We start from the raw sequence: 54,467 nt of genomic DNA, 5'->3' as shown, positions 1-54,467 counted from the left end.
GCGTCATAGCGCCGGATCGCACTGCAACTTGGCACGGCACGGGAATTGCTTGCCGTCAATCGCTGGCCGGCGCCAGGAGTAACATCGGGACAAGCCAACGACGCGCTCGAAGGGGATGGAATGATGAACGTTGCTGCGGCCACAAGGCCGCAAAGGGCCGAGGGGCGCGGACATCTGGCTGCGAAGACGCTCGACGGGCGGACCCGCCTGCAAGAGTTGTATCAGGAGGGAGCGGCCAAAATCCGCCTTCCCAATACGTTCGATTCCTCGATGGAAGCCGTCATCATCAATACCGCGGGCGGCCTGACCGGTGGCGACCGGATGAATTGGAGCGTCGCGGCTGGCCCCGGCACCCGCATCGATGTCACCACACAGGCCTGCGAGAAGATCTACAAGGCGTCAGCGGGAACGGCTGAGGTCAACACTAGTATTGCCGTCGGCGCAAACGCCAGGGTGGATTGGCTGCCGCAGGAAACCATTCTTTTTGACCGCTCATCACTGTTTCGAAGACTCGACGTCGATCTTGATGACGATTCCGAATTCCTGGCCGTCGAGGCCATCCTGCTTGGCCGCAAGGCGATGGGGGAGGTTGTCGAGACGGGGCTCTTCCGGGATCGCTGGCGTATTCGCAAAGCAGGTCGGCTCTGCCACGCCGAGGACCTGGCGCTGCAGGGAAATGTTGCAATGTTTGCCGGTGCCGATGCCGTGCTGTCAGGCAAGGTCGCGTTTGCAACGGTGCTGTATGTCGGGCCGCGGGCCGAAGCCTACCTTGGCGCAGTCCGGCCGTTGCTCGAAGGCCATATGGGCGGTGCCAGCAGCTGGGCCGGCAAGCTCGTCGTGCGCCTTTCGGCGCCCGATGGCTTCGCCCTGAGAAAAATCCTGATCCCGATCATTTCGACCTTGCGCAACGGAGCGCCGGTACCGAAAGTCTGGAATCTCTAGTTCAAGCAGATGGATGCACGATGAACCTCACACCGAGAGAAAAAGACAAGCTGTTGATTTCCATGGCGGCGATGGTAGCGCGGCGGCGGCTGGAGCGGGGCGTCAAGCTTAACCATCCCGAAGCGATCGCGCTGATTACCGATTTCGTGGTCGAGGGCGCGCGTGACGGTCGTCCGGTCGCCGAACTGATGGAAGCCGGCGCCCATGTCATCGGCCGTCACCAGGTCATGGAAGGTATCGCGGAGATGATCCATGACGTCCAGGTCGAGGCGACCTTTCCCGACGGCACCAAGCTTGTGACCGTCCACGAACCGATCCGCTGAGGTCATGATGCTGGAGCTGCGCCCCAATTGTGAATGCTGCGACAAGGACCTGCCGCCTGACAGTTCCGAGGCGATGATCTGCACATTCGAGTGCACATTCTGCGCCGATTGTGTCGCGGACGTCCTCGGCGGAGTCTGCCCGAATTGCGGCGGCGAACTCGTACGCCGCCCGGTGCGTCCGGCTGCCAAGCTTGCCAAATACCCCGCGTCGACAAAGCGCGTTCTGAAGGCCGAGGGCTGCGCGCCCATCAAGGCCGTGTGAGGAGAAGATCATGATTCCAGGAGAGATCATCGCCGCAAGCGGCGATATCGAGCTTAACGTCGGCGCGCCGACGGTAACGCTCGATGTCTCGAACACCGGCGATCGGCCGGTGCAGGTCGGCAGCCACTATCATTTCGCGGAAACGAATGCTGGCCTCTCCTTCGATCGGGAGACGGCGCGGGGTATGCGGCTCGATATCCCTGCCGGGACGGCCGTCCGTTTCGAGCCCGGCCAGACGCGTTCGGTAACGCTCATCCCACTTTCCGGTAAACGCGAAGTCTACGGCTTCCGCCAACTCGTCATGGGCAAGCTCTAAATGACCAGGGAGGAAACGATGCGGGTGAGCTTGCATCTTCTGGCGGCCGGCGTCGCGATGTTCATCGCCTTCGGCGCCAACGCCGAAGATCTGGATTGCAAAAATCCAGTTACACAGGCCGACATGACGGCTTGTGAACAGGCGCGTCAGGAAACTGCCGACAAGGCGCTGAATGCACAATACAAGATCACCCGCGTCGCCCTCGCGGCACTCGACAAGGATCTTGATGCCGATATGCGCGGCGCCGAAAAGGCGTTGGTGAAGGCGCAGCGCGCATGGGTGGATTTCCGCGATGCGGAGTGTGAGGCGGCTGGCTTCCAGGCCCGCGGCGGCACGATGGAACCAATGCTCGTCGCAGGCTGCATTGCCGAGTTGACCAAGCAGCTCAAAGAACTCGCAGAGACGATGGGCAACTGACATGGTTGGCAGGATCATGGTCGTCGGCAACGGAGAGATCGGAGCGCAGGCCGCCGCTGCGGTAGCAGATGCCGCATTCGTAATCCGATTCAACGAATGCCGCTCCTACGAAGCGAGCCCGGGGCGAACCGACGTCGTCGCCGTCTGCAATACCGGGCGGCCCGGTAAGGCTATGCTTGCCTCCGAGGCGTGGCGGCAGCATCCCGCTTTGCGGGAAGCTGCGGCGATCTGGAGCGTGCGCGATCCGCGGAAGTTTGCGGAAATGCGGGCGCCGCTGGCAGTGACGCACCCCGAGCTAGATGACTTCTGTGACGACTATACGAGTCAATTCAACGCGTTCTGCGCGGACGTTGGCAAAGAGCATGTGGTCGTTGACAAAATGATTCATGAAGCCGTCGACACGGCGCTCGCGGCCCTTCACCCAGCGCCCTACATCGTGCCGAGCAGTGGCATGATCGTGATCGCCGAGGTGATGAGCAGGTTTCCCGAGGCGGCCATCGATCTCACGGGCTTCGGCCACGTGGGTTGGGAATGGCATCCCTTCGCTGCCGAGCGGCAGCTTGTTGATAGTTATGTCGCCGCTGGCCGCGTAACGCGGCTGCCGGCGAGCGCAGCCATTTCTTCCTCCCAAGGAGCCTGACATATGCCCTACAAGATTTCCCGCGCTGCCTATGCCGGCATGTTCGGCCCGACCACCGGCGACAAGGTGCGCTTGGCCGACACGGAGCTCTTCATCGAGATCGAGAAGGACTTCACCACCTATGGCGAAGAGGTGAAGTTCGGCGGCGGCAAGGTGATCCGCGACGGCATGGGCCAAAGCCAGGCGACGCGGGCTCAGGGTGCCGTCGACACCGTCATCACCAATGTCGTGATCATCGACCACACGGGTATCGTTAAAGCCGATATCGGGCTCAAGAACGGCCGCATCGCGGCGATTGGCAAGGCTGGCAATCCTGATACTCAGCCGGGAGTCAACATCATCGTCGGCCCATCAACCGAGGCGATTGCGGGCGAGGGCAAAATCATCACTGCCGGCGGCATGGATGCGCATATCCACTACATCTGCCCGCAGCAGATCGAGGAAGCGCTGATGTCCGGCGTCACCTGCATGCTGGGCGGAGGCACGGGTCCGGCCCATGGCACGCTCGCCACCACCTGCACCGGCGCCTGGCATATCGAGCGGATGATCGAAAGCTTTGACGGCTTTCCGATGAACCTTGCACTTGCCGGCAAGGGCAATGCCTCGCTACCGGCGGCTCTCGAGGAAATGGTATTGGCCGGCGCGTCGTCGCTGAAGCTGCACGAGGATTGGGGCACGACACCGGCGGCGATCGACTGCTGCCTTTCTGTCGCCGATGAATATGACATCCAGGTGATGATCCACACCGACACGCTGAACGAGAGCGGCTTCGTCGAGGACACGATCGGCGCCCTCAAGGGCCGCACGATCCACGCTTTCCACACGGAGGGCGCCGGCGGCGGACATGCGCCTGACATCATCAAGATCTGCGGCCAGTCGAACGTCATTCCTTCGTCGACCAACCCGACGCGGCCCTATACCGTCAACACTGTCGCCGAGCATCTCGACATGCTGATGGTTTGCCATCACTTGTCGCCTTCAATCCCCGAAGATATCGCGTTTGCCGAAAGCCGCATCCGCAAGGAGACGATTGCGGCAGAAGATATCCTCCACGATATCGGCGCCTTCTCGATCATCTCATCCGACAGCCAGGCGATGGGTCGCGTCGGCGAGGTCGCGATCCGCACCTGGCAGACGGCCGACAAGATGAAGCGTCAGCGCGGTCGCCTCAAAGAGGAGACCGGCGAGAACGACAATTTCCGCGTCCGCCGCTACATCGCGAAATACACGATCAACCCGGCGATCGCCCAGGGTCTCAGCCACGAGATCGGTTCGGTCGAAGTGGGCAAGCGCGCCGATCTGGTTCTGTGGAATCCGGCCTTCTTCGGTGTCAAGCCGGAGATGGTATTGCTCGGCGGTTCGATTGCGGCGGCTCCGATGGGCGATCCGAACGCTTCGATCCCGACACCGCAGCCGATGCACTATCGGCCGATGTTTGCCGCCCACGGCAAGTTGCGGACGAATTCGTCCGTTACTTTCGTTTCGCAAGCGTCGCTCGAGGCCGGTCTGAAGAGCCGTCTGGGTGTCGCTAAAAATCTCGTTGCGGTAAAGAACACTCGCGGGGGCATCTCCAAGGCATCGATGATCCATAACAGCCTGACGCCGCACATTGAGGTCGACCCGGAGACCTACGAGGTGCGCGCTGACGGCGAATTGCTGACCTGCGAGCCAGCGACAGTGTTGCCGATGGCGCAGCGTTATTTCCTGTTCTAGTCGATCATGTGCAGCCGGTACGTCTGCCGGCTGCTGTCAAAGCCATGCGTTAAGGTTGAATCTCCCAAAAGTTGTTTTCTACTTTTGTATGTTCCACCTTGAGGCGGTCTGTCCGTATTAGGGCATTGTTGTTTGTCTTCTCTGGAAAATATCAGAAAAACAACGGCTTGGCCGCTTGGGCTGTTGGGCTGATTCACCTCTGAAGACGTCTCGTTTTCGGGCGACTTTCAAGCGGTGATCAATTCACCAAATTCGCTCAAATCTTAACGATTCACTTAAGAACTCGGCAGCAGTTCGCCTCTAAGCAATGTGCCTGGCGGTGGGCAAGAAGGTCGATTCGCATGAGAATTTCACTCCAGGCGGAGCTTGGCGATTTTCGGGATCGCCACACAATTTACGTGTTCGCTCTCAAGATGAGCTTCCTCGCAGTGACCCTGTCGTCGGTGGTGATTGTGCTGATATTGCCGCCGCTCGACTGGATGGGAATGTTGCCCGTCCCATTCGCTCATGGCGTTGTCTATGGCGTCCTGCTGTCTTGGCTCATCGGCGGTGCCGTGTCGAGCGTGCTGTCGCTGGTGGCGGGTCACGCGATGCATCAACTCAGCGTCTCTCGAGCGGAGTTCGAGCAACTGAGCCGCACGGACGTGTTGTCAGGGCTTCTCAACCGGCGTGCCTTTACCGAGGCACTGGAGCAGGTTGATGGAAATGCTTGCCTCGCAATCTTCGACGTGGACCGGTTCAAGGCCATCAATGATCGCTTTGGCCACGCTTGTGGCGACGCCGTGATCGTCGCTGTATCCGCCATTCTCGCCACTGCCTTCGACGGACACTCCGCCGTGGCAAGGTTGGGTGGGGAGGAGTTTGGCGCGATCGTTGTCGGGGGCTCTGAGGAGCAGCGGATCGAGCGCGTGCGATCCGTCTGCGCAAGCCTGGCGGCGTGCCCTGTTGCGGCCGACGATTGCGTGGTTGCGCTAACGGTGTCGGCCGGCATTGCGGAGCTCAAGCCAGAGCGAAGCAAGGAAGGAGCCTATTCGGCGGCAGACAAAGCACTCTACCTGGCAAAGGCGCTCGGTCGAAATCGTGTCGTTCATGAGAACGAGGGCTTGTATCCGGGTTGGGGTAGGTGTCTTCCAGGCGAAACTGTGGGTGCGCGCATGAGCAACGTGGATTGTGATGAGGCGCGGCTAGCCTGAAGAGATTTGGGCGGCGTTTCCGTGGAAGCTCATTCCTTCTTGCATCGCACAAGGCAATTTTGCATGCTCGCAATCTCAAGTGAATTGGACATGTCATGCAACGCGTTACTTCCTACTTGCCAGCCGGCACGCCTTCTTCCAGCCCAATCGGAAAAGTGGTTTTGCCGCACGACTTGAGGCATTTGCGGCGGAAGCTGCTCCATCTCGAAAACGGCGAGATGGTCATGCTCGACCTCAAGGAACCGGTGCTTTTTGCCAGCGGCGATATGCTGGTTCTCGAGGACGGCGAGCTCATCGAGATCGTAGCCGCTGACGAGAAGCTTTTCGAGGTGAAGGGCAAGGATCGCCTGCACTTGATCGAGCTTGCGTGGCACCTCGGCAATCGCCATCTCGGCGCGCAGATCGAGGAGGACCGCATCCTCATCCTGCGGGACCATGTGATCCGCTCCATGCTCGAAGGGCTGGGAGCGATGGTGCGGGAAGTGAGCGAGCCGTTCCAGCCCGCCCGCGGCGCCTACCATTCGCATGGGCATGATCATGCCCATCACCATCACTCGCACGACTGAGTAGGACATGACGGATGATGCCGATCTGCAGGCTCTGCTGCGGCTCATGGCCTGGCTTTCGCCAGCTTTCCCTGTCGGATCCTTCGCGTATTCGGCTGGCTTGGAGCGCGCTGTCCATGATGGGTTGGTCACCGATGCCCATTCGCTTGCAGCATGGGCGTCGAACCTGATCGAACGCGGGCCTGTCTGGAACGACGCCGTTCTCGTCGCGGAGAGCCACCGTTGTCACGGGCAACCTGAAAGACTTGGCGAACTGGCGGAACTCGCCGAAGCGCTCGCCGGCTCGCGTGAGCGCCATCAGGAGACGATGCTACTCGGCGATGCGTTCTTGTCCGCCGCCAGCGCGTGGCCGGACGAGGTCTTCGATCGACTGCCGCGACACGTGGCGTACCCGGTTGCGATCGGCGCCGTGGCGGGTGCCCATGGAGTGGCGTTGGAGAAGGCGATTGCGGCCTTTCTCCACGCCTATCTCTCGCAGGCAGTTTCTTCAGGCATCCGCCTCGGAGTGGCTGGGCAACGGGATGGCGTTGCCATTCTGTCGCGGTTGGAAGGCGACATAGCCTCAATCGCGAAGCGGGCAGCCGCTTCAACGCTCAGCGATCTCGGATCGGCCACCATCCAGGCGGACATCATGTCGCTTCGCCATGAAACGCAGTCGACGCGTCTCTTTCGATCGTGACTTATCAGGGCCACCAGCCGCTGCGACCTCAGTCATTTGCCGGTGGTCGCCTTTCGAGCGGCACGCTATCATCGGTCGTTATTGGAGTTTTCAAAGCATGAAATCAGGAAACGGACCCCTTCGTGTGGGGATCGGTGGCCCGGTCGGCTCCGGCAAGACGGCGCTCACCGAAAAGCTGTGCAAAGCTATGCGCGACCAATACTCGGTCGCTGTCGTCACGAACGACATTTACACCACCGAGGATGCCGAGGCGCTCATGCGCATGCAGGCCTTGCCATCAGATCGGATCGTTGGCGTGGAGACCGGCGGCTGCCCGCATACGGCAATCCGTGAGGACGCGACGATCAATCTGCAGGCGATCGCCGGCCTCAACGAGCGGATTCCCGATCTCGATGTCGTGTTCATCGAGTCGGGTGGTGACAATCTGGCCGCCACCTTCTCTCCCGATCTGGCGGATATCACCATCTACGTCATCTCGGTTTGCCAGGGCGAGGAAATCCCTCGCAAGGGTGGCCCCGGCATCACCAAGTCCGACCTTCTTGTCATCAACAAGAAGGATCTGGCTCCCTACGTCGGGGCTGACCTTGCGGTCATGGACCGCGACGCGACACGGATGCGCCAGGCACGGCCTTTTGTTTTCTCCGACATGAAGCATGGTGACGGCGTCAGTTCCATCGTCAGCTTCCTGAAGGAACATGGCGGTCTGTAGCGATCAGACCTGCCGGAGCGCGCTGACATCCTCGATTGCGATGGCACGGCCGCTGACGGTCACGCCCGATGTCCGCAAGGCGGAGAACGCACGTGACAGCGCCTCCGGCGCCAGACCAAGTTTTCGTGCCAGCAGGCTTTTCTGGAACGGCAGCCGCAACGACGCCCGCGCACCTTCGTTGGTGCAGTGGGTGAGGAGATAATGCGCAACACGTTGTTGACTGGTCTGCATGCGATCTCGCGCCAAGCAGTCCATGGTTGACAACAAATGCTGCGACAGGGAGCGCGCGATTGCTCTCCCCACCCGAGGCTGTTCATCGAGCAGCCTTCTGACCTGGACAAGATCGAAGCGGGCGAGGATCGCGTGTTCCATTGCCTGGGCGCTATAATTGTACCGGTCGCCGACGAGCACCAGGCATTCTCCGAAGCTGTCGCCCGGCTCGCAGATCCTGATATCCGCTTCGCGGTCTTCTGAACCCCGATAGAGGCGAACATAGCCACTCAGCACGCAGTAGAAGTAGCGCGCGTTCCCGCCTTCCCGGAAAAGAACATCCTGAGGCTCGTAGCGTACCGCCACCGCGCAGGACAGCAGAGCGTCCCGCTCTTGCCGGTCAAGGCTGGACGCGATTAACGCATCACCAAGCATCGCCTGTTGCGCGTTGCTCAGTTTCAAAGCTCTGGTCATCTGTTTCTCCCTGTGGCGCGGCGGGTGCCGCCCCTACCTGATATTGGTAAGGGTAACCGGGAGACGCGGTTCAGAACTTGATCCTGATCAAATGCGAATCAATAAAAAAGCCGGGGTGTTGCCCCGGCTCTTGGGTTCAGTGTCTATTCGGCCGCGAAAGGCGGCAGGCGAACAACATTGCCTGATTTGGCGCGCTTTCCTTCGGGCTTCTCGATTGCCGATACTCGGCCTTCCAGAGCGCTCACAGCCTGCGTGAGTTCCTCGCGGGACAACGCCAAATCTTCCTTATCCTTCCTGCCGACCAGGCGGCCGAATACCCAGCCGAGCAGGCGGGAGAGATCGTCCATGATGAGGAAGAAGGAAGGCACGACGACCAGCGAAAGGACGGTCGACACGATAATGCCGCCGATCACCGCGATTGCCATCGGTGCGCGGAACGAACCGCCTTCGCCGACGCCGAGTGCCGAGGGGAGCATGCCAGCCGACATCGCGATGGAGGTCATGATGATCGGGCGGGCGCGCTTGCGTCCTGCCTCGACCATGGCTTCCACGCGCTCCATGCCGCGATGACGCATCTCGATGGCGAAGTCGACGAGCAGGATCGCATTCTTCGTGACGATGCCCATAAGCATCAGAATGCCGATCATAACCGGCATCGAGAGCGGGTTCTGGGTAACCAGCAGGCCGACCGCCACACCGCCGATCGCAAGCGGCAGCGAGAACAGGATGGTGAAAGGCTGGATCACGTCCTTGAAAAGGAGGATCAGCACTGTCAGCACCAGCATTAGGCCCATCAACATGGCGTTGACGAAGCTTTGCTGCATTTCGGTCTGCACCTTGGTGTCACCACTTTCGGCCAGCTGGACCGTCGGAGGCATCTTGGCTTCATTGACGATCTGCCGGAACCGCGCCGATGCAGTATCGAGAGCCACGCCCTGCGGCAGGTCGGAGCCGATCGACACGACACGGTAGCGGTTGTTGCGCTTGATCGAGCTGACACCTTCCGAATAGTCGATATCGGCGACGGTCGAGAGCGGCACGGTCCCGCCGCTTGCCGTCTGTATCTTCATGGCCCGGAGGGCCGCGAGATCGCGACGCATGTCGAGCGACGCCTGTACGCGGATTGGGATCTGCCGGTCGTCCAGGTTGATCTTGGCGAGGGCCGCATCGATATCACCAATGGTGGCGACACGGATCGTCTCGGAGATCTGCTGCGGCGTGATGCCGAGGCGAGCCGCCTGATCCTTGCGTGGGCGAACCTGCAACTCCGGACGGGGCAGGGCGCCTTCGGCACTGACGTTGGCCAGCAGCGGATCGGCGCGCAGCTTCGCTTCCAGAACGCCGACGGTGTCGTTGAGATCCTTCTCGTTCTTGGAGAGGAAGTTGAACGAAAGGTCACGCTCGCCGCGATCGTTGAGCTTCAGGATCCGCACGTCAGGCAGATGGTGGAGCTTGGCGAAAACTTCCTTTTCAATATCCCACTGCGGACGAACTCGTCCCTTCGGTTCCACCTTGGGCAGATAGGATCCTATGACTGGGATTTTAACGACCAAGTCATCAAGCTTCTTCAAGAGCCTCTGATCAAGCTTGTGAAGCGTGAGTGTTACCGTGGCACGGCGTAATTCGAGGTCGCCCTTCGGCGACGCGCCGCCGAGCACGAAGACGCTTTCGACGCCATCGATATCCTTCACGTCCTTGTAGATCGCGTTGGTCGTCGCTTCCGTGTCATCGAGCGTTGCGTTCGGCGGCAGCTCTACGGACAGCACGATGCGCGATGCATCTTCCGGCGGCAGGAAACTGCCGGGCACCTGGGCAAGCAGCATGACGGAGCCGATCAGGAAGGCGATCGCCGCAATCAGTGTCAAATAGCGGGTCCACCAGCGGCGGGTCGTGGCGCGCACCAGGCGCGTGTAGCCGCGGAAGAACGCACCGTCATTGTCGTGATGGTCTTCCATCCCGTCCTCTGCCCGCATCAGATACGCGGCCATCATCGGGGTTATGAGACGCGCCACCATCAGCGAGAAGAAGACGGAGAAGGCAACCGTCAGGCCGAACTGGATGAAGTACTGGCCAGGGATGCCGGGCATGAACGACACCGGCACGAAAACGGCAATGATCGTGAAGGTCGTCGCGATGACGGCGAGGCCGATTTCGTCCGCCGCTTCGATTGCCGCGCGGTAGGGCGTCTTACCCATCTTGATGTGACGGGCAATGTTTTCGATCTCGACGATCGCGTCATCGACGAGAATACCAGTCGCGAGCGTCAGGGCCAGGAAGCTGACGAGATTCAGCGAAAAGCCCATCAGGTCCATGATCCAGAACGTCGGGATCGCCGACAGTGGCAGCGCGATGGCCGAAATGAGCGTCGCGCGCCAGTTCCGAAGGAAGAGGAACACCACGATGATCGCGAGCAGCGCGCCTTCGATCAGGGTGTCGATCGCGGCTTCGTAGTTGCCGTAGGTGAAGTAGACGGAGTCGCTGATCAGTTCGATGCCGACGTTCGGATTTTCCGCACGCACCTTCTCGAGGCTCTTGGCCACGGTTTCGGCAACGCTGACTTCGCTGGCGCCCTTCGAGCGGAACACGCCAAAGGTCACGACCGGCGTATCATCGAACCGCGAGAAGGATTTCGGCTCCTGGTAGGTATCCTTGATGACGCCGAGATCGGAAACCTTGACGAAGCGACCGTTCGGCAGCGCAATCGTGGTGTTGGCAAGTTCGGCGACATTGCGGGCGTCGCCGAGCACGCGGATTGCCTGTTCGCTGCCTGCCACCTGGCCGCGGCCAGAGCCGAGGTCGACGTTGGTGCCGCGCAGCTGCTGGTTCACGCTGGCCGCGGTAATGCCGTGGGCGTTCAGCTTGTCGGGGTTGAGCTCGACGCGTACTTCCCTGTCCGCACCGCCGTAGCGGTCGACACGGCCGATGCCGGCCTGCCCCTGCAGGGCACGCTTGACCGTGTCATCAACGAACCACGAGAGCTCCTCGAGCGTCATGTCGGGCGAGGAGACTGCAAACGTCTGGATCGCCTGACCTTCAACATCGATCTTCGAGACGATCGGTTCTTCGACATTTGCCGGAAGGTCGCTGCGGATGCGGTCGATGGCGTCCTTTGTGTCCTGAACTGCCTGCTCGGTCGGGATTTCCATGCGGAACATAACGACCGTCTGCGATTGGCCGTCGGTCACCGTCGACTGGATTTCGTCGATGCCTGTTATGCTGGCAACGGCGTCTTCGATCTCCTTCGTCACCTGCATTTCGAGCTCGGCGGGGGAAGCGCCGCTCTGTGTCACGACGATGGAAACGAGTGGGACGTCGATATTCGGGAAACGCGTGATCGGCAGCTTGTTGAAAGATTGGATGCCGACGAAAAGCAAAAGTGCAAACGCCAGAAGCGAGGCAACTGGATTTCGGATAGACCAGGCTGAAAAGTTCATCGGCCGTCTCTCAGTTTGAAACCGGTGGCTGTTCACGAACCGGCGTGATGCGGTCGCCGTCACGGACATAGGCGCCCGCCTTGGCCACGACCTCGTCGCCGGCTTTCAATCCCTTGACGATCTCGACATAGGCACCGTCCTGGATGCCGGTCTCGACCTTGGCAAACTTGACGACACTGTCCTCGACCCTGCGGGCCGACGATCCCTCACTGCCCGACAACACCGCGGAGACTGGCAGCGCCACGTTTTCCGTGGTTCGCACAACGATGTCGGCGCTGCCGTACATGCCCGAACGCGCCTTGCTGGAGTCATCGATCAAAATGTGGACCAAACCGAGGCGCGTCAGCGGATCAACCGTCGGCGACACCAGGCGTACGGAGCCAGCAACCTTGTCACGACTACCGGAGAGCAAAATGGTGGCCTTCTGGCCGGGTTCGACCTTGACGATCTCGCTCTCGCCCACTTCTGCCACCAGCTCGATCTCGTCATCGCGGATGACCGTGAAGAGCGGATCGCCCGTAGCGAGCGCAATCGCACCGATCCTGGCGTTCTTCGCCGCCACAGTACCGGAAACCGGCGTCTTGACGTCGGTGCGGGCAAGCTTCAGATCGGCATCAGCGATTTGGCTTTCAGTGACCTTGATCTCCGCAACGGCTACCTGGATCGCCTGCTTGGCCGAATCAACGCGGGCATTGGCCGAAGCGGCAGCGGCATCCGCCTGTTCGACGGTCGCCGTAGAAACGGTGCCCTTCTTACCCATTTCCTGAGCGCGCGCCTGCTGCTGTCGCGCCTGCTCTGCATTGGCCTCTGCTTCAATCAGCTGTGCGCGAAGCTGCGCGAGGCTCGCTTCGTTCTTGGCCTTGGTGGCCTGCATTTGGCTCTTCTGCAGAATGATTGCGTCGTCGTTCAGCGTCGCCAGCGTGCTATCCGCCTGGACCCTGTCGCCGACATCCGCATTCAGAGCGCGGATTGACAATCCTTCGACCTGCGGCTGGATGTAGACTTCCTCGACCGGCTTCACCGTCCCGGTCGCCACGACGCGGTCGACCAGCGTGCGGGTGGTGGCTTTCGTCACCACGATCGCCGGCAGGTTCTGCTGCGGCTTTGCGACCGGCTGTTCCTGGGCAAAAGTCGTTGAAGCTACAACCGCCGCGATCAGCAGGGTGGAGGCGCGAAGTATCTTAACAGGCGTACGTGCCATGCGTCGTCATCCAGTCTAGTCGGCAGACTCGCGCAAAATCATCAGTTCGCGAACGGCCGGTTCCCGTTTTGGTGTTCTCAGAAGTATTTCCGCATCATTTGCCGACTTGTGCTTAAGTCCCTCATCCGGCAAATCCCGCATCTAAGTGGTAGCGATTTGCCCATTGCGCAAGTCTGGCGGAAAATAATTCCTCATTCGAACACAATAATTACTGAAGTGATGCAGATCAATCACCCGCCGGTTATGCAAGCATTCCGATAGTTGATCGTGCTCCACTTTGCTATGACGTTAGAGTCTCGCGCGATGCGACATCGGACGCAAATATTTTCATTAAAATGAAAAACGCGCGGGGGTCCCCGCGCGTTTCCCGGTCTGTCAGACGCGTTTACTTGGAAGCCGCGTCCGTGATGTCGTGTGTCCAGGCGCCTGAAGGCTCCTTGTTGATGATCTTCTGGTCGAGGAGAGCCTTTGCCGTGCGATCATAGAGCGTCGTGTCGAGCTTGCCGGTGCCGTCGCCGATCAGCTTGGCCACTTCGCCCATCATGACCTTCTGGTGGTTTTCGTCCTGGCCGCCGGCGTCTACGACGATTCCGGCAGCCTCGTCGGGGTTCTCGACGGCGTATTTCCAGCCTTTCATCGAAGCCTTGACGAACTTGACCATCTTTTCCTTGAAGGCTGGGTCCTTCAGCTTGTCTTCCATGGCATAAAGGCCGTCTTCCAGAAGGTCGTTGCCCATAGCTGTATAGTTGAAGACGAGCAGTTCTTCCGGCTTGAAGCCTGCATCGATCGCCTGCCAGTATTCGTTATAGGTCATGACGGAGATGCAGTCGGCCTGCTTCTGCAGCAGCGGCTGCACGTCGAAGCTCTGCTTCAGCACGGTAACGCCATCGGCGCCGCCATCTGTCTTGAGGCCGAGCTTGTTCATCCACGCGAAGAACGGGTACTCGTTGCCGAAGAACCAGACGCCGAGCGTATGCCCCTTGAAATCGGCTTCGGTCTTGATCGGGCCGTCCTTGCGGCAGATCATTTCCATGCCGGACTTCTGGTAAGGCTGGGCGATGTTGACGAGCGGAACGCCTTTTTCGCGGGCAACCAGCGCGCCGCCCATCCAGTCGACAATGACGTCAGCGCCACCGCCGGCGATTACCTGTTCCGGCGCGATGTCAGGGCCACCCGGCTTGATGGTGACGTCGAGACCTGCCTCGTCGTAGTAGCCCTTTTCCTTGGCGACGTAGTAGCCGGCGAACTGCGACTGCGTCACCCACTTGAGCTGCAGCGTCACCTTGTCGGCAGCCATTGCATGGGCTGCCGCGAGCGACATCGCGCTCGCCATCATCGCAACAATCAGTTTTTTCATTTTCTTGTTCCCTCTGAAGTTATGCCCCAATCCCATTCGCGGGAATAAAGCGACGCCTAGCCACCACGGATAGACGGATGCCAGAAAGTCACCGCCCGTTCTGCCAGGGCGACGACGCCGTAGAAGATCGAACCAACAAGCGCCGCAACGGCGATTTCGGCCCAGACCATGTCGACATTCATGCGCCCGATCTCCGTGGAGATGCGGAAGCCCATGCCGACGATCGGCGTACCAAAGAACTCCGCGACGATGGCACCGATCAGCGCCAGCGTCGAGTTGATCTTCAATGCATTGAAAATGAAGGGCATCGCCGCCGGAAGCCGGAGCTTCAGCAGCGTCTGCCAATAGTTGGAAGCGTAGGTCTGCATCAGGTCGCGCTCCATCGGGCCGGATGCGGAGAGGCCGGCGACAGTATTCACCAGCATCGGGAAGAAAGTCATGATGGTAACGACCGCCGCCTTCGACTGCCAGTCGAAGCCGAACCACATCACCATGATCGGCGCAACACCGATGATCGGCAGCGCCGACACCATGTTGCCGATCGGCAGCAATCCGCGACGCAGGAAGGCGACACGATCGGCAAGGATGGCGACGGCAAAGCCTGCACCGCAGCCGATGATGTAACCAGCGAATACTGCCTTGAAGATCGTCTGGCGTACGTCGTCTGCCAGGATTGGCAGTGAGCCGGCGATCCTGACGCCGATGGCGCTCGGCGGCGGCAGCAGAACGAAGGGAATGCCGGCGCCGCGCGTCAGCGCTTCCCAGATGATCAGGATCCAGGCGCCGAAGATCGCCGGAATCAGCAGCCGCAGGAACGACCGGCCGAAACTGGAACCTGGCGTCATTGCCGAAAGCTCGGTGACGCAGCGCCATGCAAGCAGCCAGCAGGCTGCTATCAGCAGGAAGAAGGATCTGGTGGCCAGACCTTCATTTCCGGTCACATCCGCGAGCAGCACCCATGCCGCCCAATGTGCTCCGACCAGCAAGACGGCGGCAATGTATGGCTTTGGCAACGATGCGAAGGAAATAAAGGCAAGGGCCACGATCAGGGTGATCGTCAGACCGACAGTCAGCGGTGACACAGGGTCCGGCGCGCCTTCGGCCATGAGCGGCAAGGTGATGATTGCGATCGCGGTCAGCACCAGGGCAAGAACGCCCTGCCAGGAGAAGGACATCTTCTTCATGCCGGTCTCCCGCCCATCGAGCGATCGACGATCTTTGCAATAAGACCAACGATCGCGACAAGGCTTGCGGCCAGCACCGAGCCTGCGACCAGTGCCGCCCATATGTCGATCGTCTGGCTATAATAGGAGCCGGCGAGCAGCTTCGAGCCTATGCCGGCGACGGCGCCGGTCGGGAGCTCGCCGACGATGGCGCCGACAAGGCTTGCTGCTATCGCAACCTTCATCGAGGTGAAAAGGAACGGCACGGAGGCCGGAACCCGCAGCTTCCAGAAGGTCTGCGCGGGTGTCGCGTTATAGGTTCGCATCAGGTCGAGGAACATCACCTCGGGCGAACGCAGCCCCTTCACCATGCCGACCGTCACCGGGAAGAAGGAGAGGTAGGTGGAGATCAGCGCCTTCGGGATCAGGCCGGTGATGTTGATGGCGCCGAGGACGACGATCACCATCGGCGCGATCGCCAGGATCGGTATCGTCTGCGAGGCGATCACCCAAGGCATGAGGCTGCGGTCGAGCGCCTTGATATGAACGATACCGACGGCGATCACGATGCCGAGCAATGTGCCGAAGCCGAAACCGAGCAGCGTCGACGAGAGCGTGACCCAGCTGTTGTAGACGAGGCTGCGATTGCTCGAAAGCTTCCGCAGGAATGTGTTCTCGACGACGTTCTGCACTACCTGATGCGGCGCAGGTAGCAATGGCTTCGGCTGCGAGAGCGTCTTTTCGATGAATTCCATCGTACCGGGCGTCTGGTTTGCCCGCTGATCCATATCGCGCTGGAAGGAGGCGTTCATCAGGACTGCCGCGACGTACCAGACTGCGACCAAGACCACGAGGATTGTCAGGACGGGAACGATCCTGTCTTTCAGAGAGTCCGCCTTCATGAGCACCCCCGCGCACCGGTCCTGGTGTTCAGCACCTCAATGCTCATAACTGTGCCCCGCTCTCAGACCATCGCGCACGCGATGGGCGATTTCGAGGAACTCGGGCGTCTCGCGAATATCGAGCGGACGTTCGCGTGGCAGCGTTGAATCGATGATATCGGTCACGCGGCCGGGGCGGGGGGACATGACCACGATCTTCGTGGAAAGGTAGACCGCCTCGGGGATCGAGTGGGTGACGAAGCAGATCGTCTTGTTGGTGCGCGCCCAGAGCTTCAGGAGTTCTTCGTTCAGATGGTCGCGGACGATTTCGTCTAACGCGCCGAAGGGTTCATCCATCAGCAGCAGATCAGCATCGAAGGCCAACGCACGTGCGATCGAGGCGCGCTGCTGCATGCCGCCGGACAGCTGCCAGGGGAATTTCTTTTCGAAGCCGGAGAGGTTCACAAGATCGAGCGCGCCGGCGATGCGTTTCTTCTGGTCGGCCGAAGCGTAGCCCATGATCTCGAGCGGCAGGGCGATGTTCTTCTCGATCGTGCGCCATGGGTAGAGTGCCGGCGCCTGGAAGACGTACCCGTAGGCGCGGGCCTTGCGGGCTTCCTCCGGCGTCATGCCGTTGACGGTGATCTCACCCGATGTTTTCCTTTCGAGATCTGCAATCACGCGCAGGAAGGTCGTCTTCCCGCAACCGGATGGCCCGATGAAGGAGACGAAGTCACCCTTGCGAACGTCGAGATTGACGTTTGTCAGCGCGTGCACGGGAGCATCGCTGGCATCATAGGTCAGACAGAGGTCCTTTGCGGATACGACGGAGGCAGCTTGCGTCAATGCTTGTGTATCCTGTTTTCCCCGCGCTTCTGCGCTTTGCATGATAGTATGAGTAGCTGTTTTCATTGTTCCGGCAAGGTCCATGGAGGATGACGATGGACGCGACATCAAAGCCCACCTGTCACATTGTGCGTCCCAGTCATGCCTACGACGGCAAACAGGGGCTGAGTTACTTCGAAGGCATCGCGGCCGAGACGGTCGGCGCCAAGGGCATCTGCATGCATTTGCTGACGATTCCGCCCGGCGTTCGCGCCAAGGCGCATCTGCACGAGTCGCACGAAACGGCGATCTACATGCTCTCCGGCGAGGCGCACACCTGGTATGGCGACGAGCTGGAGCATCATGTCATCGTGCACGCCGGCGAGCTGTTCTACATCCCTGCCGGTGTGCCGCATCTGCCTGCCAATCTCAGCAGTACCCCTTGCACCGCGATCATCGCCCGCACCGATCCGAACGAGCAGGAAAGCGTCGTCTTGCTTCCGGAGCTTGAACGGCTGGTGCAGGAATGATGACAAGGATCAGACCCCCGTCGCTGGGATGCCTGACCGTTCGACCTTGCGCGGCGCCACGAGCTCCTTCCAGGTCGACAGCGCCTTGTTGACCGCTTGGAAAGGCTCCCGCTTGACGAACTGGCCGTGCCCTTCCTTCGTCTTGACGGTGCTCTCTTCGATCGCGACTTCGCCGCGCGTCAGCGTGAAGCGCGGCAGGCCGGTGACCTGCTTGCCTTCGAAGACGTTGTAATCGATCGACGATTGCTGCGTCTTGGCCGAGATCGTCTTCGAGCGCTTCGGATCCCACACGACGATATCGGCATCGGCGCCGACGAGAATGGCGCCCTTCTTCGGATAGACGTTGAGGATCTTGGCGATGTTGGTCGAGGTAACCGCGACAAACTCGTTCATGGTCAGGCGTCCGGTGTTGACGCCGCGAGACCACAACATCGGCAGTCGATCTTCGAGGCCGCCGGTGCCGTTGGGGATCTTGGAGAAGTCACCGACGCCGAAGCGCTTCTGGTCGGTGGTGAAGGCGCAATGGTCCGTCGCCACGACCGAGAGCGAGCCGGATTGCAGGCCTGCCCAGAGGCTGTCCTGGTGCTGCTTGTTGCGGAAGGGCGGCGACATGACACGGCGGGCGGCATGGTCCCAGTCCTTGTCGAAATACTCGCTTTCATCCAGCGTCAAATGCTGGATCAGCGGCTCGCCATAGACGCGCATACCTTTCTGGCGGGCGCGGCGGATCGCTTCATGCGCCTGTTCGCAGGAGGTGTGCACGACATAGAGCGGCACGCCGGCCATGTCGGCGAGCATGATGGCGCGGTTGGTTGCCTCACCTTCGACCTCGGGCGGGCGGGAATAGGCGTGGGCCTCGGGGCCGTTGTTGCCTTCGGCTAGAAGCTTCGCCGTCATCGACGCGACGACGTCGCCGTTTTCGGCATGGACCAGCGGCAACGCGCCGAGTTCCGCACAGCGCTGGAAGGAGGCGAACATCTCGTCGTCGTTCACCATCAGCGCGCCTTTGTAGGCCATGAAGTGCTTGAAGGTGTTGATGCCCCGGTCCTTGACCACCGTCTCCATCTCGTTGAAGACGCGCTCGTTCCAGCCGGTGATCGCCATGTGGAACGAGTAGTCGGCGTTGGCGCGGCTCGTCTTGTTGTCCCACATCTGCAGTGCTTCGAGCAGCGACTGCTCCGGTCCCGGCAGGCAGAAATCGACGACCATGGTCGTGCCGCCCGCAAGGCCTGCACGCGTGCCGCTTTCGAAGTCGTCCGAGGAATAGGTGCCCATGAACGGCATTTCGAGGTGAACGTGCGGGTCGATGCCGCCGGGCATAACGTAGCAGCCGGTCGCATCGAGCGTCTCCGTGCCGGAGAGGTTCGGGCCGATCTCGACGATCTGGCCGCCCTCGATCTTCACGTCCGCCTTGTAGGTCAGGTCCGCGGTGACGATGGTGCCGCCCTTGATGACTTTGCTCATGATCAGTTCCCTTGCATTGATTGCTCGCGGCTCTTCGTCCGCTGGTAGAAGAAAAGGCGGGAATGACCCCGCCCTTGATTATGCAACGATTTCAGCGGTCTCGACGACGGCGTGGAAGAGGACGTCAGCGCCAGCCGTTGCCCATTCCTTGGAGATATCCTCCGCCTCGTTGTGCGAGAGACCCCCGACGCAGGGGCACATGACCATCGTCGTGGGTGCGACCTTTGCCGCCCAGCAGGCGTCGTGGCCGGCGCCCGAGATCAGGTTCATGTGGCTGTAGCCGAGCCGCTCGGCAGCGCTGCGCACGCGGGACACAAGCGTGGGGTCGAAGGTAACGGGCGCGAAGTGGCCGATCGCCTCGACCGCGCAGCCGACGCCGAGCGCTTCGCAGATGGCAGGTGCTTCCGCCTCGATCCTGGCGCGCATGCCGTCGAGCTTCGCCTGATCCGGCGAGCGGATGTCGACGGTGAAGACGACCTTGCCAGGCAGCACGTTGCGGGAGTTCGGCGTGAAGAAGACCTGGCCGACACCGCCGACGGCGCCCGGCTGGTTCTCCATCGCCACAGTCTGCACCATCTCGATGATGCGCGACATTGCGAGCCCGGCGTTGACGCGCATGTTCATCGGCGTCGAACCGGTGTGCGCCTCCCTGCCGGTCAGCGTAAATTCGAGCCACCAGAGACCCTGACAGTGCGTGACCACGCCGATCTGCTTGTTCTCGACCTCGAGGATCGGACCTTGCTCGATATGATATTCGAAATAGGCGTGCATCTTGCGGGCGCCGACCTCTTCATCGCCAACCCAGCCGATACGCTTCAGTTCGTCGCCGAAGGTCTTGCCCTCGGGATCCTTGCGGTCATAGGCATATTCAAGCGTATGGACGCCGGCGAAGACGCCGGAGGCGAGCATGGCGGGCGCAAAGCGGGCGCCTTCCTCGTTGGTCCAGTTGGTGACGACAACAGGGTGCTTGGTCTTGATGCCGAGGTCGTTCATGGTGCGGACGACCTCGAGCGCGCCAAGCACACCGAGCACGCCGTCATACTTGCCGCCGGTTGGCTGCGTGTCGAGGTGCGAGCCGACATAGACCGGCAGGGCGTCTGGATCGGTGCCGGGACGCGTCGCGAACATCGTGCCCATCTTGTCGACGCCGAGTGTCATGCCTGCGTTTTCGCACCATGTCCTGAAGAGGCTGCGCCCTTCGGCATCCGAATCCGTCAACGTCTGGCGGTTGTTGCCGCCAGCGATGCCCGGGCCGATCTTTGCCATGTCCATGAGGCTGTCCCAAAGACGGTCCCCGTTGACGCGCATGTTCTCGCCTGGTGCTGCCACCATGTCTAAAGTCCTCGCCTGTTTTTGCGGCCATGCAATTCACATGTCCGCCTGTTCCCGTGGTCAGTATCCGAGCGCTCTTGTTTGTTTTGTTAGCGCCGGAAAATCGCCAGTTGCCTTTGTTTAGCATCTGATCGATAATTTGACCGATTGGTAAACATTACAACTTCCGGCGCTGGGCTCAAGACGAAAATCAGGAAAAATACAGACAAAATTGCCGGCATCTGCTCATTTTTGCGGCAAGCTGTCGCGCCGGCCCAATCTTGAGTGAAACGGTTGAATTTGAAGGGGAAAACAAGGTCGACATGACAATCCCGAGAGCAGCCAAGACCCAGCGGCGCACGCGCATTCAGGAAGAGAAGGAAGAGCAGATTCTTGAAGCCGCGCTCGATGTGTTTTCGGTCAGCGGTTTTCGAGGTTCCACGATCGATCAGATCGCCGAAGTTGCCGGCATGTCGAAGCCGAACCTGCTCTATTATTTCCGCACAAAGGAAGCGATGCATCGGGCGTTGATCGACCGCGTCCTATTTACCTGGCTGGAGCCGCTGAGAGCCTTCGATGCGGACGGCAACCCCGAGAGCGAGATCCGCAGCTATATCAGGCGCAAGCTTGAAATGGCCCGCGATTTCCCGCGCGAAAGCCGACTTTTCGCCAACGAGATGCTGCAGGGTGCGCCGCATGTCGAGGATGAACTGAAGGGACCGCTGAAGCAGCTCGTCGACGAGAAGGCCGAGGTGATCCGCAGTTGGACGAAGGCCGGCAAGATCGCCAAGTGCGATCCCTATCACCTGATTTTCTCGATCTGGTCGACAACGCAGCATTATGCCGACTTCGACGTCCAGGTAAGGGCGGTGCTCGGGCAGGAACATGCCGGCGCCGGTCGCTTCGAGGATGCGGCGCGCTTCCTCGAGCAGCTGTTCATCGACGGGCTGAAGGTCAAGCCGGTGCCGAGCGCCTCGTGATCTGGTCGCGTCACGCCTCGTCGAAATCGAAGACCGCGGTGACGGCGGCACGCGCCTTGGCGTGGCGGGCTTTGTAAGATTGGCGGATCTCCTTCCGTCTTGCTGCCAGCGCAGGGTCCGGCGACATTGCCGATAACCAGGCCAATGCGGTCGGTATAAAGTCGCCGTCCGAGGGGATCAGAAGGTCGCTTTCGTCGAGTTGTTTTCTGATGCAGCCTCGGTTGCACGAGATGACGGCGTTTCCTGCCGCCTTCGCCTCGAAAATCACCAAGGGCTGCGCCTCATTGGTATAGGTGGTCGGGAAAACGAACACGTCGATCTCGCGATAGAAAGCTGTCTTCGCGTCATCGTACAACGGGCCGCGATACTCCAAAACACTGCTCAGTTCTGCGATAGATGCGTCGATGCGGGCGCGCTCACCGGCGCCGGCCGGACCGGCAAGGACGGCCTTGATCGGCAGGTTCTCCTTCCGTGCCTGCCCTGCGAGATCGAGGAAAGTGTCGAGGCCCTTCTCAGCGGTGAGATTGCTGAGCATCCCGATTACGAGGTGGGTGCTGTCGGTCGCTTCATCGCTCTCCTCCCGCGGGGCCACGTAGGCAGCGTTGGAGATCAGGTGGCAGCGCGTACGACCGCCATAGGTGTCAGCGAAGCGATCTCGCATCATGTCGCACAGGAAGATGTGTCGCAGATTGCGACCGCCGAGCGTGAGGATGCATCGCATGAGCAGGCTGGGCTTCTCGACGTAACTGAAACTGTGATGGTGCAGATAGGTGGGATAGCCGAGGGTCCTCGCGACCAGCACAATTAGAAGCGTGTAGATCAAGCCGAGGCCGCCTTCGCAGCCGAGATAGCAAACCCGGTTGATGCGCTTGCGATCGCGGAACAACTGGAGACAAGCACCGAGGACACGGGCGAATCTCACCGGATGCTTCAGCAACGAGAGCTTGCCGAAAGGCGGGGCGATATTGGCGACTGTGATGCTGTTTGCTTCCGAAAGAAGCGCAATCATGCTCCTGGTCGCAAACGAGAAGCCGTTGAGCGGCGGAGGCAACTGACCGATCGCGACTATGTGGCGTGTCATGCGGGGGGCTACCTCTTTGCGCCTCCCGACTATCGCACCGGCTAACGAAAATGCAATCTCCTTGCGCCGTCAGTAGAGAGCGGCGGCCGCAGACGTTCGTGTCCATAACGCGGTCGCACTGAGCTTCCTCGGTTGCTGCCGGTGGCGTGAAAAAGCTGCGCCCGCATTCACGAGGCCGAACGTCTTCGGAACCTCGCTCGGCATCGGTTGTAAACCATCAGGAAAGCACAGAAGGCTATTATGCTCGGCTGTTTCCCGTGCTCGCTTGAGCGTGGTTTGGTCAGGGCCGGTGATGACAGCTCGGACGCCGCTAGTTGCCAGACCGATGCCTGAGGTTCCGCCCGCGAAGAGGGTTCGTAGCCTTATGGCGGGGGGACTCAACTGAGTTGAAGAGAGACCGCGAGGCTCGCTACCGAAAGCGCCACAGATATGACTGGTGTCGGGGCGCGCATCGTCGCGCCAAGGAGGACACCAACCAAGAGGACAAGGATAGCAAGCCCCGGATCGTTGCCGGCAAAAGCCAAGCCGATCGCGGAAAGGTTGATCGCGGTCGCAATTGTTGTGAGAGGCGCTGCCGTCACCTCCGCCTTGGTGTCCGGTGAGAATATGCTGGCGAAACGCGGCCAGCTCAAGGCAATGGCAAGAACGAGGAAGACGGGGGCGATCGCGTGGAACGGCATCAGCGCGCTCCCAAGGCCATGCGGCGATCGCTGCCAAAATCGTCGGTGTCGTGAGCGACGATCTGGCGTGCTGCAAGCGTGCTGCCGATGGCGATCAGCACAGGGTTGTCGTAGCCGATCTGCGCGATCCCATCAGAGATGGTTGCAAGCGTGCCGTTCCAAGCCCGCTCGGTCGTCCGGCTGACGTCGCTGATAATGATAACAGGCGTTTCCGACGAGAGGCCTTCATCGATCAAGCGATCGGCGATGAGCGGCGCTGTTCTGCCGCCCATGTAGAAAACGGTTGTCGTGTGGGAATCGGCAACGGTCCTCCAGTTGACATCGGTAGGCAAGCCTCCATGTCGGGAATGGCCGGTGATGAAGCGGACGGACTGAGCATGGTCGCGATGCGTCAGCGAGATCCCGAGACGCGAGGCCATGGCGCTTGCGGTGGTGATGCCGGGGATGACATCGACCGGAATGTTCTCGCGATCGAGATGGGCAATCTCTTCGCCGGCGCGGCCGAAGATCATCGGATCGCCCGACTTCAGCCGCACGACCCGTTTGCCCGCCTTGGCAAGCTTTACCATCATGTCGTTGATATCTTCCTGGCGGCAGCTCGTGCGGCCGCCGCGCTTGCCGACAAGCATGCGCTTGGCCTCGCGCCGGGCGAGTTCCAGCACCTCTGACGAAACGAGATCATCGAAGAGGATAACGTCCGCTGCCTGCAGGGCGCGGACGGCCTTCAACGTCAGAAGCTCGGCATCACCGGGGCCGGCGCCGACCAGCGTCACGCGACCGCGCGAGGAGAGGGCGGGCGCTTCCCGAAGCCTGTCGGCCTCCTTGAGAAGCAGCCCGCCGACGCCCTCCTCCGGCGTATCCGAACTTGAAAAGGCGCGATCGACAAACCGCTCCCAAAAGGCGCGACGGAGCGGGCCAGGCGTCAGTCGTTCATTGACCCGGTCGCGCAAGGTCTGAGCCAGCTCAGCCCAGCCCTTCAGTGCACGTGGTAGCAATGTCTCGATCCGACGCCGGATTGCCTGGGCGAGGATCGGGGCTGCGCCATCCGTCGAGATCGAGACGACGACGGGGGAGCGGTTGACGATCGAGCCGAACTGAAACTGGCAGAAAGCAGGCTTGTCTATGACGTTGACTGGCACGCCGGCAACACGGGCGGCGTCGAAGAAGGCCTTCGCCTCGTCGTCTTCCTCACAGTCGGCGATGGCGATGGTCGCGCCGGCGAAGATGGTTTCATTCCAACCTTGGCAGTGATGGACGAAACCGCCCTGAGGGTGCTCGGCGCCGCGCAGGATGAGCTTCTCGAAGGTATCGGAAAGCGCGTCAGCATAGACATGCACCTGCGCGCCGCAGGCACCGAGAAGCTCGGCCTTCCAGGCGGCGGCGTCGGAGCCGCCAGCGACGACCACGCGCTTGCCTTCGAGCGCCCAGAACACCGGCAGCTTGGCAAGCGGTTCCATGCGGGCGGGTGCTTCATTCCGCGGCTGCTGCAAGACATCCATCGATGATCCCCCTGATCTCGGCGCGGCAGGAGCCGCAGTTGGTTCCGGCATTGAGTTCCTTGCCGACGGCTTCGACGCTGTGGCAGCCGCCGCGAACGGCAGCGACGATCTGGTTGACGCCGACGCCGAAGCAGGAGCAGACGGTGGCGCCCGGATCGGGCTTGTCTGCGCCGGGGCGGCCGGCGACTAAGGCGAAACGCTTGCGCAGATTGGTGTGCTCGGCGGTGAGCTGGGAGATCGCCCAGTTGCGGGCAACCGCCACGGGTTCGCGGGCCAGGAACAGCGCCGCGAGCAGTCGCTTGCCATCGAAAAAGGCGAGCCTCAGATCGCCGGACTGCTGGTCAGCGTAGCCGAGCGGTTCGACATTTTCGGGAATAGCGAAGGTGCTGCGGCACCACGTGCACCAGTCCTCGACCGGCTGGTCGAAAGCGAGTTCCACCCGCCAGCCGCCTTCGGCCTTTGCCAGCGCCCAATAGGCGGCTTCGAGGTGATCAGGCTTGGCGGCGGAAACGGCAAAGCCGTAACGCGCCGCCTTGAAGCGTCGCGCGGCGACGGCGACATTCTTCGAGGCCGGCTGGCCGGAGATTGCGTCTGTCAACGGCGCCACGACAGCGTCGATGCGGGCCTTGGCGGCAAACTGATCGTTCCAGTGCATCGGCACGAAAATGCTGCCGCGGGCCTGACGCTCGGTGATCAGGGCGCGCACCACGGCCTTGCCGTGCGGGCTTTCGATTTCGACGAGGCCGGCATTGCCGACGCCGATCTCGATCGCGTCGCGAGGGTGAAGTTCCGCGAAGGGTTCGGCGATATGGGACGAGAGCCGCGCGCTTTTGCCCGTGCGCGTCATCGTGTGCCATTGGTCGCGGATGCGGCCGGTGTTCAGGGTGAAGGGATAGTCGGCGCAGGTGCGATCCGCGGCGACCGGCTCGACGGCGATGAAACGTGCCTTGCCGTCGGCGTGGTAGAAGCCGCCCTTGGCGAAGAAGCGGGTCACATCAATCTCACGGCCCGCAGGCTGCGGCCATTGGAACGGCGAGAGTTCGTCATAGGCCTGATGGTTCATGCCGACATACGCGCCGATGTCGAAGTCGCGATTGCCGCTGTTCTCGAAAGCTGAGAGGGCGGCGTGTTCGTCAAAGATCTCGGCATTGGCGGCGAAGTTGAAGGCCTGCGTAAAGCCCATCCGTTGCGCCACTTCCGCAAGCTGCCACCAGTCGGCGCGGGCCTCTCCCGGTGCATCAAGGAAGGAGCGCTGGCGGGAGATGCGGCGCTCGGAGTTGGTGACAGTGCCGCTCTTTTCGCCCCAGCCGAGCGAGGGCAGAAGGACATGGGCGTGACGCGCGGTGTCGGTACTTTTCAGGACGTCGGAGACGACGACGAACGGACAGGCCTTGATCGCGGCCTCGACGGCGTCGGCGTCAGGCATGGAAACGACCGGGTTGGTCGCCATGATCCACAGCGCCTTGATACGGCCATCAGCAACAGCCCTGAACATGTCGACCGCCTTCAGGCCCGGCTTTTCCGCAATGGTGGGCGCATGCCAGAAGCGCTGGACACGGTCGCGATCCTCGGCGCTTTCGATCGCCATGTGGGCGGCAAGCATGTTGGCAAGTCCGCCGACTTCACGCCCGCCCATCGCATTCGGCTGCCCGGTGAGCGAGAAGGGCCCCATACCCGGCCCGCCGATGCGGCCGGTGGCGAGGTGACAGTTGATGATGGCGTTGACCTTGTCGGTACCAGACGAGGATTGATTAACGCCCTGGCTGTAGCAGGTGACGACCTTCTCGGTCGTGGCGAAGAGGCGATAGAATTCGCGAAGCTGCATGGCCGGAAGGCCGGTCATATCAAGCACCTCGTTGAAGGAGACGCCCGTCGCAGCCGTAAAGGCCTCTGCAAAGCCGCTGGTATGTTCGGCGATGTAATTCTGATCGATGGCGTTGCTTGCGATCAGATGTTCGAAAAGGCCGACGAAAAGCGCGACGTCGCTGTCCGGCCGGATGGCGAGATGCAGGTCGGCGATATCTGATGTCATCGTCCGGCGCGGGTCGATGACGACGACCTTCATGCCGGGGCGCGCCGCCTTGGCGGTCGCCAGCCGCTGATAGATGACCGGGTGGCACCAGGCGAGGTTCGAGCCGGTGAGGATCACAAGATCGGCAAGCTCGATATCCTCATAGGTACCCGGCACGGTGTCCGAACCGAAGGCGCGGCGGTGACCGGCGACGGAGGACGACATGCACAGCCGCGAATTGGTGTCGATGTTGGCCGAGCCGATGAAGCCCTTCATCAGCTTGTTGGCGATATAATAGTCTTCGGTCAGCAGCTGGCCGGAGACATAGAAGGCAACGGAATCGGGGCCGTGCTCATTGATGGCGTCCGAAAATTGTTGTGCGACGAGGTCAAGCGCCTGTTCCCACTCCACCCGCTCCCCGGAAACTTCCGGGTAGAGGAGGCGCCCATCGAGATCGACGGTTTCGCCGAGCGCCGAGCCCTTCGAGCACAGCCGCCCAAAGTTCGAGGGATGGTCCGGGTCTCCCTTGACGGACACCTTGCCGTCTTCGGCGACCTTGGCGATGACGCCGCAGCCGACACCGCAATAGGGACAGGTTGTCTTGACCTCTTTCTCCATCATTTGGCCGCCATCATCAGGCTTTCGAGCGCGATGTAGAGGGCGCCATCCTCGTTGCGGACGGGAATGGTTCGGACCTCGCCCTCATCGGCGCCGAGCGCCTTGCCGGTTTCGAGCGAGATCACCCAGTTGTGCAGCGGGCAGGTGACGGCCTTGGCATGGACGATCCCCTGGGAGAGCGGCCCCCCCTTGTGCGGGCAGTGGTCCTCGATGGCGAAGACCTCGTTCTCTGCGGTGCGGAAGACGGCGATCTTGCCCTGGGGTGTCTTCACGCAACGGGCGCCGCGGAGCGGAATGTCGGAGATGTCGCCGATTGAAATCCAGTTCATATCCATCTCCTTACTCGGCCGCCTGCGGGTAACCGACGGTCGCCATCGGCTTGAACTCATGCTTGTCCTTGCCGGAGACGCGCTCCGACCAGGGATCGACCTGGGCGAATTTCTGGGAGAAGACGAAGCGGTCGTAGTAAGCCTTGCGCTTGTCGGCGTCTTCCATGATCTGGCGGCGGATTTCCTCCAGGCCGACGCGCTTCGCCCACTTGTAGATGCGCTCGAGATAGCGGGCCTGCTCGCGGTACATCTGCGTCAGTGCCACGATATGCTCCAGCGCATCGTCCTCGGTCTTCACGAGGCCGAGAACCTCCGTGCCCTTGATGTCGAGGCCGGCAGCACCGGCGAAGTGGATCTCGAAACCCGAGTCGACACAGATGACGCCGATGTCCTTGCAGGTCGCTTCGGCGCAATTGCGCGGGCAGCCGGAGACCGCCATCTTCAGTTTTGCCGGTGTCCAGGAGCCCCACATGAACTTCTCGATGCGAATGCCAAGGCCGGTGGAATCCTGCGTGCCGAAGCGGCACCAGTCGGAGCCGACGCAGGTCTTCACCGTGCGCAACCCCTTGGCATAAGCCTGTCCGGAAACGAAGCCCGCCTTGCCGAGATCGGCCCAGACTGCCGGGAGGTCTTCCTTCTCGATGCCGAGCAGGTCGATGCGCTGGCCGCCCGTCACCTTCACCATCGGGATTTCGAACTTGTCGACGACATCAGCGATGGCGCGCAGTTCGTTGGAGTTCGTCACGCCGCCCCACATGCGCGGAACGACGGAATAGGTGCCGTCCTTCTGGATGTTGGCGTGAACGCGTTCGTTGATGAAGCGCGACTGGTAATCGTCCGCATATTCATTCGGCCAGTCGCAGACGAGATAGTAGTTGAGAGCCGGGCGACACTTGGCGCAACCGCACGACGTCTTCCATTCGAGTTCCTGCATGACGGCAGGGATGCTCTTCAGGCCCTTGGCCTTGATCAGGCGCCTGAGGTCGTCGTGGCCGAGTTCGGTGCAGGTGCACATCGGCGTGACGGCGGCCGGATTGTAGCTGTCGCCAAGCGTTAGTGTCATCAGCTTTTCTACGAGGCCGGTGCAGGAACCGCAGGAGGCGGACGCCTTGGTATGGGCGCGCACGTCGTCCAGCGACGTCAGGCCCTTGCTTGTGATCGTCGAGGTGATCTTGCTCTTGCAGACGCCGTTGCAGCCACAGATCTCCGCGTCATCCGGCAAGGCTGCAACGGCCGCCATAGGGTCCAGCGGCGACCCTCCCTGATAGGCCTGACCGAAGATCAGCGTTTCGCGCATCTCCTTGATATCGGTCTGTTTCTTTTTCAGATCGTTGAACCAGGCACCATCGGCGGTTTCGCCGTAGAGCACGGTACCGATGATCTTGTTGTCCTTCAGCACAAGGCGCTTGTAGACGCCGGCTGAGGCGTCGCGCAGCACGATTTCTTCGCGGTCGTCGCCATCGGCGAAGTCACCGAGCGAGAAGAGCTCGATGCCTGTCACTTTGAGCTTGGTCGGCGTGTCGGAATGCACGAAGGCAGCGGAACGGTCGCCCGACAAGTGCGAGGCGGCGACGCGGGCCATCTCGTAAAGCGGAGCGACAAGGCCGTAGACCATACCGCCGACTTCGGCGCACTCGCCGAGCGCCATGATGCTGCCGTCCGAGGTCAGCATGCCGTCATCGACGACGATGCCGCGGTTGATGGCGATGCCTGCGTCCTTGGCGAGCCCGACGCTCGGGCGGATGCCGACCGCCATGACGACGAGGGTTGCCGGAATGATGCGGCCGTCGTCGAGCTCGATGCCTTCGACCTTGCCGTTACCCACGATGGCCTTGGTGTTGGCCTTGGTGATAACCTTGATGCCGCGTTCTTCCACGGCCTTTTGAAGCAGGTAGCCGGCAGCCGGATCGAGCTGGCGCTCCATCAGTGTCGGCATCACATGAAGGACGGTAACGTCCATACCGCGCGAGGCAAGGCCAGCCGCCGCTTCGAGGCCGAGCAGGCCGCCGCCGATGACGATCGCTTTCTCGCGAGACTGGGCGGCAAGCAGCATCGCCTGCACGTCGTCGAGGTCGCGATAGGTGATGACGCCGGGCAGATCCTTGCCGGGCACGGGAATGATGAAGGGCACGGAGCCGGTGGCGATCACCAACTTGTCGTAGCTTTCGGTGACGCCGTGATCCGACGTGACCGTCTTGGCCGCACGGTCGATCTTGATGATCTTGTGGCCCTTGTAGAGGGTAATGCCGTGCTTGATGTACCATCCATCGCCGTGGATGATGATTTCTTCGTATTCCTTCTCGCCGGAGAGAACCGGCGAGAGCATGATGCGGTCGTAGTTGACGCGCGGCTCGGCGTTGAAGATCGTGACCTGATATTGGTCCGGCGCCTTTTCGAACAGGTGCTCGAGCATGCGCCCGGGCGCCATGCCGTTGCCGATGATAACAAGCTTCTCAGTCATGGTTTTCAAATCCTCAGATCAGGTGGCAGCGACGGCTTGCGCGGAGAGGCCGCGGCGGTCGAGTTGCTTGACCGACAAGTGCATCCAGACCAGCGAGATAACGACGATCGCAAAGAGCAGCATGAAGCAGCTCGACCAGAGGCCGGTCATATCCTTGAGAAAGCCGAAGGCGATCGGCAGGATGAAGCCGCCGAGACCGCCCATCATGCCAACGATGCCGCCGACCGCGCCGACGCTCTCGGGATAGTAGGCAGGGATGTGTTTGTAGACGGCAGCCTTGCCGAGGCTCATGACGAAGCCGAGGGCGAAGATGACGACGATGAAGACGACAGGCGTGATGCCGAGTGCGGAGCCGGAGCCGGCGGCCGGGAGCGAAAGGATGAGCGTTGCGACGGCTGCGACTGCGAACATCACGTACATCACGCTACGAGCGCCCTTCTTGTCAGAGACAACGCCGCCGAAGGCGCGGAAGATGCTGCCCGGGATGGAATAAGCGGCCGCGACCATGCCTGCAGTTGCGAGATTGAAGCCGTAAACACCGACCAGATAGCGGGGCAGCCACAGAGACAGGGCAACGAAGCCGCCAAAGGCGAAGAAGTAGTAGAGCGAGAAACGCCAGACCTGGACGTTCTTCAGCGGCGCGAATTCCTGTGCCAGGCTCTTGGAGGCAATCTTGCCTTCGCGGCGAAGGCGGAATGCCGGGTCATCCGTCGTGGTGAACCAGAAGACGATTGCCATCAGCGCCAGGCCGACGGCCCAGATCTGAGCAACCGCCTGCCAGCCCCAGGCGATCAGTACGAAGGGCGCCGCAAACTTGGTCACCGCGGCTCCGACATTGCCGGCGCCGAAGATGCCAAGTGCCGTCCCCTGCTTCTGAGCCGGGAAGAAGGGCGAGACATAGGCGACGCCGACCGCGAAAGAGCCACCGGCAAGCCCTACGCCGAGGCCGGCGATCAGCATCTGCGTATAGGTCTGGGCATAGGAGAGGAGGAAGGTCGCCAGGGCAGCGGCCAGCATGGTGAGCGTGTAGACGAGGCGGCCGCCATAGCGGCCGGTCCAGATGCCAAGGACGATACGGACAAGCGAACCGGTCAGAACCGGTGTGCCGACCAGCAATCCGAACTCGGCCTCGTTCAGGCCGAGATCCTGTTTGATCCGGATGCCGATGATCGCGAAGATCGTCCAGACGGCAAAACAGAGGGTGAAGGCAATCGTGGACATCCACAATGCTTTGGCTGGTTCGCCGGCGGACATGGACTGCGTGTTCCTGATAACAGACATGGCTTCTCCGGGGCCCGACAAGGTCGTGCCTATCCATCGCTAGGGGTTAAAAACAAAAAGCCGCTGGTCAGGGCGCGCTTACACGGGAGGTGCGCGAGATATCCTGATCAGCGGCTTTGCTGTGGGCGCCCGTCGTTGGACGCAAATTCTTGGCCTGTTGGCCTGCCTATTACAAAGCAAGGGCCGTGCCAGTTTAATTAAGTCATTGTTTTTGAATGGATAGCATTGATCGCGAAAATCAGGCGATCATTTATGCGGTAACGCATGCGCAGCAATCGCTCTAAAAATTGTGCAATGCATATAAAATGGGCATGCTTTAGCTGCGGACCTGGCTGGCGATGTAACTGTCGACGTCAGCGGGATCGAACAGGCCGCCATCGAAGAAACCGTCCGGCCCCAGTGTCAGTGCGCCGCTTGAGCCGACAGGGGTTTCGACCTGAAGCGCACCTTCCACCTTGGAGCTTGCGGCCGGCATGGCAATATTCAGTGCCTTGAGGGCACTTCGGTAAATATCGGGCCGGTAAGTGTCGTTGGCGATCTGCTGATGCTCCGGAGTATGCCGGATGTGCTCCCAGCGAACCATCTGCGTATAGAACCATAGGGCGTGGCTCTTCCAGGGAAAGGTCGCCGCCTTGGCATTGGGGACGAAAAAGTCCCTGATGCTCAGCGTTTCGCCTCCGCCGATTTTCAGAAGGCCGGTTAGTGCGGGCAGCAGACTTTCTGCGGGCCGATCCACGTAGGCGGGCCGCGCCAGGAGGTTGGCAAGTTCCTCGCGATTGCCGGTGTCAGCGCACCAGAGGGAGGCGCCGTAAAGAGCGCGCAAGAGAGCCGCCAGGGCTTCGGGGTGACCATCGGCCCAGCGGCTGTTGACGCCAAGCACCTTCTCCGGACTGGATTTCCAGATGCCCGCCTTCACTGTCGCCAAGTGCGCTCCGCTGTGGAGCACGCCGAGCGTATTCCAGGGCTCGCCGGCGCAATAACCGTCGATCAGACCCGATGTCATCGCATCAGCCATATCGGGCGGCGGCAGGATGCCGATCTCTACATCCTCCTCGGGGTCAATGCCGCTTGCTGCCAGCCAGTAACGCAGCTCGTAGTTATGGCCTGAATAGGGGTGGACGACGCCAAAGCGCAGTCGTTCGCCTTTCCTGTTGTCGATGACCCTGCGCAAGGCGAGACCGCTGGAAAGTGCATCAAGATCCGGCGAGGCGCCGCATTCGGCCATCTCGCTCCACAGGCCCGCGGAAACGGTCACGGCATTGCCGCCAAGTCCAAGCGCCATCGGCACGATCATACGCGGTGCCGGTGCGGTCAGTCCGAGATTGCAGGCGATCGGCATGGGGGCGAGAATATGGGCCACATCGAAATGGCTGACCGCAAGCCGGTCGCGAATCGTCGCCCAGGAGCGTTCACGCACGAGCGTCAGCGCGACGTCCTGTTCGGCGGCAAGGCCCTTTTCCTTGGCGACAACCAAAAGCGCGCTATCGAGAAGCGGCAGGAAGCCAGCGGTAATCTGATGCGTGCTTGTCATGCGTCGGTTCCCGGATCGAGGAGGATTGCGGCTGTGATCAGGCTCTGCGCGATCTCGACGATCTTCCTGTTCTGGTTCATGGCCGTGCGCCGCATGAGCGCATAGGCCTCATCTTCGCTCAGCCCGCGGGATCGCATCAGCAACCCCTTCGCGCGGTCGATCAGCTTGCGGTTTTCCAGTTCGCCGCGCGTTTCCTCCAGCTCACGGTTCAGGCGCGAGAAGGCGTTGAAACGGCTGATAGCCATCTTGAGGATCGGGCGGACACGCTCTTGCTTCAGGCCGTCGACGATGTAGGCGGAAACGCCAGCTTCAACAGCGGCCTCGATGGAAGCTTCGTCCGACTTGTCGACGAACATGGCAATGGGGCGCTTTACCGCGCGGGAAATCTGGAAGATGCTTTCCAGCATGTCGCGGTTCGGGTTCTCGAGGTCGATCACGATGACATCAGGGTTGATTTCCATGATGCGCCTTGCAAGGCCTTTCATGTCATCGATGAGCGTGACGTTGTCATAGCCCGCCTCGCGCAGACCGACTTCGATGATCGACGCCCGAATGCTGTTCTCATCGATGACGAGCACGTTGAGGTCGCTGGGTTTGGCAAGAGGGGTCATTATGCGTCTACCGCCGTGTACTCGTGAGACGCATGGAGCGGACCGTCTTTGATGTCAGTTTGACCGGAAGGGATCATGGCTTCGTCGCAAACGCCCTTGAGTTTTGAGGTCATGCATAGACTCTCGCGAGGCGCATTGCTTGCGCGATGTTCGCCTTAAAATCAAGCTATTTTGCGAATCGCCTAATTATTGAGCTTTTGGAGATCGGGCGAGCATCTCGTCCTTTGTATCTTACTTTGTCCGCGCAAGCCGTAGTTACATCGCCTTTCAAATCCAAGGAAAGAGAAAACAATCGCGACACATGCCGGATGTTCTCTGGGACCGTAACGCAAATGGAGAGACCAACCACCATGTTCACATTTTTGCTTGTCATGGCCGCCACGGCTGTCGCGCTTGCTGGTAGCGTGTTCGCCTCCCGATCGGTTGACGTCGCTCTTTCGGTCGTCCCCGCGAAATACCGTCCCAGCCAAAAACAAACTCTTCGGGACCAGCTTCGGTGAACGCAAGGACTGCCCCAGGTCACATGCTTCATTTGTCGCGTTTGGGCTGGGTTGCCAAGTTTTCCGGTTCAGATCCAAAACGGTTTTGGTTCAGCGGTCGCCGAAATATATAGCGGGTGGGAAGGATGCCCGTTGGACGTAAGCTTGAGTGCGCAGCACCGGGACGACCGGAGCATTTCGAAAACTCTGGAACCACGTCCGAGGTACGCGCCGTGTCTTCCCCACGCGCAGACGATTTGGCTGTAGTCCCTGCCGATCCTACGAAGATAACGATCGTTCGCCGGTCCAACAGGATCGGTGTGTTCGTAGATCAAACTTGGAGAGGTCGATCTTAGTGCAAACAGGTTGCCGACCACGAGACCGCCGAATCCCCACGACCTAGCGAAGGTGATGCATCGACGAAGGGTCGGGTCGTCGTCGCGTGCGTTCGCGGTGGATGGGTTGAGCATCAAGAACGCAACTGTTTTCTTCAGCGGGTCCCATTGGCGCTCGAGCCGGTATCGGTAGCAACCGCATCTTGAAAACACTGCTGACGAGATGATGAAATTGTCGCTCATTCGCCATTTTCCACTCGGCCGTCAGTGATGGACCGGCGCCGTTGACGCCTCGCTTTCGAGGATGACGATGCCGGAATAAAGAACCGGCGTGCCGTCGCGATCACGAAAGCATCTGCCAAATGCAGCCACCCGCACGTAATGATTGTTTGCTGCCGTGACACGGTAGACCGACTGCTGCGGTCGCTCGCCAACGATGGTTTCGGTGATGGCTTTCGCCAGCTTCGGTCGATCTTCGGGGTGGACACGGTCCAGATACGACTGAAGCGGCAAGCCGCGCATGGTTTCCTCGGCAGCCAGTCCGAACAGTTCCGCAAGCGCGGCGTCGGCGTACACGAGATCTTTGGTCACATCCCAAGTGAAGATCCCTGCATCCTCTGTTTCGGGGTCGGACAGGTCTACCGCGAAGATGCGCTCGGTGCCCGGTTTGTCGGCGTCCGGCTTCATGGATCCTCCAATTAGAAAGGTTTTATAGCGTAGTCGCTGTGCGGCAAGGGGAGATCAGTCCAGGGTCCGTCTCAGTAGGACCGCAGTAAGTCATCGCTCAATGTGAGGACTTCCATAGTTTATCTCCACCTGCTACTTAGGCAGTCGAAATGCGGCCACGTAAGAGGTTATATGACTGACGCGACAAACAGGATTGCAGCAACGAAGGCGCATGTCACCTTGCGTAGCGATCTGATGGGAACGTTGGCTTTTGTCTTTGTTGCCAGTCTTGCAATACTTGTCTGGGCGGGATGGGGAAAAACAAGCGACGTAGATGGGACGGTCCGGCCAATAGGTCCCAATCCGCAAATCAGCGCTCACCAGTAATAGTGCCTGTTTTAGAGGCTCGCTCAGGCGGTCGCTGGCGGTCAAACGCCGCTAGTGAACGTCGCGCTGTTCACGAGAGAAGCGCCATCGAGGCGAGCTTTCAGCGATGTCGGTCAACACCCGCCTTTTTGGAGACATGCGTTGAAAGCATGGCTGGGATCGATTCTTGGCGCTCCAATCCCCCACATAGCGCCACTATATGAAGGCCATCGAAGTAATCGAAGCGCCAACGACTGGCAGCTAACTTCGAAAGCCCAAGGAAAGGGGATTATCATGAATGTAGCACGTTCTTTCAACAATTGGCGCAAGTACCGTCAGACGGTCTCCGAGCTTGGCCGGATGAGCAACCGCGAACTGCACGACCTTGGCATCAATCGCGCCGACATCGAGATGGTAGCAAGGGCTGCCGCGCGCTAAGTAGCGCTATTGCAATGGTTTCGAAGCGCTCGTCTTTTCAGGCGGGCGCTTTTGTTTGTGCGGTCGCTCCCGAACCCGCGATGAGATGTGTGCCGGGTTAGGAGAGAACTTTCCTGCGGATTATACGCGTCCGATTGTGGGCGCTGGTCGAGAGGCGAAATCAGCGGCTCTGCTACTCCTCATTCCTATGCTTGGTGGGAATGAGGAGTAGGGTTCAGCAAGTAAAGGGCCGCGGAGAAGCCGCGGCGCTACAGTCCATCACTCCGCGGCCTGTCGAGCCATCGGGTTGTTCGGATGGGTCGTCCAGTTTGCATAATTTGGATCGACAATCTTGCCGGTGCGCTTGTCGAGATCTCCAACCGGAAGCTGCTCCATGGTGATGCAATTCTCAACAGGACAGACGTTGACGCAGAGATTGCAGCCGACGCATTCCTCTTCCATCACCTCGAACTTCCTGACGCCATTCACGAACTGGGTGATCGCTTGGTGCGAGGTGTCCTCGCAGGCGATGTGGCAGCGACCGCACTTGATGCAGGCATCTTGGTCGATCTTCGCCTTGGCGATGTAGTTGAGGTTGAGGTACTGCCAGTCCGAAACATTCGGGACCGCGCGGCCGGTGATGTCGTCGAGGTTGCGGTGGCCCTTGGCATCCATCCAGTCCGAGAGACCGGTGATCATCTCCTGGACGATCTTGAAGCCATAGGTCATCGCCGCCGTGCAGACCTGCACGTTACCGGCACCGAGCACCAGGAACTCGGCCGCATCGCGCCATGTCGTGACGCCGCCGATGCCTGATATCGGCAGGCCATAGGTTTCCGGATCGCGAGCGATCTCGGCCACCATGTTGAGGGCGATCGGCTTGACGGCCGGTCCGCAATAGCCACCGTGGCTGCCGCGCCCGTCGATCGACGGTTCCGGAGCAAAGGTGTCGAGATTGACCGAGGTGATCGAGTTGATCGTGTTGATCAGCGAGACGGCGTCGGTGCCGCCAGCCTTGGCGGCCCGCGCCGGCTTTCTGATATCGGTGATGTTGGGCGTCAGCTTGGTGATGACAGGCATGCGCGTGTATTGCTTGCACCAGCGCACGACCATTTCGATATATTCCGGCACCTGTCCGACCGCGGAGCCCATGCCGCGTTCCGACATGCCGTGAGGACAGCCGAAGTTGAGCTCGATGCCGTCGGCGCCAGTCTCCTCGACCAGGGGCAGGATCGCCTTCCAGGCATTCTCCTCGCAAGGAACCATGATCGAGGCGATCAGCGCCCGATCCGGCCAGTTCATCTTCACCTGCTTCATCTCGCGCAGGTTGGTGTAGAGGTCGCGGTCGGTAATGAGCTCGATGTTGTTCAAGCCGAGCAGGCGGCGGTCGGCGCCCCAGATCGCGCCGTAGCGCGGGCCGTTGACGTTGACGACGGGCGGACCTTCCTCACCGAGCGTCTTCCAGACGACGCCGCCCCATCCGGCCTTGAAGGCACGTTCGACGTTGTAGGCCTTGTCGGTCGGCGGTGCCGAGGCCAGCCAGAACGGGTTGGGCGACTTGATGCCGACGAAATTATTGCGGAGATCAGCCATTGTTCATTCTCCCATTCACGCGACGGCAACGGCCGGCTGCGCGCCGGCAGCAAGCATACGGTTGATGGATTCAGCGGCGTCGCGCCCTTGCGCGACCGCCGAAACGGTCAGGTCGTCACCGCCGACGACGCAGTCGCCGCCGGCCCAGACGCCGTCGAGCGAAGTCTTGCCATCCGCATCGATGGCGATGCGGCCGGATTCCATGCGCAGAGCACCGAGGCCTGACGCGTCGAAGGTCTGACCGATCGCCTTGAAGACCTGATCGGCGGCTATGACACCGGTTTCGCCAGTCGTCGACAGGCGGCCATCGACTAGCTTGGTATATTCCACCTCGATCGCGGCGACCTTGCCATCCTGTGCAAGAATCGACTTCGGCGCCAGCCAATGGCGGATTATGACGCCCTTGGACGTCGCAAGATCCTGCTCGAACTCCGAGGCGTTCATGTGCTCCTTGCCGCGACGATAACAGATCGTCACCTCTTCGGCGCCGAGGAGCTTCGCCTGCACGGCGGCGTCGATGGCGGTCATGCCTCCGCCAAGAACGACGACGCGGCGGCCGATGGCAACGTCGCCCTTGTCTGTGGCCTGGCGCAGGCCTGCGATGAAGTCGACGGCATCATCGACTCCGGCCAGGTTTTCGCCTTCGACACGAAGCGCATTGACGCCAGCAAGGCCGATCCCGAGGAAGACGGCATCATATTGCGACTGCAGATCGGCGAGCGAGAAATCGCGGCCGAGCAGTTGGTCGTGACGGACTTCGATGCCGCCGATCGCGAGAACGTAGTCGACTTCCTTCTGGGCGAAGTCATCGACCGCCTTGTAGGTGGCGATGCCGTATTCGTTGAGGCCGCCGGACTTGGCCTTGCCATCATAGATGACGACGTCATGGCCTTTTGCGGCGAGGCGGTGAGCGGCGGCAAGGCCAGCAGGACCGGCGCCGACCACGGCGACCTTCTTTCCTGATGAGGCGGCGCGGCTGTAGAACTGTCTATCCGCCTGCATGGCGGTGTCGGTGGCGTAGCGCTGCAAGCGACCGATTTCGACAGGACGCTCCTCTGCCGTGTTGCGCACGCAGGCCTGCTCACACAAGTCTTCGGTGGGACAGACGCGGGCGCACATGCCGCCCAGAATATTCTGGTCGAAGATCGTCTTTGCCGATCCGATCGGATTGCCGGTGGCGATCTGTCGGATGAAGAGCGGAATGTCGATGGAGGTGGGACAGGCCGTCATGCACGGCGCGTCGTAGCAGAAATAACAGCGGTCAGCTGCAACCAGCGCCTCGTGCTTGTCGAGGCGCGGATGAAGATCGGAGAAATTCGACTCGTACTCTGCAGGCGAAAGCCGGCCAGCACGAATCCCAGTTCCCAGTCGTTCCATTGAAGTTCCCTCATTATTGGTAAACGGCCAGTGAGGGAAAGCGTAACTCAGCTTCAAAAATTTATCAAACGGTAAAATTTTTGAAGATTTTTGAGCCTATATCGTTGTTTTTATATCGTTATTTTCTTTTGAGCCGAGGGCTATCAGAGCCTGTTATCGCCCCGCAAATAAAAAAGTAAAGAAATCGATATTTTTCTGAGAAGCGCCGGGAACCATTTGGATACCTGCTCGTTACTGCGATATCCAAACGATGACCGCATCGACCCAACATGCGCGCCCCCAACCCATCGTTTGGACGTACTCACGGTCCCCTCCCGGTGAGTGAAAGAACAGCCGGTGCGCCGCCCTCGCACTGGCTGTTCTTCGTTTAGCGCATGGCGGCCTTTTGAGGGGGGCGCCTAAGAATTTCGAATTCGGCGTCGGGGATTGTCAGGTTATATTCGATCCTACCAGGTACCAGCGTCAGTTCGGCCTTGCCGTTGACAGAGGAGGGTACGACGCGCTCCAGCACCGTTTTACCGAAGCTGTTCTCGCTGAATTCATGAATCTCGGCGGGATCGCACAGCGTCTCCGTCCATGAAATCTCGATGGTCCTTCGTCCGGCCGAGGCCACTTCGCGGCACGTTAGAGTGACGGCAGGCTTGCTGCCGGCGATTGCTCCGTAGGATGCCGAGTTGACGATCAATTCGTGGAGCGCCAGACCGACATGCACGGCGGCATTGGGAGTGAGGTGAACGTTTATCCCGGAGATCGGCAGTGGTCCCGCGGTCTCCGGCCAATACGGTGCGAACTGCTTCTCAGCCAGTTCGAAGAGGAAGGCACCACGCCAGCTGGAGTCGGTAATCAGGTCCTGAGAATTCGACAGCGATTGCAGCCGCCCCCGGAATTTCATCAGAAAGCTATCCAGTGATATGGTGTTGCGGGCTGTTTGGGTGGCAATGCCCTGGATAATTGCGAGAAGGTTCTTGGAGCGGTGGGAGAGTTCGCGAAGAAGGGACTTCAGCACTTTCTCGCGATGCCGCGTTTCCGTTACCTCTGAGATGACGGAAAGGATTCCGACCGGTTGATCGCCACCGGCGCGTTCGATCTTCAACTCGTAGGTGCGCATTTCACTGTCGATCGAAATGTCGACCTCGGTCGTAGCAGGTCTTCCGGTTTCGAATACCTGCTGCTTCAGTTTCGTCAGATTGGCTCCCTGCAGCTCGCCGAAAAGATCGGCGTCGGTTCCGCCTGGTATCGCCAGTGACTGGAAATGCGGAGGCAGGTTATCGGCATAGGTGATCGATAGGCGAGGATCCTGGTAGATCACGCAGATCCCCGCACTGGCGAGGGCTCGCTGCAGCAATACCGCTTTTTCTTCCAGCGCGAAGGGCATACCGGGCACTGGTTCATTCGTATTCACCTAGTCGCCTTTCCCGTGTTGATCTTCTCTCAGTCCCCCTGAGAAAGATGCCCTTCGATAGGGAAGCTCATCCTAGAGTAAAGCGCTGAAACAAAACCTTAAGGCGGAAGAGCGTCTCGGATTTACCCGAAACGCACCCCCGTTTCCTTTTGTTCCTCTAAGGCGCCATTTCCTCAGGCAGCGGCCTTGGTGGATTCGTTGAAGAAGAGCGCCTGACTGATCAAGGCCTTGACCATGTCAGGATTGAACGGCTTCGTGACCAGGAATGTCGGCTCCGGTCGTTCGCCGGTCAGCAATCGCTCCGGAAAGGCGGTGATGAAGATCACTGGCACGCTGGCGGTCTTGAGGATGTCGTTGACCGCATCGATGCCGGAACTGCCGTCGGCAAGCTGGATATCCGCAAGAACCATGCCCGGTCGGGTCCTATTGTAAAGCGCAACTGCTTCGGCGTGGGTACGCGCAATGCCGGTGACGCGGTGGCCGAGGCTTTCTACCATCTGTTCGATGTCCATCGCGATCAGCGGCTCGTCCTCGATGATCATGACATCGGTCGCAACCTGGCGAGAGATTTCGCGTGATGCGCTGTCGAGCAGGCCGACCACTTCATCTTCTTCCACGCCCAAGATCTCGGCGATCTCTCCGACGCGAAAGTTTTCAACAGAGGCCAGGATAAAGGCCTGACGGGCGCGCGGCGAAACCTTGCCGAGGTTCAGCGTTGCACGCTGCTCCCACGCGTAAGGTGACGCCGGTTCCGGAATCTGGACCGTGACGGAACCAAAGAGCGCGGTGAAAAGTTTGTACAATGCGACGCGGTCATCCGCAGTATCCGGGAAAATGGATATGTCTGTAATGATCGCCTCAAGCACAGCAGCGACGTAGGCGTCGCCTGAGGTCTGCGTTCCGGTAAGCGCGCGGGAATAACGACGCAGGTAAGGAAGGTGCGGCGCGATTCGAGTCGAAAGTGTCATTTAAAGCTCCCACTAGAGGCCCGAGCGGCCCTCAATGGCGATTAAAACGTCACGGACTGTAAAAATGTTCCTGAGAAGTAGGAACTTTTTTTCTCTGGCAGCATTATGGTGCCTACAACAGAGGGCTCATCGCATTTGTTCCATGGCACCTGACGGGGTGTTCGCCAATCAGTTGGCCCAAGCGGCTGAATTAGTTAAGACGAACTTAAGGCGGGCGGCAGGACGCGCGAATAACAGAAGTAAAGTGACGATTGATGACGACACGGAAGAATGAAAAAGATCGGCAGCGGCTGGAAATGCGCGCAAGCGATATACTGGACCCGAACAGCCAGATCGGGGTAAAGTTACGATCGCTCTATGCTGCCGTGCAGGAAGAGGCTATTCCGGACCGCTTTCTCGATCTGCTCGAGAAGTTGGATCAAGCCGAACTTGTCGCTTCGGCCAAAGCCGCGAAGTAGGTGGCTCCATGGAAAAGCAGCAACCGAGCTTCAAACGCGAACTTCTCGCGTCTCTTCCCAGCCTCCGAGCCTTCGCTATCTCGCTGATCGGCCGCCACGATCGGGCCGATGACCTTGTTCAGGACACCATCATGAAGGCCTGGGCAAAGCAGGATCATTTCGAGATGGGCACGAACATGAAAGCCTGGCTGTTTACGATTTTGCGCAACGAGCTTTACAGTCAGATGCGCAAGAGCGGACGCGAAATCCAGGATAGCGACGGCTTGTTCACCGAGTCGATGGCAATGCACCCGTCGCAGTATGGGGCGCTTGACCTTCAGGATTTCAAGAAGGCACTCGACCAGTTGCCGCCCGATCAGCGTGAAGCGATTATCCTAGTTGGGGCCTCGGGGTTCTCCTACGAGGAAGCCGCGGAGATCTGCGGATGTGCCGTCGGGACTATCAAGAGCCGCGTCAACCGCGCTCGTCAGCGCCTCCAGGAGTTGCTTCAGATTTCCGGCGAGGCCGATTTCGGACCGGATGCGACGTCGTCGCCGCTGACCTCCAAGGCTTTCGCTTTCTGAATTCTGCACATCTCAGCGATTAAAGGCCGGCTGCCTCGGGGCGCCGGCCTTTTTCGTGAAAGTTGATTGCAGCAATGCGAGCCGTCAGTCGTCTCGCTTGGAACCCATGAGATTGGCTGCCACGATTGCTGCGAGCACTCCGGCGGTCAATAAGGGTTGCGCGCGGACGAGACCAATGCCGACTGCGGCGAGTGATTCCAGTGCCTGCTTGCGTTCCTGTGCACGACGGGCTTCCTGCGCGTTGATCACCATCATGATGACGAGGACCACGATCGCGATCAGCAGTGCTGCGGCGGCCAGGAAGAGGGCTGCGCCGATAGGCCCGTAGATCCCCGATAGCCATATCGCACCAGCAACGACCGCGAGTGTGTAGGCGGTCAACAAAAGCACGGCGGCAATCGCCACGAAAATACCGTTGCGCTTTGTACGCGCAACGGTCCGATGAACACTCGTGCCTACCAGCAGGCTGAGAATGGGGAAGAGCATCGAGCCTCCTTAACGGCGGGCAAGGAGGGCGAGGACAAGCCCAAAGGCTGCCGCGGCGCCGACGGTGGCGAGGGGATGCTTGCGCACCGTGTTGCGCATTTCATGCGCGCCGCGAAGATAGCCTTCCTGCAATTCGTGGATCAGGTCTTCGCTGCGGGCGACAAGATCGTCGTAACCTGCCGCCGCCTGATAGCGAAGGCGATCGCTCGACTTCCGCGACTGCTTTCCGGCAATCTTCGTTAGCGCTGCGATCTCCTCGCGAAGAGACTCGATCTGCTCTTCGATGGTGGATTCGATGTTGTGAAGCGTGCCGCCGTTACGCCGGCTGCGAATGGGGTGGAGGAGCGAAGAGGCCACGATTTTCTCCATCGGTAAGGCGCGCGCTCTGCTGCGGCCTGGTTTAACACAGGGCCGTCGCCGACGTTTGCATGAAGATTGTCGCCCGGCAATGACCCAAATCGTCAATTGCTTAACGCGGTCGTCCGGCAAAAAGTTCCGCTACGCTGGATTGTATCAGGCCTGGATCGCACTATGCGCAAGTACGAAAGGCGTGCCGTCCTTCGGGACCTGATTAATCCGCAGCGCACAGCCAAAGACGGATTCCATCGTCTCGTCCGTCAAGACATCGCGGACGCTGCCGCTGGCAGCCACTTGCCCCGATTTCATCAGGATGATCCGGTCGGCAAAGAGCGCGGTCAGGTTGAGGTCATGCATGACGGCGATGACGCCGCCGCCAGCCTCGCAGAACTTGCGCGCCAGCGTCATGATGGTCAGCTGGTGGCTGATGTCGAGGCTGGATACCGGCTCGTCAAGCAGAAGCCAACAGGGCTTGTCGTCGACGACAGGCTCGGCGATCTGGCAGAGGACGCGGGCGAGTTGAACACGCTGCTGCTCCCCACCCGAAAGCTCCTGATAGAAACGGCCTTCGAAGCCGTCGAGATCGACGGAGGCCAGCGCATTCGCAGCAGTCTGCTCGGCCTTCTCGGGTTTTCGGTTGACGCCGGTGGTCAAGCCCATCCGCACCACTTCGCGCACGGTGAATGGAAAGGAGATCGAGCTTGCCTGCGGCAGCACGCCCCGCATTGTCGCCAGCTGCCACGGCTGTAACCGGTTGACTTCCTGCCCATTGAAAGCAATGGAGCCGGAGTAGGGAAGTTCACCCGAGACCGCCTTCATCGTCGTCGTCTTGCCCGAACCGTTCGGGCCGGCAATCGCGGTCAACTGTCCCGCCTCCGCCGTAAAACCGACCTGACTGACAATGGTCTTGCCGGAAAGGCGCACGGAAACGCCGGATACTTCAATCATTGCTCAATACTCAAAGGGCAAGGCGTGCGCGATGCCGCAACAGAATCCAAAGGAAGAACGGGCCACCGACAGCCGCGGTAATGATGCCGATCGGCAGTTCGGCCGGCGCGACGATGGTCCTTGCAAGCACATCTGCGAAAATCAGCAGTGAGCCGCCGAGAAGCGCCGAGGCCGGCAACAGGAAGCGGTGATCGGGGCCGATCGACATGCGCAATACATGCGGAACGACGATGCCGACGAAACCGATACCGCCGCTGACCGCGACGGAAGCTCCAGTTGCTGCGGCGACGCAGACGATGGCGATGTTTTTCAACCGTTGAACGGGGACACCCATGTGAAACGCTGTGGCTTCGCCAAGCGTTATCGCATTCAGGCCACGCGCCATGAACGGTATCGCGGCGAAGGAGAGAAGGATGATGGGGCCGGCGGCGGCAATCTTTGCCCATGTCGCTCCAGCAAGTGAGCCCATGCCCCAGAAGGTGAGGTCGCGCAGTTGCTGATCGTTGGCCATGTAGATCAGCAGGCCGGTGAGCGCACCGGCAAGCGAGCCGAGCGCGATGCCGGCAAGCAGCATCGTGGCGACCGAGGTCTGGCCGTTCCCGGTTGCGATCCGGTATAGCAACCACGTGCTGGCAAGGCCGCCGCCGAAGGCTGCGATCGGCAAAGCGTAGATGCCGAGCAGCGTGTAGAGCGGTGCTGCAAAGGTGTTGGCGAGCACAATGATAACGACTGCTCCGAGACTTGCCCCGGAGGAGACGCCGACCAGCCCGGGGTCCGCAAGCGGATTGCGGAACAGGCCCTGCATGATGGCGCCAGAGACGGCCAGCGAGCCACCGACGAGGAAGCCAAGGATGGCGCGGGGCATGCGGATATCAAAGATGATGATCCTGTCACGCGCGTTCAGGGCTTCGTCGGAGCCGGCGATGTTGGCAATGACATCGACAAACGAGGCGTTTGAGGCGCCTGTCGTTACTGAAAACAACAGAGACAGGACGGAGCCAGCCGCAAGCAGAAGGATCGCCAACAGGGCAAGGCGACTGCGATCGCCCGCCCTGTGGAGTTCCCGGAGACCTGCCAGCGAAAACATGGCGCGCTTCTGTCCCATGGCGTCCAAGAGAGCCATCATCAGCTCCCGTAGATCGCCGCGTTCAATTCGCGGACGGCGCTCGCGGTGCGGGGGCCGAAACCGAGGAGATACAGACCATCCATACGAATGATCGCCTTTTTCTGCGCGGCAGGCGTCAGGGCCAATGCTGGCTGCTTGAGAAGGTCTTCATTGGTGGTGCCGGATCCGTCGCCGCGGTTCATCATCAGAATGACATCAGGTTTGGCTTCGACGATCGCTTCATCGGTGAGGGGCTTATAGCCGGGAAAGTTGCCCACGGCGTTGACCGAACCCGACAACTTGATGATGCCATCAGCAGCCGTGCCGGTGCCGGAGGCCATGATCTTGCCGCCCTGCATGCTCAGAATGAAGAGGATGCGCTTGCGCTCGCTTTCGGGCCGCTTGGCGGCGTCGGCGATTGCCGCGTCCAGATCCGCGCCGACCTTGTCCTCCAGCGCCTTTGCCTTGTCGGGCTGAGCGAGGAGATCGCCGACCCGGTCGATCTTGGCGAGGATGCCTTCGCGGGTATAGGCATTGGGTACAGTCTCGAAGGGGACGCTCGCGCCCTTGAGTACGTTGAGCGCTTCCGGAGGACCGGATCCCTCGATGGCGATGATCGCCGTCGGGTTCATCGCAAGGATGCCTTCCGGCGACAGCGCGCGCATATAGCCGACATCGGGCAGCTTCGTTGCCGCTTCGGGATACATGCTGGTCGTGTCGCGCGCGATCAGGCGGTTCTGCTCACCAAGCGCGTAGATGATCTCGGTGACGTCACCGCCGACGGAGACGAGGCGGCTCGTATCCAGTTTGTCGGCGGCCATCACATCGGGCGCGGCAGCGAACGACGAGATGATCGCCGCCACCGAAAATGCCATTGCCCGAAGCCGCTTGCTTTGCGGTTCCTTACGCATCGTCATCTCCCGCTCAAGCCGCGACGCTGGTTCCTGCGCGCGGCAGGTTTTCCATGATGGTGCGCCAATCGTCGCGCTCGTCGGTGCCTTCCTTACGCTTGCCGAAGAACTGGATGATCATTTCGCCCTCGGCATTGTAGGCCTCGAGCGAGGTCACATGGCCGTCCTTCGTCGGCTTGCGCACGGCCCAGGTCTCGGTGATGTGATCCTGCCTGAGGTGCAAGTGGAAGGTGGGGTCGAAGATGTTGATCCACGGACCCATCGGCTGCACGTTGAAGATCGGGCCGGAATGGATCTGGACGATGCCGTTGTTGGCGACAAAGCACATGACCGGTAGGCCAGCCTTGACCGAGGCGTGCATCATCTCCGCCGTCGCGGTGTTGTCGAGCTGCCATGCATAATCGTCGCCGACGGTGCGAACGGCGACCTGGCGGCCGATCTTCAGCTTGCGCAGCATGCCGAAGAATTCGTGCGTGTCGGTGAGCTTGCTCCAGTGCTCCCGCAGTTCATCGCGCGAGACTTCGCCGCTCTCGTCCATCGACGTGGGCGCCGGATCAGCTACAAATTCCTGCGACTGGTCGTCGAGCTTCAGATCGCGGACGATGGCGTGATAGGCCTCGACGTCAGAGCTCGGGCGAAGATGGATCTTGTGAACGGCGTTGCCGGCCTTGTCGAAGTACTGCAGGCTCAGGCGTTCCTGGTCGCCGTCCTTCTTGGAGACTGCGAAAGCATGCGCCCAGCGGTTCGGGAAAATGCGGAGGTCGATGTTTTCCCCAAGCACGATCGAAGCGTGCGGTCCGGCGGTGATGTTTTCGTAAACGCCGATCTTTTCGTGAACAGCGCTTTCGTTGCGGGAAAGGGCCATGACTTCGCCGAGTTCAGCGACCCGCTCCAGAAGTTTCAAGGCGCTGCCGTCGATACGGGTCGCGCTGACGCCGACCTCGGCTGCAACTAACGCGGCTTCCGGAATCTGAAGCTGAGCGGCGATGTCACGCTCGCGCATCTTCGGATTCTCTGCACGGAATGCGCGAATGTCGGCGGGAGCCGGTTTCGTGGTTTCAGTCATGTCCTAGCCCTACTTATTGAGAATGAGTTTGCCCTGACGGGTGATTTTCATGCGGTAGACCACGCCATCGTGGCGGATCATGATTTCGGTCGCTCCGCGAAAAATGTCCGCACTTTCCAGAACGCGCATTTCTGCCGTTGGTTCGCGCTGCAGCGACGCATGACTAAAGGTGTCTGGCTTCTCAACCATCATTTCCGGTCGGTTATTTCTGCTTGATCCGCGGCGCGCAACGCCGGGAAAATCCATTATTATCTTGACTCTCATAGTCATCATTTTTTAATGACGCAATAGCGGACTTTATAAGTCAAGTTTTAGGTTCTACTGATGGAAGGAATGGCAGTGAGCAAGGTTGCAGCGCTTTTGACGAGCGGTCTGATCATGGTTGCGGGTGCTTCTCATGCTCTTGCTCAGGATGCCGCCGCAGCATCGCCGTCCAAGGGGATCGAGGTCGAGTTGAATGGCCTTGCGCCCTCGCAGAAGGGCTGCATGATGACCTTCGTCGCGCTCAACAATCTCGCTGCGCCGATCAGCAAAATCTCCTTCGAGCTTGCTTTCTTCAACGACAAGAATGCGGTGGACCGGGTCACCGTACTGGATTTCCGTGATCTTCCACAGGGCAAGAAGCGAGTGCGTCAGTTCGATATGCCGAACGTCAAGTGCGAGAGCGTCACGCGTCTGCTAATCAACGACGCGCCGATCTGCGATGGGCCGGCCTCGGGTGAATGCATGAAGGGGCTCGTCACGCGTTCACAGGTTTCCGTTCCCTTCGAGGGTTGAGTGGCTCGCCGGCATGACAGCCGGCGATTTTCTGTTTCAACTGGCCGAGGCAGGCGCAAATGGCAGTTTCAGCAAAATCCGAATCGAGAGTCATTCTCGTCGAGGAGCCGGTCGCCGATAGCGGAATGAACGACAACAATCCCGGAATGCATCCCGGGCATGAATTGTCTGATCTTCGCAATGCACCGCGCCAGCCAGCTGCGGAAGTCTCCATTCATTATGCCCGCTTGGCATTGATCGAATCCTTCCCGCAAGACCCGCAGAGCGCCAGCAGCAGCGTCGCAGCGGCGCCGGCGCTGGACGCAAGTGCCGCAAGGGAAAGGAACGAAAAACCACGTCAGCGCAATGTGGTGATGGCTTGCCTCAGTTCCTTTGCGTGCCATGTGGCCATCATCGCGATCCTGGTGGTCGGATTTGTGGTCACACCGCACGATCCGGTCGAAGAAGCCGGCGAGGTGGTGAGCGTCATTATTCTTGGCGATTCCGAGGCGGACCAGGCGGCGGCGGGCGAGAAGGCTGAGGAGCCGCAACCCGAGCAGATCGTGGCCGAGACCGTACAGACGCAGACGGTCCGGCCGATGGCGGCGACGCCGGCGGAGTCAGCGACAACGGAGCCGGTGACCATTGCGCCGACGCAAGAGGTTACTCGTGTCTCGCCGGAGAGCGTCGTTGCCGCTGAGCCTGAAGTGTTGACCTCGCTGTCGCCATCCGAGACAACCGTTGTGCAGCCGATGGCGACCGAAGTAGCGGCCGCGGTTCCTGCGGAAACGCCTTCGGTTACTGAAGGAGCGCCGGAACAAGTCAAGCCAGTTCAACCGGTCGAAACGGCAACTGTCACTCCCGAGCCGGATAAGCCAACGCCGGAGCCCAAGCCGAAAGCGGAAAAGCCCGTCAAAAAGCCCATCGAGAAGAAGGAGCCGCCGAAGAAGGCTAAACCATCCGCTGGATCGGGCGGTGAAAACAAGCAGGACTCCAAGAGAGGGGCCGCCGACGGGACCGAGACGGCAACGTCGAACCAGAATTCGCGCGGCGCTGGCAGCAGTGGCGGTGCCGGGAGCGCGGCCGTTGCCAATTATCCCGGCAAAGTGCAGTCGCGGATCAAGCGCTCGGTCAGGGTGCCGTCGGAATACAAGCGCATGAGCGCATCGATGAGTGTCCGCGTTCGCCTGACAATCGGCGTCAGCGGCGATCTGAGCGGTCTTTCGATCGCGCGTAGCTCAGGGATTCCTGAGCTGGATCAGGCTGTTGTCGAGGGTATCCGGCGCGCTGCGCCATTTCCTCCGCTCCCTGCAGAGTGGGGCAAACCGGTCTGGTCGTTCACTCAGGACGTCCAGGTGACAGGCCGTTGACAAAATATGACTATCATAATCAACTTTATACTTTACTCTAAAAATCAAGTTTAATAAGGTCCCCCGGCACACGCAGGAATCGTGTGACGATCAACGAGCGAACGGGTGGGCAATGGCTCGAAAGACGAAGAAGGGTTCCAACCGCGAGATCCGCGTCAGCGCTGATATCCAGACGGTTCAGGAAACGTCCGGGCGGTCCAAACTTGATGGACGCAGCTTCCTGTATGTCGGCGGACGGGACTGCCAGGTGGCGCATCTTCGTCAGATCGCAAGCAGCTTTGGAGCAGAACTGATCCACCACGATGGCGGTCTGCGCGAAGCGGTCTCGCGCATCGACACCGTGCTTCCGTCCGTCGACTGCGTCTTTTGCCCGATCGACTGTATCAGCCACGATGCCTGCCTGCGCGTGAAGACCGGCTGCAAGAAGTTCGGCAAGGCCTTCATTCCGCTTCGGAACGGCAGCAAGTCCAGCCTGGAACGTGCGCTGCAGACCATGAACGAACGAGACAATTCCCGATGAATGAAGAACGCCCTGACGGGGTCATGATGATCGGCCTGCACAAGCTCGCCGCTCAAAGAGGCGACGGCCTTGTGCCGGAGCTCTACGATCTGCTCTTGCGGAACGCCGAGCGACGCCGAGAGTATCCCAACGTGTCCGAATTTCCGCTGTGGGAGGCAAGAATGCCCGGGCAGGAGCCGGAGAAGCCACTTGGTCTGGAGGCCGCGAACGGCAATAATGTCGTGGCCTTCGCGCCTGTGCGGACCGGCACAAAAGGGAAGGGATAGGGATTCTCCATGTATATTGCGATGAACCGATTCAAGGTTGCGATCGGATCTGAGGCGGATTTCGAGGAAGTTTGGCGCAACCGCGATTCCAGCCTTTCCGAGGTTCCCGGCTTTGTCGAATTTCGCCTGCTGCGCGGAAGGACGAATGCCGAGGAAGACTACACCCTGTTTTCCTCGCATACACTCTGGCGGAGCGAAGAAGACTTCGTGAACTGGACGAAGTCTGAGAACTTCCGCGCTGCGCATCGCAGCGCCGGCGAGCGCAAGGCGATGTACAAGGGACCGCCGGTTTTCGAAGGCTTCAATGTGGTGGCTGGCATCTAACCGCCGAACTGGATCCGGATCGCGCGGAGGTTTTGCCCGTTGCCGTCGCTTGGTCTCGATGAAACGCTGGCCTTCTATCGCGAGGTGCTTGGCTTTGACCGGATCATTTACCAGTCTCCGGATTATCTCATGTCTCGCCGGAACGAGATGGAGCTGCATTTTCGGGCTCGTCGGCGAGCGAGCGCCGTGCGAGGCGACGGCCGTCTATTGGTGCGGCGGTAGGAAAGCCGCGTTCCATGCCGAGCTCAAGAAAGAAGAGCGGCGCGCCTGACGGGCACTGGAGCGACTCCCGTGGGGCATGGAAGACTTCTATGTCCACGACCCGCACGGCAGCCTGATGCGGCTTGGGCGCATACTGGTCAGCTGATCGATCAGCTTCGGCGGAAAAGGGCGCCCGCCGCGATCGCTAGCCAGCCGAACATCATGGCAAATCCGCCTGTCGGCGCGGCCATTGGGAACAATCCGGAACCTGCATAGCGCAACGCGACGAGATCGCCCGCAAAGAGAAGTGTACCCGCGCCTATCAGTATGCCGGCGAGCCACGCGGTGCGGAGTCTTTCAGCCCCGATGGCAAGCGCGAGCAGGGCAGGGGCGTGCGCCAGGCACATCGTCGAAGCCGACGCAACCAGATGCGCTTCGCCGCCACCGTGCGCCGCGGCAGCCGCCAGTGCCACGCCGGCAAAGCCGAACAGACCGGCGAATAGGTAGAATAGCGGTGCGATGCGCGTGTTCAGCGTCATGGTTGTTCTATTCCTTGTTCTGCATGTGATAGGCAAGTCGCTCGATCGGCGGCAGGACGATTTCGCGCAGCTTCGGGTTGGCGACGGTTTCCTCAAGCGCGCGGCGGAAGCAGAGAAGCCATTCATCGCGCTCCACAGGGCCGATCTCCGCAACAAAGTGCCGGCTTCGGAGGCGCGGATGCCCACGCTTTTCGGTGTAGAGTGGCGGTCCGCCGAGATACCCCGTCAGGTATTCGTAGAACTTCTCCTCGCTGCCTGCCAGCGCCGGCGGGTGGACCGCGCGAACGTGCTTTGCTTCCGGCAACGCATCCATCAGCTCGTAGAAGCGGTGCGTCAGCGCACGGATGACGGCGTCGCCGCCGATTGCCTCGTAAAGCGTGATGACTTTTTCCGTCACGGTTCCGCTCCTCAAAATCCTTTAATGCCCTGGCAACAAGGGAACTGCAACCGCCAGAAATAGTCCATAGTCCGCGGCAATTCGTCGTCGCACTACAGGCTACTTGACAAAACCGTCTGGACGGTATCTTTTATGATCATGTCACTCGCTCATCACCGACGTAAGCAACCTCTCGTCGTACGCCAGCAGTTGCTGGACGTAGCCGCGCGACTGACGATGGAGCAGGGCATGGCCGCCCTGACGCTGGATGCCGTTTCCGGTGCTTCGGGTGTGAGCAAAGGTGGGTTGCTCCATCACTTCCCGACGAAGAACGCCTTGCTTGACGCGCTTTTCGAGAGCCTCCTCGATCGTTTTGATGTCGATATCAATGAGCGCATGCGCGAGGACCCGGCGCCGCATGGCCGTTTCAGCCGGGCCTATCTGCATGCCGTCGCCGATCTGAGGGGGCGCCCCGACGAGGCTGCCCACTGGGCGCAAGTGACCGTCGCGCTGCTTGCCGAGCCGCGACTTCGGCAGCGCTGGCGCGAGTGGATACAAGAGCGGACCGAAGAATACGTGGGTACGGATTCGTCCGTCGACGCGCAGATCATTCGGTTCGCGGCCGACGGCCTCTGGCTTGCCGACATGCTCGGTAGTTATGACGACGGCGGCGATCGCCAGGCGCTGATTGCCCGCCTTGTCGAATTGACCAACAAGTAAAATAGGATCGCGCCATGGCTCCCGCTGCAGTCTACGCCCTGCTATTTGCTGCGATTGTGCTCGAGGTTATCGGCACAACGGCACTGCAGTTGTCGCAGCAGTTTACCCGGGCCACGCCGACGATTGTCCTGGTTGTCTGCTACGCGGCGGCATTCTATTGCCTGTCGATGACGTTGAGGATCATTCCCGTCGGTATCGCCTACGCGATCTGGAGCGCGCTCGGCATCGTGCTGATATCCGCGGTCGGCCTCATCTATTTCAAGCAACGGCTCGATCTGCCGGCCATCATTGGCCTGGGGTTGATCATTGCCGGCGTGCTGGTGGTCAACCTTTTCTCGAAATCGATATCCCATTGATTTTATCCGTATCCGGACTTATCTGGCTAACGATCTTGATCCGCTACGGCGCGGCAAATGTCGTCGCGACATTTTGACCACCGCTGCGCGGGCTTGTGAAAAATGGAGCCATCTCCATATCTTTTTGAACTTTTCACGGCTTATCCTACGCATTGGACAACCCATGGCCGACGGCACCGCTCACGCAGGTCTTTCCGAAACTCAAGCTTCTCCCGCGAAGGGCCAATCCTTCAGCACCGTCGGCATCGAGCCGATGGGCCGGCCGAGCGCTATCACCCGCTTCTTCATGGGTATCGTCGCCTGGGCGGAAAAGCTTAACTTCAAATATGCAAAGCTCGGTAATCCGCCGGTCTATGACAACGCGACCTTCCCTTGGGCCGCCGAGGTTGAAAAGGCCTGGCCGCAGATCCGCGCCGAGCTTGACCGCGTGCTCCTACGACAGAGTGAGCTGCCGACATTCCAGGACATCTCGACGGACGTGAAGTCGATCTCCAGCGATAACGGCTGGAAGACATTTTTCCTGGCCGGGTTCGGCTTGAAGTCGGAGCAGAACATCAAGGCCTGTCCGCAAACCTGGCAGTCGGTGCAGAAGATACCGGGACTGAAAACCGCCATGTTCTCGATCTTCGAGCCCGGCAAACATCTACCGGCTCACCGCGGCCCTTACAATGGTGTACTTCGCTTGCATCTCGGCATGATCGTGCCGGAACCTGCAGACAAGCTCGCTATCCGGGTCAAGGACCAGATCTGCCACTGGCAGGAAGGTAAGGTTCTGATCTTCGACGACGCCTACGAACACGAAGCCTGGAACCACACGGACAAGACTCGCGTGGTGCTGTTTGTCGATTTCGTGAAGCCGTTGAAATTCCCGGCACGCCTCGTCAACTGGGCGCTGATGAACGTCGCCGTGTTCACGCCCTTCATTCGAGAAGGGCTGGATAACCACAAGGAATGGGAAAAGAAGTTCTACGCGGAAGCGGAAGCCTTCAGGAACAGGCCGCAGAACTAGCGATCATTTCCGGAACTGAGAAAGAGGCCCCGCACACGCGGGGCCAGTTGATTCAGGATCAGTCGAGAACCTGAACAACGCGGTGCGTCTGAGGTTCAACGATCATGTGGCGGTCATTGATAACGGTGTAGGCGTACTTCGGGTTGTCTGGAACGGGTGTGACAATAACGTCCGCCGGAATGGGCTTGCCCACGACGATTGGCTGCTGGATCACGACGGGTGCGGTCGGCGCGGGTTGTGACTGAACGTAGGTGACGACTTCGTGCGGTGGCGGATCGATCACGGCGCCGGCAACGGCGCCCGCCACACCACCGACTGCAGCCCCAACGGGACCGCCGACAATTGCACCGGTAACCGCGCCACCGGCTGCGCCGGTTACGGCGCCATCAGCCAGAGCGGTCGTGGCCAGGGATGACAGCGCGATCGCGCTGCTGACAAGTAGAGCCTTGTACATTTGCTTCTCCTTAGCTCGAGTTTGCGGAACACAGAACGAGCATGGAGGGCCGTTGTTCCCGAAAACACGGCACTTGCAAGAGAGACGCTTGAAGCCAAGGCGTCAGATAAAGTGACGGGAGATGCCTTGAACCTGAGCCGATGAAAAGGGGTCTCGAGGTCGTTCGGGGGACTGCTCAGTTGTTATTGGCCGCCATCACTTTGCGTTTCGCTTTGGTGGCCAGGTACATGACATAATCTTCCGCAGCGTTTGCGAGATGGAGCAATTTCCTCTTCCCGCCATCCCGCCGCTAGATCGTGCCCACTGCAGTGGTGTAACTGGACGGCTCTGGTCCCATGCTCTCCGGCGTGAGCCGGACTGATCAACGTGCCACTGCCGGCAAGCTGA

At 60.4% G+C, this 54,467-nt stretch carries 58 protein-coding genes; 24 read left to right on the top strand and 34 right to left on the bottom strand.

The window, feature by feature from the left end:
- Nucleotides 1-120: 120 nt before the first annotated feature.
- The 11 genes from FHX16_RS09080 to ureG all read left to right on the top strand — a co-directional run bounded on the left by FHX16_RS09080 (nucleotide 121) and on the right by ureG (nucleotide 7,760).
- A complete protein-coding gene (locus FHX16_RS09080) occupies nucleotides 121-942 on the top strand; it encodes an urease accessory protein UreD (RefSeq protein ID WP_183861522.1) in 822 nt (273 codons plus the stop codon).
- A 20-nt stretch (nucleotides 943-962) separates the two neighbouring features.
- Nucleotides 963-1,265, top strand: coding sequence for an urease subunit gamma (locus FHX16_RS09075; RefSeq protein ID WP_007533656.1), 303 nt, complete (start codon nucleotides 963-965; stop codon nucleotides 1,263-1,265).
- Nucleotides 1,266-1,272: 7 nt separating this feature from the next.
- Nucleotides 1,273-1,527 carry a DUF1272 domain-containing protein gene (locus FHX16_RS09070; RefSeq protein WP_016554919.1) on the top strand — a complete coding sequence of 85 codons (255 nt, stop codon included), beginning with the start codon at nucleotides 1,273-1,275 and terminating at the stop codon, nucleotides 1,525-1,527.
- A gap of 10 nt (nucleotides 1,528-1,537) precedes the next feature.
- Nucleotides 1,538-1,843: an urease subunit beta gene (locus FHX16_RS09065; RefSeq protein WP_016554918.1), complete on the top strand. Its 306-nt coding sequence runs from the start codon at nucleotides 1,538-1,540 to the stop codon at nucleotides 1,841-1,843.
- 18 nt (nucleotides 1,844-1,861) lie between these two features.
- Nucleotides 1,862-2,260 (top strand): lysozyme inhibitor LprI family protein, encoded by a 399-nt coding sequence (locus tag FHX16_RS09060; RefSeq protein WP_259127735.1) that lies wholly within the window; start codon nucleotides 1,862-1,864, stop codon nucleotides 2,258-2,260.
- Between the two features lie 16 nt (nucleotides 2,261-2,276).
- Nucleotides 2,277-2,900, top strand: a complete 624-nt coding sequence (locus tag FHX16_RS09055) for a Urease operon accessory protein (protein ID WP_259127063.1) — start codon at nucleotides 2,277-2,279, stop codon at nucleotides 2,898-2,900.
- A gap of 3 nt (nucleotides 2,901-2,903) precedes the next feature.
- Nucleotides 2,904-4,613 carry an urease subunit alpha gene (gene ureC, locus FHX16_RS09050; protein ID WP_183861518.1) on the top strand — a complete coding sequence of 570 codons (1,710 nt, stop codon included), beginning with the start codon at nucleotides 2,904-2,906 and terminating at the stop codon, nucleotides 4,611-4,613.
- A gap of 341 nt (nucleotides 4,614-4,954) precedes the next feature.
- Entirely contained in the window at nucleotides 4,955-5,806 is an 852-nt protein-coding gene (locus FHX16_RS09045) for a GGDEF domain-containing protein (RefSeq protein WP_259127062.1), read from the top strand.
- Between the two features lie 95 nt (nucleotides 5,807-5,901).
- The gene (gene ureE / locus FHX16_RS09040; protein ID WP_259127060.1) at nucleotides 5,902-6,372 is read left to right on the top strand and encodes an urease accessory protein UreE; all 471 of its coding nucleotides are present in this window, start codon (nucleotides 5,902-5,904) and stop codon (nucleotides 6,370-6,372) included.
- 7 nt (nucleotides 6,373-6,379) lie between these two features.
- Complete coding sequence (locus FHX16_RS09035) at nucleotides 6,380-7,051, top strand: urease accessory protein UreF (RefSeq protein ID WP_183861512.1); 672 nt, start codon at nucleotides 6,380-6,382, stop codon at nucleotides 7,049-7,051.
- 97 nt (nucleotides 7,052-7,148) lie between these two features.
- Complete coding sequence (gene ureG, locus FHX16_RS09030; protein ID WP_183861510.1) at nucleotides 7,149-7,760, top strand: urease accessory protein UreG; 612 nt, start codon at nucleotides 7,149-7,151, stop codon at nucleotides 7,758-7,760.
- Nucleotides 7,761-7,763: 3 nt separating this feature from the next.
- Here the strand turns inward: ureG and FHX16_RS09025 are convergent, their stop codons facing one another.
- The 7 genes from FHX16_RS09025 to FHX16_RS08995 form a co-directional block, all read right to left on the bottom strand.
- Nucleotides 7,764-8,444 carry a Crp/Fnr family transcriptional regulator gene (locus tag FHX16_RS09025; RefSeq protein ID WP_183755613.1) on the bottom strand — a complete coding sequence of 227 codons (681 nt, stop codon included), beginning with the start codon at nucleotides 8,442-8,444 and terminating at the stop codon, nucleotides 7,764-7,766.
- Nucleotides 8,445-8,587: 143 nt separating this feature from the next.
- The gene (locus tag FHX16_RS09020) at nucleotides 8,588-11,878 is read right to left on the bottom strand and encodes an efflux RND transporter permease subunit (protein ID WP_259127056.1); all 3,291 of its coding nucleotides are present in this window, start codon (nucleotides 11,876-11,878) and stop codon (nucleotides 8,588-8,590) included.
- Nucleotides 11,879-11,888: 10 nt separating this feature from the next.
- Nucleotides 11,889-13,079, bottom strand: coding sequence for an efflux RND transporter periplasmic adaptor subunit (locus FHX16_RS09015; RefSeq protein WP_259127054.1), 1,191 nt, complete (start codon nucleotides 13,077-13,079; stop codon nucleotides 11,889-11,891).
- A 385-nt stretch (nucleotides 13,080-13,464) separates the two neighbouring features.
- Nucleotides 13,465-14,436, bottom strand: coding sequence for an ABC transporter substrate-binding protein (locus tag FHX16_RS09010; protein ID WP_183861502.1), 972 nt, complete (start codon nucleotides 14,434-14,436; stop codon nucleotides 13,465-13,467).
- Between the two features lie 56 nt (nucleotides 14,437-14,492).
- Entirely contained in the window at nucleotides 14,493-15,620 is a 1,128-nt protein-coding gene (locus tag FHX16_RS09005) for an ABC transporter permease (protein WP_259127048.1), read from the bottom strand.
- Complete coding sequence (locus tag FHX16_RS09000) at nucleotides 15,617-16,501, bottom strand: ABC transporter permease (protein WP_259127047.1); 885 nt, start codon at nucleotides 16,499-16,501, stop codon at nucleotides 15,617-15,619. Before FHX16_RS09000 ends, FHX16_RS09005 begins: the two co-directional genes overlap by 4 nt.
- 36 nt (nucleotides 16,502-16,537) lie before the next feature.
- A complete protein-coding gene (locus tag FHX16_RS08995) occupies nucleotides 16,538-17,368 on the bottom strand; it encodes an ABC transporter ATP-binding protein (protein WP_183755668.1) in 831 nt (276 codons plus the stop codon).
- Between the two features lie 53 nt (nucleotides 17,369-17,421).
- On the opposite strand from FHX16_RS08995, the gene FHX16_RS08990 reads away from it, so the two are divergent.
- Nucleotides 17,422-17,835 (top strand): cupin domain-containing protein, encoded by a 414-nt coding sequence (locus tag FHX16_RS08990; protein WP_183861498.1) that lies wholly within the window; start codon nucleotides 17,422-17,424, stop codon nucleotides 17,833-17,835.
- Nucleotides 17,836-17,844: 9 nt separating this feature from the next.
- Here FHX16_RS08990 and hydA read toward each other — a convergent pair whose 3' ends face one another.
- Nucleotides 17,845-19,299, bottom strand: coding sequence for a dihydropyrimidinase (hydA, locus tag FHX16_RS08985; protein ID WP_183861496.1), 1,455 nt, complete (start codon nucleotides 19,297-19,299; stop codon nucleotides 17,845-17,847).
- Between the two features lie 78 nt (nucleotides 19,300-19,377).
- Complete coding sequence (locus FHX16_RS08980; protein WP_183861494.1) at nucleotides 19,378-20,631, bottom strand: Zn-dependent hydrolase; 1,254 nt, start codon at nucleotides 20,629-20,631, stop codon at nucleotides 19,378-19,380.
- 302 nt (nucleotides 20,632-20,933) lie between these two features.
- Here FHX16_RS08980 and FHX16_RS08975 point away from each other — a divergent pair, with 302 nt between their 5' ends.
- Nucleotides 20,934-21,590 carry a TetR family transcriptional regulator C-terminal domain-containing protein gene (locus tag FHX16_RS08975; protein WP_016554900.1) on the top strand — a complete coding sequence of 219 codons (657 nt, stop codon included), beginning with the start codon at nucleotides 20,934-20,936 and terminating at the stop codon, nucleotides 21,588-21,590.
- Nucleotides 21,591-21,600: 10 nt separating this feature from the next.
- On the opposite strand, the gene FHX16_RS08970 is transcribed toward FHX16_RS08975, so the two are convergent.
- From FHX16_RS08970 to FHX16_RS08920, 11 genes are all read right to left on the bottom strand, one after another.
- Nucleotides 21,601-22,671, bottom strand: coding sequence for a glycosyltransferase family 4 protein (locus tag FHX16_RS08970; RefSeq protein WP_183861492.1), 1,071 nt, complete (start codon nucleotides 22,669-22,671; stop codon nucleotides 21,601-21,603).
- A 377-nt stretch (nucleotides 22,672-23,048) separates the two neighbouring features.
- Entirely contained in the window at nucleotides 23,049-23,351 is a 303-nt protein-coding gene (locus FHX16_RS08965; protein ID WP_183861490.1) for a hypothetical protein, read from the bottom strand.
- Nucleotides 23,351-24,850, bottom strand: coding sequence for a siroheme synthase CysG (cysG, locus tag FHX16_RS08960; protein WP_183861488.1), 1,500 nt, complete (start codon nucleotides 24,848-24,850; stop codon nucleotides 23,351-23,353). Before cysG ends, FHX16_RS08965 begins: the two co-directional genes overlap by 1 nt.
- The gene (locus tag FHX16_RS08955; RefSeq protein WP_259127733.1) at nucleotides 24,822-27,479 is read right to left on the bottom strand and encodes a nitrate reductase; all 2,658 of its coding nucleotides are present in this window, start codon (nucleotides 27,477-27,479) and stop codon (nucleotides 24,822-24,824) included. Before FHX16_RS08955 ends, cysG begins: the two co-directional genes overlap by 29 nt.
- Nucleotides 27,479-27,814, bottom strand: coding sequence for a nitrite reductase small subunit NirD (gene nirD, locus FHX16_RS08950; protein WP_259127042.1), 336 nt, complete (start codon nucleotides 27,812-27,814; stop codon nucleotides 27,479-27,481). The genes FHX16_RS08955 and nirD overlap by 1 nt, the downstream gene beginning before the upstream one ends.
- A gap of 4 nt (nucleotides 27,815-27,818) precedes the next feature.
- The gene (nirB, locus tag FHX16_RS08945) at nucleotides 27,819-30,269 is read right to left on the bottom strand and encodes a nitrite reductase large subunit NirB (protein ID WP_183861486.1); all 2,451 of its coding nucleotides are present in this window, start codon (nucleotides 30,267-30,269) and stop codon (nucleotides 27,819-27,821) included.
- A gap of 18 nt (nucleotides 30,270-30,287) precedes the next feature.
- Complete coding sequence (locus tag FHX16_RS08940) at nucleotides 30,288-31,550, bottom strand: nitrate/nitrite transporter (RefSeq protein ID WP_183861485.1); 1,263 nt, start codon at nucleotides 31,548-31,550, stop codon at nucleotides 30,288-30,290.
- Between the two features lie 316 nt (nucleotides 31,551-31,866).
- On the bottom strand, nucleotides 31,867-33,081 hold the full coding sequence (locus tag FHX16_RS08935) for a CmpA/NrtA family ABC transporter substrate-binding protein (RefSeq protein WP_183755627.1): 1,215 nt from the start codon (nucleotides 33,079-33,081) through the stop codon (nucleotides 31,867-31,869).
- Nucleotides 33,078-33,692: an ANTAR domain-containing response regulator gene (locus FHX16_RS08930; RefSeq protein WP_259127040.1), complete on the bottom strand. Its 615-nt coding sequence runs from the start codon at nucleotides 33,690-33,692 to the stop codon at nucleotides 33,078-33,080. The genes FHX16_RS08935 and FHX16_RS08930 overlap by 4 nt, the downstream gene beginning before the upstream one ends.
- A 568-nt stretch (nucleotides 33,693-34,260) precedes the next feature.
- Nucleotides 34,261-34,749 carry a DUF1643 domain-containing protein gene (locus FHX16_RS08925; protein ID WP_259127039.1) on the bottom strand — a complete coding sequence of 163 codons (489 nt, stop codon included), beginning with the start codon at nucleotides 34,747-34,749 and terminating at the stop codon, nucleotides 34,261-34,263.
- A gap of 21 nt (nucleotides 34,750-34,770) precedes the next feature.
- A complete protein-coding gene (locus FHX16_RS08920; protein WP_259127038.1) occupies nucleotides 34,771-35,193 on the bottom strand; it encodes a PAS domain-containing protein in 423 nt (140 codons plus the stop codon).
- 639 nt (nucleotides 35,194-35,832) lie between these two features.
- Between FHX16_RS08920 and FHX16_RS08915 the strand changes: the two genes are divergently transcribed.
- Nucleotides 35,833-35,976: a DUF1127 domain-containing protein gene (locus FHX16_RS08915; RefSeq protein ID WP_183861478.1), complete on the top strand. Its 144-nt coding sequence runs from the start codon at nucleotides 35,833-35,835 to the stop codon at nucleotides 35,974-35,976.
- Between the two features lie 258 nt (nucleotides 35,977-36,234).
- On the opposite strand, the gene preA is transcribed toward FHX16_RS08915, so the two are convergent.
- The 4 genes from preA to FHX16_RS08895 all read right to left on the bottom strand — a co-directional run bounded on the left by preA (nucleotide 36,235) and on the right by FHX16_RS08895 (nucleotide 41,295).
- Nucleotides 36,235-37,548 (bottom strand): NAD-dependent dihydropyrimidine dehydrogenase subunit PreA, encoded by a 1,314-nt coding sequence (preA, locus tag FHX16_RS08910; RefSeq protein ID WP_183861476.1) that lies wholly within the window; start codon nucleotides 37,546-37,548, stop codon nucleotides 36,235-36,237.
- A 15-nt stretch (nucleotides 37,549-37,563) separates the two neighbouring features.
- Nucleotides 37,564-38,925 carry an NAD(P)-dependent oxidoreductase gene (locus FHX16_RS08905; protein ID WP_259127036.1) on the bottom strand — a complete coding sequence of 454 codons (1,362 nt, stop codon included), beginning with the start codon at nucleotides 38,923-38,925 and terminating at the stop codon, nucleotides 37,564-37,566.
- A gap of 367 nt (nucleotides 38,926-39,292) precedes the next feature.
- Nucleotides 39,293-40,300 carry a sensor histidine kinase gene (locus tag FHX16_RS08900; RefSeq protein WP_405049272.1) on the bottom strand — a complete coding sequence of 336 codons (1,008 nt, stop codon included), beginning with the start codon at nucleotides 40,298-40,300 and terminating at the stop codon, nucleotides 39,293-39,295.
- A gap of 200 nt (nucleotides 40,301-40,500) precedes the next feature.
- Nucleotides 40,501-41,295 (bottom strand): response regulator, encoded by a 795-nt coding sequence (locus FHX16_RS08895; protein ID WP_259127033.1) that lies wholly within the window; start codon nucleotides 41,293-41,295, stop codon nucleotides 40,501-40,503.
- A 296-nt stretch (nucleotides 41,296-41,591) separates the two neighbouring features.
- On the opposite strand from FHX16_RS08895, the gene FHX16_RS08890 reads away from it, so the two are divergent.
- A complete protein-coding gene (locus tag FHX16_RS08890; protein ID WP_246719852.1) occupies nucleotides 41,592-41,753 on the top strand; it encodes a NepR family anti-sigma factor in 162 nt (53 codons plus the stop codon).
- A gap of 8 nt (nucleotides 41,754-41,761) precedes the next feature.
- Nucleotides 41,762-42,316, top strand: a complete 555-nt coding sequence (locus FHX16_RS08885; protein ID WP_016554882.1) for an RNA polymerase sigma factor — start codon at nucleotides 41,762-41,764, stop codon at nucleotides 42,314-42,316.
- An 84-nt stretch (nucleotides 42,317-42,400) separates the two neighbouring features.
- Here FHX16_RS08885 and FHX16_RS08880 read toward each other — a convergent pair whose 3' ends face one another.
- From FHX16_RS08880 to hemP, 7 genes are all read right to left on the bottom strand, one after another.
- Nucleotides 42,401-42,802 carry a hypothetical protein gene (locus FHX16_RS08880; RefSeq protein WP_016554881.1) on the bottom strand — a complete coding sequence of 134 codons (402 nt, stop codon included), beginning with the start codon at nucleotides 42,800-42,802 and terminating at the stop codon, nucleotides 42,401-42,403.
- Nucleotides 42,803-42,811: 9 nt separating this feature from the next.
- On the bottom strand, nucleotides 42,812-43,171 hold the full coding sequence (locus FHX16_RS08875; RefSeq protein ID WP_183755634.1) for a YqjD family protein: 360 nt from the start codon (nucleotides 43,169-43,171) through the stop codon (nucleotides 42,812-42,814).
- A 144-nt stretch (nucleotides 43,172-43,315) separates the two neighbouring features.
- Nucleotides 43,316-44,107, bottom strand: a complete 792-nt coding sequence (locus FHX16_RS08870) for a heme ABC transporter ATP-binding protein (RefSeq protein WP_183861472.1) — start codon at nucleotides 44,105-44,107, stop codon at nucleotides 43,316-43,318.
- 10 nt (nucleotides 44,108-44,117) lie between these two features.
- On the bottom strand, nucleotides 44,118-45,230 hold the full coding sequence (locus tag FHX16_RS08865; RefSeq protein WP_183861997.1) for an iron ABC transporter permease: 1,113 nt from the start codon (nucleotides 45,228-45,230) through the stop codon (nucleotides 44,118-44,120).
- 2 nt (nucleotides 45,231-45,232) lie between these two features.
- Nucleotides 45,233-46,129, bottom strand: a complete 897-nt coding sequence (locus tag FHX16_RS08860) for a hemin ABC transporter substrate-binding protein (protein ID WP_259127028.1) — start codon at nucleotides 46,127-46,129, stop codon at nucleotides 45,233-45,235.
- 7 nt (nucleotides 46,130-46,136) lie between these two features.
- Entirely contained in the window at nucleotides 46,137-47,189 is a 1,053-nt protein-coding gene (locus FHX16_RS08855; protein WP_183861468.1) for a hemin-degrading factor, read from the bottom strand.
- 9 nt (nucleotides 47,190-47,198) lie between these two features.
- Nucleotides 47,199-47,381 carry a hemin uptake protein HemP gene (hemP, locus tag FHX16_RS08850; protein WP_114713878.1) on the bottom strand — a complete coding sequence of 61 codons (183 nt, stop codon included), beginning with the start codon at nucleotides 47,379-47,381 and terminating at the stop codon, nucleotides 47,199-47,201.
- Nucleotides 47,382-47,567: 186 nt separating this feature from the next.
- Here hemP and FHX16_RS08845 point away from each other — a divergent pair, with 186 nt between their 5' ends.
- The 5 genes from FHX16_RS08845 to FHX16_RS08825 all read left to right on the top strand — a co-directional run bounded on the left by FHX16_RS08845 (nucleotide 47,568) and on the right by FHX16_RS08825 (nucleotide 50,425).
- Nucleotides 47,568-47,966 (top strand): hypothetical protein, encoded by a 399-nt coding sequence (locus FHX16_RS08845; RefSeq protein WP_246712596.1) that lies wholly within the window; start codon nucleotides 47,568-47,570, stop codon nucleotides 47,964-47,966.
- A gap of 59 nt (nucleotides 47,967-48,025) precedes the next feature.
- The gene (locus FHX16_RS08840; protein ID WP_259127026.1) at nucleotides 48,026-49,315 is read left to right on the top strand and encodes a cell envelope integrity protein TolA; all 1,290 of its coding nucleotides are present in this window, start codon (nucleotides 48,026-48,028) and stop codon (nucleotides 49,313-49,315) included.
- Between the two features lie 112 nt (nucleotides 49,316-49,427).
- Nucleotides 49,428-49,835 (top strand): DUF2325 domain-containing protein, encoded by a 408-nt coding sequence (locus FHX16_RS08835; RefSeq protein WP_183861456.1) that lies wholly within the window; start codon nucleotides 49,428-49,430, stop codon nucleotides 49,833-49,835.
- On the top strand, nucleotides 49,832-50,101 hold the full coding sequence (locus FHX16_RS08830; RefSeq protein ID WP_183755641.1) for a hypothetical protein: 270 nt from the start codon (nucleotides 49,832-49,834) through the stop codon (nucleotides 50,099-50,101). The genes FHX16_RS08835 and FHX16_RS08830 overlap by 4 nt, the downstream gene beginning before the upstream one ends.
- Before the next feature lie 9 nt (nucleotides 50,102-50,110).
- Nucleotides 50,111-50,425: an antibiotic biosynthesis monooxygenase gene (locus tag FHX16_RS08825; RefSeq protein ID WP_183861454.1), complete on the top strand. Its 315-nt coding sequence runs from the start codon at nucleotides 50,111-50,113 to the stop codon at nucleotides 50,423-50,425.
- Between the two features lie 371 nt (nucleotides 50,426-50,796).
- On the opposite strand, the gene FHX16_RS08820 is transcribed toward FHX16_RS08825, so the two are convergent.
- Nucleotides 50,797-51,165 (bottom strand): DUF423 domain-containing protein, encoded by a 369-nt coding sequence (locus FHX16_RS08820; protein WP_183755643.1) that lies wholly within the window; start codon nucleotides 51,163-51,165, stop codon nucleotides 50,797-50,799.
- A 7-nt stretch (nucleotides 51,166-51,172) separates the two neighbouring features.
- The gene (locus FHX16_RS08815; RefSeq protein ID WP_183861452.1) at nucleotides 51,173-51,562 is read right to left on the bottom strand and encodes a group II truncated hemoglobin; all 390 of its coding nucleotides are present in this window, start codon (nucleotides 51,560-51,562) and stop codon (nucleotides 51,173-51,175) included.
- Between the two features lie 138 nt (nucleotides 51,563-51,700).
- On the opposite strand from FHX16_RS08815, the gene FHX16_RS08810 reads away from it, so the two are divergent.
- The 3 genes from FHX16_RS08810 (at nucleotide 51,701) to FHX16_RS08800 (ending at nucleotide 53,626) form a co-directional block, all read left to right on the top strand.
- On the top strand, nucleotides 51,701-52,261 hold the full coding sequence (locus FHX16_RS08810) for a TetR/AcrR family transcriptional regulator (protein WP_183861995.1): 561 nt from the start codon (nucleotides 51,701-51,703) through the stop codon (nucleotides 52,259-52,261).
- Nucleotides 52,262-52,275: 14 nt separating this feature from the next.
- On the top strand, nucleotides 52,276-52,617 hold the full coding sequence (locus FHX16_RS08805; RefSeq protein ID WP_183861450.1) for an SMR family transporter: 342 nt from the start codon (nucleotides 52,276-52,278) through the stop codon (nucleotides 52,615-52,617).
- 163 nt (nucleotides 52,618-52,780) lie between these two features.
- Nucleotides 52,781-53,626, top strand: coding sequence for an aspartyl/asparaginyl beta-hydroxylase domain-containing protein (locus FHX16_RS08800; protein WP_183861448.1), 846 nt, complete (start codon nucleotides 52,781-52,783; stop codon nucleotides 53,624-53,626).
- A gap of 58 nt (nucleotides 53,627-53,684) precedes the next feature.
- Here FHX16_RS08800 and FHX16_RS08795 read toward each other — a convergent pair whose 3' ends face one another.
- Nucleotides 53,685-54,080 carry a DUF1236 domain-containing protein gene (locus FHX16_RS08795; RefSeq protein ID WP_183861446.1) on the bottom strand — a complete coding sequence of 132 codons (396 nt, stop codon included), beginning with the start codon at nucleotides 54,078-54,080 and terminating at the stop codon, nucleotides 53,685-53,687.
- Nucleotides 54,081-54,467: the final 387 nt, after the last annotated feature.

The sequence above is a fragment of the Rhizobium sp. BK661 genome, assembly GCF_024808825.1.
Lineage (GTDB): Bacteria > Pseudomonadota > Alphaproteobacteria > Rhizobiales > Rhizobiaceae > Rhizobium.
The sequence above is the reverse complement of the archived record's forward strand: the minus strand, read 5'-3'. Positions and strand labels throughout refer to the sequence as shown.

Excerpts from the sequence above, each read along its gene's own strand:
- FHX16_RS09080 (WP_183861522.1), top strand. The coding sequence starts at position 121 with ATGATGAACGTTGCTGCGGCCACAAGGCCGCAAAGGGCCGAGGGGCGC.
- FHX16_RS09075 (WP_007533656.1), top strand. The coding sequence starts at position 963 with ATGAACCTCACACCGAGAGAAAAAGACAAGCTGTTGATTTCCATGGCG.
- FHX16_RS09070 (WP_016554919.1), top strand. The coding sequence starts at position 1,273 with ATGCTGGAGCTGCGCCCCAATTGTGAATGCTGCGACAAGGACCTGCCG.
- FHX16_RS09065 (WP_016554918.1), top strand. The coding sequence starts at position 1,538 with ATGATTCCAGGAGAGATCATCGCCGCAAGCGGCGATATCGAGCTTAAC.
- FHX16_RS09060 (WP_259127735.1), top strand. The coding sequence starts at position 1,862 with ATGCGGGTGAGCTTGCATCTTCTGGCGGCCGGCGTCGCGATGTTCATC.
- FHX16_RS09055 (WP_259127063.1), top strand. The coding sequence starts at position 2,277 with ATGGTCGTCGGCAACGGAGAGATCGGAGCGCAGGCCGCCGCTGCGGTA.
- ureC (WP_183861518.1), top strand. The coding sequence starts at position 2,904 with ATGCCCTACAAGATTTCCCGCGCTGCCTATGCCGGCATGTTCGGCCCG.
- FHX16_RS09045 (WP_259127062.1), top strand. The coding sequence starts at position 4,955 with ATGAGAATTTCACTCCAGGCGGAGCTTGGCGATTTTCGGGATCGCCAC.
- ureE (WP_259127060.1), top strand. The coding sequence starts at position 5,902 with ATGCAACGCGTTACTTCCTACTTGCCAGCCGGCACGCCTTCTTCCAGC.
- FHX16_RS09035 (WP_183861512.1), top strand. The coding sequence starts at position 6,380 with ATGACGGATGATGCCGATCTGCAGGCTCTGCTGCGGCTCATGGCCTGG.
- ureG (WP_183861510.1), top strand. The coding sequence starts at position 7,149 with ATGAAATCAGGAAACGGACCCCTTCGTGTGGGGATCGGTGGCCCGGTC.
- FHX16_RS09025 (WP_183755613.1), bottom strand. The coding sequence starts at position 8,444 with ATGACCAGAGCTTTGAAACTGAGCAACGCGCAACAGGCGATGCTTGGT.
- FHX16_RS09020 (WP_259127056.1), bottom strand. The coding sequence starts at position 11,878 with ATGAACTTTTCAGCCTGGTCTATCCGAAATCCAGTTGCCTCGCTTCTG.
- FHX16_RS09015 (WP_259127054.1), bottom strand. The coding sequence starts at position 13,079 with ATGGCACGTACGCCTGTTAAGATACTTCGCGCCTCCACCCTGCTGATC.
- FHX16_RS09010 (WP_183861502.1), bottom strand. The coding sequence starts at position 14,436 with ATGAAAAAACTGATTGTTGCGATGATGGCGAGCGCGATGTCGCTCGCG.
- FHX16_RS09005 (WP_259127048.1), bottom strand. The coding sequence starts at position 15,620 with ATGAAGAAGATGTCCTTCTCCTGGCAGGGCGTTCTTGCCCTGGTGCTG.
- FHX16_RS09000 (WP_259127047.1), bottom strand. The coding sequence starts at position 16,501 with ATGAAGGCGGACTCTCTGAAAGACAGGATCGTTCCCGTCCTGACAATC.
- FHX16_RS08995 (WP_183755668.1), bottom strand. The coding sequence starts at position 17,368 with ATGCAAAGCGCAGAAGCGCGGGGAAAACAGGATACACAAGCATTGACG.
- FHX16_RS08990 (WP_183861498.1), top strand. The coding sequence starts at position 17,422 with ATGGACGCGACATCAAAGCCCACCTGTCACATTGTGCGTCCCAGTCAT.
- hydA (WP_183861496.1), bottom strand. The coding sequence starts at position 19,299 with ATGAGCAAAGTCATCAAGGGCGGCACCATCGTCACCGCGGACCTGACC.
- FHX16_RS08980 (WP_183861494.1), bottom strand. The coding sequence starts at position 20,631 with ATGGTGGCAGCACCAGGCGAGAACATGCGCGTCAACGGGGACCGTCTT.
- FHX16_RS08975 (WP_016554900.1), top strand. The coding sequence starts at position 20,934 with ATGACAATCCCGAGAGCAGCCAAGACCCAGCGGCGCACGCGCATTCAG.
- FHX16_RS08970 (WP_183861492.1), bottom strand. The coding sequence starts at position 22,671 with ATGACACGCCACATAGTCGCGATCGGTCAGTTGCCTCCGCCGCTCAAC.
- FHX16_RS08965 (WP_183861490.1), bottom strand. The coding sequence starts at position 23,351 with ATGCCGTTCCACGCGATCGCCCCCGTCTTCCTCGTTCTTGCCATTGCC.
- cysG (WP_183861488.1), bottom strand. The coding sequence starts at position 24,850 with ATGGATGTCTTGCAGCAGCCGCGGAATGAAGCACCCGCCCGCATGGAA.
- FHX16_RS08955 (WP_259127733.1), bottom strand. The coding sequence starts at position 27,479 with ATGGAGAAAGAGGTCAAGACAACCTGTCCCTATTGCGGTGTCGGCTGC.
- nirD (WP_259127042.1), bottom strand. The coding sequence starts at position 27,814 with ATGGATATGAACTGGATTTCAATCGGCGACATCTCCGACATTCCGCTC.
- nirB (WP_183861486.1), bottom strand. The coding sequence starts at position 30,269 with ATGACTGAGAAGCTTGTTATCATCGGCAACGGCATGGCGCCCGGGCGC.
- FHX16_RS08940 (WP_183861485.1), bottom strand. The coding sequence starts at position 31,550 with ATGTCTGTTATCAGGAACACGCAGTCCATGTCCGCCGGCGAACCAGCC.
- FHX16_RS08935 (WP_183755627.1), bottom strand. The coding sequence starts at position 33,081 with ATGACAAGCACGCATCAGATTACCGCTGGCTTCCTGCCGCTTCTCGAT.
- FHX16_RS08930 (WP_259127040.1), bottom strand. The coding sequence starts at position 33,692 with ATGACCCCTCTTGCCAAACCCAGCGACCTCAACGTGCTCGTCATCGAT.
- FHX16_RS08925 (WP_259127039.1), bottom strand. The coding sequence starts at position 34,749 with ATGAGCGACAATTTCATCATCTCGTCAGCAGTGTTTTCAAGATGCGGT.
- FHX16_RS08920 (WP_259127038.1), bottom strand. The coding sequence starts at position 35,193 with ATGAAGCCGGACGCCGACAAACCGGGCACCGAGCGCATCTTCGCGGTA.
- FHX16_RS08915 (WP_183861478.1), top strand. The coding sequence starts at position 35,833 with ATGAATGTAGCACGTTCTTTCAACAATTGGCGCAAGTACCGTCAGACG.
- preA (WP_183861476.1), bottom strand. The coding sequence starts at position 37,548 with ATGGCTGATCTCCGCAATAATTTCGTCGGCATCAAGTCGCCCAACCCG.
- FHX16_RS08905 (WP_259127036.1), bottom strand. The coding sequence starts at position 38,925 with ATGGAACGACTGGGAACTGGGATTCGTGCTGGCCGGCTTTCGCCTGCA.
- FHX16_RS08900 (WP_405049272.1), bottom strand. The coding sequence starts at position 40,300 with ATGCCCTTCGCGCTGGAAGAAAAAGCGGTATTGCTGCAGCGAGCCCTC.
- FHX16_RS08895 (WP_259127033.1), bottom strand. The coding sequence starts at position 41,295 with ATGACACTTTCGACTCGAATCGCGCCGCACCTTCCTTACCTGCGTCGT.
- FHX16_RS08890 (WP_246719852.1), top strand. The coding sequence starts at position 41,592 with ATGCGCGCAAGCGATATACTGGACCCGAACAGCCAGATCGGGGTAAAG.
- FHX16_RS08885 (WP_016554882.1), top strand. The coding sequence starts at position 41,762 with ATGGAAAAGCAGCAACCGAGCTTCAAACGCGAACTTCTCGCGTCTCTT.
- FHX16_RS08880 (WP_016554881.1), bottom strand. The coding sequence starts at position 42,802 with ATGCTCTTCCCCATTCTCAGCCTGCTGGTAGGCACGAGTGTTCATCGG.
- FHX16_RS08875 (WP_183755634.1), bottom strand. The coding sequence starts at position 43,171 with ATGGAGAAAATCGTGGCCTCTTCGCTCCTCCACCCCATTCGCAGCCGG.
- FHX16_RS08870 (WP_183861472.1), bottom strand. The coding sequence starts at position 44,107 with ATGATTGAAGTATCCGGCGTTTCCGTGCGCCTTTCCGGCAAGACCATT.
- FHX16_RS08865 (WP_183861997.1), bottom strand. The coding sequence starts at position 45,230 with ATGGCTCTCTTGGACGCCATGGGACAGAAGCGCGCCATGTTTTCGCTG.
- FHX16_RS08860 (WP_259127028.1), bottom strand. The coding sequence starts at position 46,129 with ATGACGATGCGTAAGGAACCGCAAAGCAAGCGGCTTCGGGCAATGGCA.
- FHX16_RS08855 (WP_183861468.1), bottom strand. The coding sequence starts at position 47,189 with ATGACTGAAACCACGAAACCGGCTCCCGCCGACATTCGCGCATTCCGT.
- hemP (WP_114713878.1), bottom strand. The coding sequence starts at position 47,381 with ATGATGGTTGAGAAGCCAGACACCTTTAGTCATGCGTCGCTGCAGCGC.
- FHX16_RS08845 (WP_246712596.1), top strand. The coding sequence starts at position 47,568 with ATGGTTGCGGGTGCTTCTCATGCTCTTGCTCAGGATGCCGCCGCAGCA.
- FHX16_RS08840 (WP_259127026.1), top strand. The coding sequence starts at position 48,026 with ATGGCAGTTTCAGCAAAATCCGAATCGAGAGTCATTCTCGTCGAGGAG.
- FHX16_RS08835 (WP_183861456.1), top strand. The coding sequence starts at position 49,428 with ATGGCTCGAAAGACGAAGAAGGGTTCCAACCGCGAGATCCGCGTCAGC.
- FHX16_RS08830 (WP_183755641.1), top strand. The coding sequence starts at position 49,832 with ATGAATGAAGAACGCCCTGACGGGGTCATGATGATCGGCCTGCACAAG.
- FHX16_RS08825 (WP_183861454.1), top strand. The coding sequence starts at position 50,111 with ATGTATATTGCGATGAACCGATTCAAGGTTGCGATCGGATCTGAGGCG.
- FHX16_RS08820 (WP_183755643.1), bottom strand. The coding sequence starts at position 51,165 with ATGACGCTGAACACGCGCATCGCACCGCTATTCTACCTATTCGCCGGT.
- FHX16_RS08810 (WP_183861995.1), top strand. The coding sequence starts at position 51,701 with ATGTCACTCGCTCATCACCGACGTAAGCAACCTCTCGTCGTACGCCAG.
- FHX16_RS08805 (WP_183861450.1), top strand. The coding sequence starts at position 52,276 with ATGGCTCCCGCTGCAGTCTACGCCCTGCTATTTGCTGCGATTGTGCTC.
- FHX16_RS08800 (WP_183861448.1), top strand. The coding sequence starts at position 52,781 with ATGGCCGACGGCACCGCTCACGCAGGTCTTTCCGAAACTCAAGCTTCT.
- FHX16_RS08795 (WP_183861446.1), bottom strand. The coding sequence starts at position 54,080 with ATGTACAAGGCTCTACTTGTCAGCAGCGCGATCGCGCTGTCATCCCTG.